The organism is Solirubrobacter phytolaccae, assembly GCF_027587195.1.
Lineage (GTDB): Bacteria > Actinomycetota > Thermoleophilia > Solirubrobacterales > Solirubrobacteraceae > Solirubrobacter > Solirubrobacter phytolaccae.
Window position 1 is genome coordinate 1 of record NZ_JAPDDP010000066.1, and the last position, 44,562, is coordinate 44,562.

General features: G+C 73.0%; 39 protein-coding genes. 18 read left to right on the forward strand and 21 right to left on the reverse strand.

Annotated elements, in window-relative coordinates; all coding sequences use genetic code 11:
• Window positions 1-225 precede the first annotated feature (225 nt).
• Together OJ997_RS27070 and OJ997_RS27075 are read left to right on the forward strand one after the other, a co-directional pair.
• A complete protein-coding gene (locus tag OJ997_RS27070; protein WP_270028426.1) occupies window positions 226-1,011 on the forward strand; it encodes an SDR family oxidoreductase in 786 nt (261 codons plus the stop codon).
• Between the two features lie 11 nt (window positions 1,012-1,022).
• Window positions 1,023-1,601, forward strand: a complete 579-nt coding sequence (locus tag OJ997_RS27075) for a TetR/AcrR family transcriptional regulator (RefSeq protein ID WP_270028427.1) — start codon at window positions 1,023-1,025, stop codon at window positions 1,599-1,601.
• Here OJ997_RS27075 and OJ997_RS27080 read toward each other — a convergent pair.
• Complete coding sequence (locus OJ997_RS27080) at window positions 1,598-3,418, reverse strand: M28 family peptidase (RefSeq protein ID WP_270028428.1); 1,821 nt, start codon at window positions 3,416-3,418, stop codon at window positions 1,598-1,600. The two genes, OJ997_RS27075 and OJ997_RS27080, sit on opposite strands and share 4 nt — an antisense overlap.
• A gap of 55 nt (window positions 3,419-3,473) precedes the next feature.
• Here OJ997_RS27080 and OJ997_RS27085 point away from each other — a divergent pair, with 55 nt between their 5' ends.
• Window positions 3,474-3,782, forward strand: coding sequence for a GNAT family N-acetyltransferase (locus tag OJ997_RS27085; protein WP_270028429.1), 309 nt, complete (start codon window positions 3,474-3,476; stop codon window positions 3,780-3,782).
• On the opposite strand, the gene OJ997_RS27090 is transcribed toward OJ997_RS27085, so the two are convergent.
• Window positions 3,779-6,046 (reverse strand): FdhF/YdeP family oxidoreductase, encoded by a 2,268-nt coding sequence (locus OJ997_RS27090; RefSeq protein ID WP_372517940.1) that lies wholly within the window; start codon window positions 6,044-6,046, stop codon window positions 3,779-3,781. The two genes, OJ997_RS27085 and OJ997_RS27090, sit on opposite strands and share 4 nt — an antisense overlap.
• A 56-nt stretch (window positions 6,047-6,102) precedes the next feature.
• On the opposite strand from OJ997_RS27090, the gene OJ997_RS27095 reads away from it, so the two are divergent.
• From OJ997_RS27095 to OJ997_RS27115, 5 genes are all read left to right on the forward strand, one after another.
• A complete protein-coding gene (locus tag OJ997_RS27095; RefSeq protein ID WP_270028431.1) occupies window positions 6,103-8,214 on the forward strand; it encodes a heavy metal translocating P-type ATPase in 2,112 nt (703 codons plus the stop codon).
• Window positions 8,215-8,322: 108 nt separating this feature from the next.
• Window positions 8,323-8,976: an SDR family NAD(P)-dependent oxidoreductase gene (locus OJ997_RS27100; protein WP_270028432.1), complete on the forward strand. Its 654-nt coding sequence runs from the start codon at window positions 8,323-8,325 to the stop codon at window positions 8,974-8,976.
• Window positions 8,973-10,154 (forward strand): MFS transporter, encoded by a 1,182-nt coding sequence (locus OJ997_RS27105; protein WP_270028433.1) that lies wholly within the window; start codon window positions 8,973-8,975, stop codon window positions 10,152-10,154. Before OJ997_RS27100 ends, OJ997_RS27105 begins: the two co-directional genes overlap by 4 nt.
• A gap of 14 nt (window positions 10,155-10,168) precedes the next feature.
• A complete protein-coding gene (locus OJ997_RS27110) occupies window positions 10,169-10,564 on the forward strand; it encodes a (R)-mandelonitrile lyase (RefSeq protein WP_270028434.1) in 396 nt (131 codons plus the stop codon).
• Window positions 10,565-11,293 (forward strand): SDR family NAD(P)-dependent oxidoreductase, encoded by a 729-nt coding sequence (locus tag OJ997_RS27115; RefSeq protein WP_270028435.1) that lies wholly within the window; start codon window positions 10,565-10,567, stop codon window positions 11,291-11,293. It begins immediately after the preceding gene.
• Here the strand turns inward: OJ997_RS27115 and OJ997_RS27120 are convergent.
• Window positions 11,277-11,906: a dihydrofolate reductase family protein gene (locus tag OJ997_RS27120; protein ID WP_270028436.1), complete on the reverse strand. Its 630-nt coding sequence runs from the start codon at window positions 11,904-11,906 to the stop codon at window positions 11,277-11,279. The genes OJ997_RS27115 and OJ997_RS27120 overlap by 17 nt on opposite strands.
• A 74-nt stretch (window positions 11,907-11,980) precedes the next feature.
• Here OJ997_RS27120 and OJ997_RS27125 point away from each other — a divergent pair, with 74 nt between their 5' ends.
• Window positions 11,981-12,856: a LysR family transcriptional regulator gene (locus OJ997_RS27125; protein ID WP_270028437.1), complete on the forward strand. Its 876-nt coding sequence runs from the start codon at window positions 11,981-11,983 to the stop codon at window positions 12,854-12,856.
• A gap of 6 nt (window positions 12,857-12,862) precedes the next feature.
• Here the strand turns inward: OJ997_RS27125 and OJ997_RS27130 are convergent, their stop codons facing one another.
• Entirely contained in the window at window positions 12,863-13,105 is a 243-nt protein-coding gene (locus tag OJ997_RS27130) for a hypothetical protein (RefSeq protein ID WP_270028438.1), read from the reverse strand.
• A gap of 182 nt (window positions 13,106-13,287) precedes the next feature.
• Here OJ997_RS27130 and OJ997_RS37865 point away from each other — a divergent pair, with 182 nt between their 5' ends.
• Together OJ997_RS37865 and OJ997_RS27140 are read left to right on the forward strand one after the other, a co-directional pair.
• On the forward strand, window positions 13,288-15,480 hold the full coding sequence (locus tag OJ997_RS37865; protein ID WP_270028439.1) for a SpoIIE family protein phosphatase: 2,193 nt from the start codon (window positions 13,288-13,290) through the stop codon (window positions 15,478-15,480).
• The gene (locus OJ997_RS27140) at window positions 15,477-15,851 is read left to right on the forward strand and encodes a hypothetical protein (protein WP_270028440.1); all 375 of its coding nucleotides are present in this window, start codon (window positions 15,477-15,479) and stop codon (window positions 15,849-15,851) included. The genes OJ997_RS37865 and OJ997_RS27140 overlap by 4 nt, the downstream gene beginning before the upstream one ends.
• Here the strand turns inward: OJ997_RS27140 and OJ997_RS27145 are convergent.
• Complete coding sequence (locus OJ997_RS27145) at window positions 15,817-17,487, reverse strand: bifunctional diguanylate cyclase/phosphohydrolase (RefSeq protein ID WP_270028441.1); 1,671 nt, start codon at window positions 17,485-17,487, stop codon at window positions 15,817-15,819. The two genes, OJ997_RS27140 and OJ997_RS27145, sit on opposite strands and share 35 nt — an antisense overlap.
• Window positions 17,488-17,702: 215 nt before the next feature.
• On the opposite strand from OJ997_RS27145, the gene OJ997_RS27150 reads away from it, so the two are divergent.
• Entirely contained in the window at window positions 17,703-18,239 is a 537-nt protein-coding gene (locus tag OJ997_RS27150) for a hypothetical protein (RefSeq protein ID WP_270028442.1), read from the forward strand.
• Window positions 18,240-18,274: 35 nt separating this feature from the next.
• Here the strand turns inward: OJ997_RS27150 and OJ997_RS27155 are convergent, their stop codons facing one another.
• Complete coding sequence (locus OJ997_RS27155; RefSeq protein WP_270028443.1) at window positions 18,275-19,159, reverse strand: LysR substrate-binding domain-containing protein; 885 nt, start codon at window positions 19,157-19,159, stop codon at window positions 18,275-18,277.
• Window positions 19,160-19,233: 74 nt separating this feature from the next.
• On the opposite strand from OJ997_RS27155, the gene OJ997_RS27160 reads away from it, so the two are divergent.
• Window positions 19,234-19,938, forward strand: a complete 705-nt coding sequence (locus tag OJ997_RS27160) for an SDR family oxidoreductase (RefSeq protein ID WP_270028444.1) — start codon at window positions 19,234-19,236, stop codon at window positions 19,936-19,938.
• Here OJ997_RS27160 and OJ997_RS27165 read toward each other — a convergent pair.
• The 4 genes from OJ997_RS27165 to OJ997_RS27180 all read right to left on the reverse strand — a co-directional run bounded on the left by OJ997_RS27165 (window position 19,931) and on the right by OJ997_RS27180 (window position 27,998).
• The gene (locus tag OJ997_RS27165; RefSeq protein WP_270028445.1) at window positions 19,931-20,446 is read right to left on the reverse strand and encodes a GNAT family N-acetyltransferase; all 516 of its coding nucleotides are present in this window, start codon (window positions 20,444-20,446) and stop codon (window positions 19,931-19,933) included. The two genes, OJ997_RS27160 and OJ997_RS27165, sit on opposite strands and share 8 nt — an antisense overlap.
• A 2-nt stretch (window positions 20,447-20,448) precedes the next feature.
• Window positions 20,449-23,847, reverse strand: coding sequence for a hypothetical protein (locus OJ997_RS27170; RefSeq protein ID WP_270028446.1), 3,399 nt, complete (start codon window positions 23,845-23,847; stop codon window positions 20,449-20,451).
• Between the two features lie 117 nt (window positions 23,848-23,964).
• Complete coding sequence (locus tag OJ997_RS27175; protein WP_270028447.1) at window positions 23,965-26,556, reverse strand: LuxR C-terminal-related transcriptional regulator; 2,592 nt, start codon at window positions 26,554-26,556, stop codon at window positions 23,965-23,967.
• A gap of 29 nt (window positions 26,557-26,585) precedes the next feature.
• A complete protein-coding gene (locus OJ997_RS27180) occupies window positions 26,586-27,998 on the reverse strand; it encodes an MFS transporter (protein WP_270028448.1) in 1,413 nt (470 codons plus the stop codon).
• A 260-nt stretch (window positions 27,999-28,258) separates the two neighbouring features.
• Here OJ997_RS27180 and OJ997_RS27185 point away from each other — a divergent pair, with 260 nt between their 5' ends.
• On the forward strand, window positions 28,259-30,070 hold the full coding sequence (locus OJ997_RS27185; protein WP_270028449.1) for a methyl-accepting chemotaxis protein: 1,812 nt from the start codon (window positions 28,259-28,261) through the stop codon (window positions 30,068-30,070).
• Here the strand turns inward: OJ997_RS27185 and OJ997_RS27190 are convergent, their stop codons facing one another.
• From OJ997_RS27190 to OJ997_RS27200, 3 genes are read right to left on the reverse strand one after another with little or no spacing between them, the layout of a single operon-like run.
• Window positions 30,071-30,652, reverse strand: coding sequence for an acyl-CoA-like ligand-binding transcription factor (locus tag OJ997_RS27190; protein WP_270028450.1), 582 nt, complete (start codon window positions 30,650-30,652; stop codon window positions 30,071-30,073).
• A gap of 4 nt (window positions 30,653-30,656) precedes the next feature.
• Window positions 30,657-31,382 carry a phosphatase PAP2 family protein gene (locus OJ997_RS27195; protein ID WP_270028451.1) on the reverse strand — a complete coding sequence of 242 codons (726 nt, stop codon included), beginning with the start codon at window positions 31,380-31,382 and terminating at the stop codon, window positions 30,657-30,659.
• Window positions 31,382-33,598 (reverse strand): MMPL family transporter, encoded by a 2,217-nt coding sequence (locus OJ997_RS27200; RefSeq protein ID WP_270028452.1) that lies wholly within the window; start codon window positions 33,596-33,598, stop codon window positions 31,382-31,384. Before OJ997_RS27200 ends, OJ997_RS27195 begins: the two co-directional genes overlap by 1 nt.
• A gap of 155 nt (window positions 33,599-33,753) precedes the next feature.
• Here OJ997_RS27200 and OJ997_RS27205 point away from each other — a divergent pair, with 155 nt between their 5' ends.
• Both OJ997_RS27205 and OJ997_RS27210 read left to right on the forward strand, forming a co-directional pair.
• Window positions 33,754-34,395, forward strand: a complete 642-nt coding sequence (locus OJ997_RS27205; RefSeq protein WP_270028453.1) for a TetR/AcrR family transcriptional regulator — start codon at window positions 33,754-33,756, stop codon at window positions 34,393-34,395.
• Between the two features lie 56 nt (window positions 34,396-34,451).
• On the forward strand, window positions 34,452-34,895 hold the full coding sequence (locus OJ997_RS27210; protein ID WP_270028454.1) for a DUF2510 domain-containing protein: 444 nt from the start codon (window positions 34,452-34,454) through the stop codon (window positions 34,893-34,895).
• Here OJ997_RS27210 and OJ997_RS27215 read toward each other — a convergent pair.
• From OJ997_RS27215 to OJ997_RS27230, 4 genes are read right to left on the reverse strand one after another with little or no spacing between them, the layout of a single operon-like run.
• The gene (locus OJ997_RS27215; RefSeq protein ID WP_270028455.1) at window positions 34,892-35,641 is read right to left on the reverse strand and encodes a hypothetical protein; all 750 of its coding nucleotides are present in this window, start codon (window positions 35,639-35,641) and stop codon (window positions 34,892-34,894) included. The genes OJ997_RS27210 and OJ997_RS27215 overlap by 4 nt on opposite strands.
• The gene (locus OJ997_RS27220) at window positions 35,634-36,188 is read right to left on the reverse strand and encodes an RNA polymerase sigma factor (protein WP_270028456.1); all 555 of its coding nucleotides are present in this window, start codon (window positions 36,186-36,188) and stop codon (window positions 35,634-35,636) included. The genes OJ997_RS27215 and OJ997_RS27220 overlap by 8 nt, the downstream gene beginning before the upstream one ends.
• A 47-nt stretch (window positions 36,189-36,235) precedes the next feature.
• Window positions 36,236-37,138 (reverse strand): hypothetical protein, encoded by a 903-nt coding sequence (locus OJ997_RS27225; protein ID WP_270028457.1) that lies wholly within the window; start codon window positions 37,136-37,138, stop codon window positions 36,236-36,238.
• A gap of 23 nt (window positions 37,139-37,161) precedes the next feature.
• Complete coding sequence (locus tag OJ997_RS27230) at window positions 37,162-38,124, reverse strand: zinc metalloprotease (protein WP_270028458.1); 963 nt, start codon at window positions 38,122-38,124, stop codon at window positions 37,162-37,164.
• A 193-nt stretch (window positions 38,125-38,317) separates the two neighbouring features.
• Between OJ997_RS27230 and OJ997_RS27235 the strand changes: the two genes are divergently transcribed.
• A complete protein-coding gene (locus OJ997_RS27235) occupies window positions 38,318-39,649 on the forward strand; it encodes an SGNH/GDSL hydrolase family protein (protein ID WP_270028459.1) in 1,332 nt (443 codons plus the stop codon).
• Here OJ997_RS27235 and OJ997_RS27240 read toward each other — a convergent pair.
• Together OJ997_RS27240 and OJ997_RS27245 are read right to left on the reverse strand one after the other, a co-directional pair.
• On the reverse strand, window positions 39,621-40,004 hold the full coding sequence (locus tag OJ997_RS27240) for an STAS domain-containing protein (RefSeq protein ID WP_270028460.1): 384 nt from the start codon (window positions 40,002-40,004) through the stop codon (window positions 39,621-39,623). The genes OJ997_RS27235 and OJ997_RS27240 overlap by 29 nt on opposite strands.
• A 99-nt stretch (window positions 40,005-40,103) precedes the next feature.
• The gene (locus OJ997_RS27245) at window positions 40,104-40,607 is read right to left on the reverse strand and encodes a hypothetical protein (RefSeq protein WP_270028461.1); all 504 of its coding nucleotides are present in this window, start codon (window positions 40,605-40,607) and stop codon (window positions 40,104-40,106) included.
• 185 nt (window positions 40,608-40,792) lie between these two features.
• On the opposite strand from OJ997_RS27245, the gene OJ997_RS27250 reads away from it, so the two are divergent.
• A complete protein-coding gene (locus OJ997_RS27250; RefSeq protein WP_270028462.1) occupies window positions 40,793-41,674 on the forward strand; it encodes a sugar phosphate isomerase/epimerase family protein in 882 nt (293 codons plus the stop codon).
• A 291-nt stretch (window positions 41,675-41,965) separates the two neighbouring features.
• Here the strand turns inward: OJ997_RS27250 and OJ997_RS27255 are convergent, their stop codons facing one another.
• Together OJ997_RS27255 and OJ997_RS27260 are read right to left on the reverse strand one after the other, a co-directional pair.
• Window positions 41,966-43,813 (reverse strand): thiamine pyrophosphate-dependent enzyme, encoded by a 1,848-nt coding sequence (locus OJ997_RS27255; RefSeq protein ID WP_270028463.1) that lies wholly within the window; start codon window positions 43,811-43,813, stop codon window positions 41,966-41,968.
• Window positions 43,810-44,562, reverse strand: a 753-nt coding sequence (locus tag OJ997_RS27260) for an SDR family NAD(P)-dependent oxidoreductase (protein WP_270028464.1), incomplete at its 5' end; no start/stop codon positions are given. The genes OJ997_RS27255 and OJ997_RS27260, both read right to left, overlap by 4 nt.

Consider the following 44,562-nt stretch of genomic DNA (forward strand, 5'->3'; position numbering starts at 1 on the left):
ACGATCTTCGATGACCGTAACTTGACGGTAGGCCTGCACACCAACCCGACCGTGCCGCGCGGAACCCGAGAGGCGCTGAGCCCGGGCGCGCGGTCGGCACCCGCGCTCCCTTCCCCCCTCGATGGCCGTTGAACGACGCGCTCCAGCTCGAGCGCGCCACATGAGCTGAGCTCCACCCACCCCGTTATGGACCGATCGTTCCATAACCCTGCTACCTTGCTTGCCATGGCAACTACCTCTCCCCAGGACATCGCCCAGCTCACGACGCCGCGCGACCTCGAAGGCCGCCGGGCACTCGTCACCGGCGGCAGCCGCGGCATCGGCGCCGCGATCGTCGAGCGGCTCATCAATGCGGGCGCTGAAGTCGTCACCACCGCGCGGTCGGCGAGCGCCGACACGCCGGCCGCCGCTCACTTCTTCACCGGCGACCTGAGCACGGACGCCGGTGCACGGCGGATCGCCGAGCAGGCCGTCGAGGCGCTCGGCGGGGTCGACATCCTCGTCAACAACGCCGCCGCGGCGCGGGCGCACTTCGGTGGGGCCGCCTCCATCCCGGACGAGGAGTGGCAGGACGCGCTCGACCTGAACTACCTGTCCGCGGTCCGGGTCACCAACGCGCTGCTGCCGCAGATGATCGCCCGTGGGAGCGGCGCGATCGTGAACCTCTCGTCCGCCGCGGCGCTCGCCATGCCGGCGCCGCTGTTGCACTACGGAGCGGCGAAGGCCGCGCTGATCGCCTACGGCGCCGGGCTGGCGAAGGAGCTCGCGCCGGCCGGCATCCGCGTGAATACGGTCACGCCCGGCAACGTGATCACGCCCGGCGCGGACGAGATTCGCCAGGCCATCGCGGACCAGTTCGCGGTGCCGCTGGACGCCGTGGCGGGCGGCAACCCGCTCGGCCGTCCGGGCGTCCCGTCCGAGCTCGCCGAGCTTGTCGGCTTCCTCGTGTCCGACCGCGCCTCGTTCATCACCGGCGCGAACCTCGTCGCCGACGGCGGCGAGACCGCATAGCCTGATCCAGCGTGGCCCGACCGCGCGAATTCGACGAGGACTCCGTTGTCGCCGCCGCCCGCGACCGTTTCTGGGACGCGGGCTACGCGGCGACGTCGCTGAGCGACCTGACCTCCGCCACCGGCCTCGGCCGGGCGAGCCTGTACGGCGCGTTCGGCGACAAGCACGCGCTGTACCTGCGCATCTTCGACGACTACATCGCCGGGGCGGTGCGCAGCGTGCACGACGACCTCGCCGGCGACGACCAGGGCGCGCTGGAGCGCATCCGCACCCACCTGCTCGAGAACGCGCGGGCCTCGGCCGGCAACCCGCGCGGCTGCCTGCTCGCCCGCGGCACCGCCGAGCTGGCCGGGCGCGACGACGACGTCGCCGCCCGCTCCACCCAGGCCCACGAGGACCTCGCGCTCGAGTACGCGAACGCGGTCCGTGCGGCGCAACGAGCGGGCGACGTCGACCCCACCGCCGACGCCGCCACGCTCGGCCGCCTCCTGCTCATGATCCACCGCGGCACCGAGGCGCTGGGCCGCGGTGGGATGAGCGAAGCTCCGCTACGAGCCACGGTCGAAGCCGCGCTCACCGCGCTGCCTTAGGCGCAGACCCGGTACTCGCGGCTCTGGACCACGGTGCGGCCGTCGCTCGTCCGCGCCTTCACCCGCAGCACGACCGGGTCGCGCCCCGCGGCCCGCGCGTCGACGACCACGAGGCGGTCCGCGAGCACGTACGCGCTCCCCGCGCTGACGGTCGCCTGCACGCCACGCCCGCGCACCGGTTCGAGGAACCAGCGCGCGCCGCTGCACGTGTCCGGCCGCCGCGTGAGCACGCCGCCGCCGCGCTGCTCGACGAACGCGTAGCCCTCGGCGATGAACGCCGGGGTGTCCGCGGTGACGGTGATCGCCGTCCGGCCCTCGTCGGTGACGCCGGCCGGGATCGAGTACCGGTAGCGGCCGCCGCCGAGCTCGGTCGCCGTGCCCTCGTGGCGTGCCCAGTGATCGTTCTGGTTGACGAGCACGCGCACGGGCGCGCCGACCACCGGCGCGCCGGCCGGGTCACGCAACTCGACCTCGACCGGGATCTCCGCGCCGGCCTCGACCCGCTCGGGCGTCCGCACGCTCACGCTGGGCACCTCGCGCACCGTCAACTCGGCCGGCGTGGCCGTCTGCAGCGCGAGCAGCGCGTCGCGCAGGTAGGCGCTCACCCGGCGCAGCGACTCGGGATCGACGCGCTCCGGCACGTCCTGGGGCGTGTGGTAGAAGGGCGTCGAGGTGAAGGTCGAGAAGCCCTGGACGCCCGCGCTGTAGAACGGCTGGATGTCCGTCGGGAGGATGCCGCCGCTGATCGCGCGCACCACGGTCGCCGGCAGGTCCTGCGCGACGTAGCCGTTCGCGGCCGCCGCCTGCTTGACGAGCGCCGTCATCTTCGGGCCGCTCGTGCCGAAGCGGATCGCGGGCGCGCCGGCCTCCGCCGCGGTCATCTCCAGGTTCACGTTGACGACGATGTCGCCGAGGCGGTCGGCGTGGCGGGCCACCCAGTCGTAGGAGCCGGTCAGCCCGAGCTCCTCCGCGTCCCAGCCCGCCAGCACGACGGTGTAGGCGAGCGGCACGTCCCGAACCGCGTCCGCGACAGACAGGAGCGAGCCGACCGCCGTGCAGTTGTCGATCGCGCCCGCGTGCCAGGAGTCGTAGTGCGCGCCGACGACGATCACCTTGTCCGGGTGCGTCGTCCCGCGTCGGACGCCGAGCACGTTGCGCGCGACGGCGTCCTCGCGGCTCGCGCGCACCTCGAGCGTGACCTCCAGGCCGGGGCTGCCGGCCAGCGCCGCGCGCACCGCCGCGCCGTCCTGCGCGCCGACCGACACGGTCAGGATCGACGCGGGCGCGTACTGGGCGAACCGCACCGCGCCCTCCTGCACGAGGTTGTCCGGCGAGCCCGACACGTACAGCATCGCCGCGCCGCCGCGGGCGATCACCTGCGCGAGCTGCGAGCTGCGGTGGAACGCCTCGTCGCGCGTGACCATCACGATCTTGCCCGTGACGTCCTTGCCCGCGTAGTCCGCCGGGCGCCCGACGCCGACGTCCACCACCCCCGCCCGCACACGACCCGTGCCCCCGTAGGCGAAGCTCTCGGCCGGGACGTCCTTGCCGGCCACCGTCAGCCGCGTCCGCTCCTCCCGGAAGAGCGGCACGTGAAAGTCCTCGCGCGCGGTCGTGAAGCCCGCCTCGCGGAACCCGCGCTCCAGCCGGCGCGCCTGCTCGCGCCCGGCCGCGCTCCCGGGTGGCTTGGCTCCGAGCTGCGCGCACGCGCGCATCTCCTCGTTGGCGATGTCCGTCGTGGCGGCCTGCGCCGGTCCCGCAGACAGCGCGAGCGCCGTGGCGCACACGGCCAGGCGCCCGATCCTTGAGAGGTGCATGCCCGGCCAGACGTACCGGCCGACATCGTCATTCCCGGCTGGGAGAATGACGGGAATGGCTGAGATCGAGGTCCGTGACGTCCCGGCGGCCGACCGGTTCGAGGTGCACGTGGACGGCAAGCTCGCGGGCTTCGCCGTCTACCGGCGCGCACCCGGGCTGATCGACTTCCTCCACACCGAGGTCGACCCGGAGTTCGGCGGGCAGGGCGTCGGCAGCGCGCTCGTCCGCGAGGCGCTGGCCGCGGCTGCCGACGAGGACCTGGCCGTCATCCCGCACTGCCCGTTCGTGCGCGCCTACCTGCAGCGCCACCCCGAGCTGGTCGCGCTGGTCCCGGAGGACCGGCGCGCGCAGTTCGGCCTCTAAGCCGAAGGCTCGATGCGGATCACGACCGACTTCGACGTCGGCGTGCCGCTCTCCTCGGCCACGCTGTCGAGCGGCACGAGCGCGTTCGTCTCGGGGTAGTACGCCGCCGCGCACCCGCGCGGGGTGTCGTACTCCACGACGCGGTAGCGATCCGACCGCCGCTCGACGCCGCGGGAGTCCTCGCTGATGAGGTCGACGATGGCGCCCTCGACGACGCCGAACGCGCGGATGTCGTCGGGGTGCAGCAGCACGACGCGCCGGCCCGACTTGATGCCGCGGTAGCGGTCGTTGAGGCCGTAGATCGTCGTGTTGTACTGGTCGTGCGACCGGAGGGTCTGCAGGAGCAGCCGGCCTTCCGGGACCGCGACCGGCACGAAGTGGTTGACGGTCAGCTCGGCCCGGCCGGACGGCGTCGTGAAGCGCACCTCGTCGCGTGGCGGGCTCGGCAGTACGAACCCGTCCGACAGGCGCGCGTCGAAGTCGTCGAAGCCGGGGATCGCGGCCTCGATCGCGTTGCGGATCAGGCCGTAGTCGTTCGACCAGTCGCGCCACGGCACGGGCACACGGTCGCCCAGCACGCGCTCGGCGAGGTCGCAGACGATCGCGACCTCGCTGCGCAGGTGCTTCGACGCGGGCGCGAGCCGTCCGCGCGAGGCGTGGACCGCGCTCATCGAGTCCTCGACGCTGACGCGCTGCTCGTTCCCGTTGCGGAAGTCCTTCTCGGTGCGGCCGAGTGTCGGCAGCAGGAGCGCGTGATGACCCGTGGTCACGTGCGAGCGGTTCGGCTTGGTCGCCACGTGCACGGTGAGCCGGCACCGCTGCAGCGCCTCCGCGGTGGCGTTCGTGTCCGGCGCGGCCGACAGGAAGTTGCCGCCCATGGCGATGAAGACCTTGATCTCGCCGGTGAGCATCGCCTGGATGCTCTCGACGACGTCGTGCCCGTGCTCGCGCGGTTGCGGGAACCCGAGCGCCGTCTCCATCCGGTCCAGGAACGCCTCCGTGGGCTTCTCCCAGATGCCCATCGTGCGGTCGCCCTGCACGTTCGAGTGCCCGCGGACGGGGCACAGCCCGGCGCCCGGCTTGCCGATCATCCCGCGCAGCAGGATCGTGTTGACGATCTCCTGGATCGTGGCCACGGAGTTGCGATGCTGCGTGAGCCCCATCGCCCAGCAGACGATCGTGCGCTTGGAGTCCACGACGAGCTGCGTGAACGCCTCGACGTCCTCGATCGACAGCCCCGTCGCCGCGGTCACGTCGGGCTCGTCGCCTCGGAGCAGGTGCGCACGCAGCTCGTTGAACCCACCGCAGTGGTTGGCGATGAACGCGTGGTCGATCGCGTCGCGCTCGAGCAGCCGCCGGTTGACCGCTCCGAACAACGCCATGTCGCCGTTGATGCGGATCGGCAGGTGCAGGTCGGCGAGCTTGGTGCCGCGGCCGAGCATGCCCTTGACCGTCTGCGGGTTGTCGAAGCGTGAGAGCCCGGCTTCCCGCAGCGGGTTGATGCTGACGATCTTCGCCCCGGCCTGCTTGGCCGTCTCCAGCGAGCTCAGCATCCGCGGGTGGTTGGTGCCGGGGTTCTGCCCGACGATCACGAGCAGGTCCGCCTGCTCGATGTCCTCGAGCGTGACGCTGCCCTTGCCGATCCCGACCGTGCGGTTGAGCGCGCTGCCCGAGGACTCGTGGCACATGTTCGAGCAGTCGGGCAGGTTGTTCGTGCCGAACGCCCGCACGAACGCCTGGTACGCGAACGCGGCTTCGTTGCTGGTGCGGCCGGACGTGTAGAACGTCGCCTCGTCCGGGCTGTCCAGCGCGGCCAGCTCGTCAGCGATGAGACCGTAGGCGTCGTCCCAGGAGATCGGCGCGTAGTGGGTCGCGCCGGGCGCGAGGTACATCGGCTCGGTCAGCCGGCCGCGCTTGCCGATCCAGAAGTCCGAGTTGCGCGCGATGTCCTCGACCGACCACTGCGCGAAGAAGTCGCGGTCCGCACGGAAGCGCGTCGCCTCCTCGGCCACGGCCTTGGCGCCGTTCTCGCAGAACTCGGCGTGGTGGCGCTTGCCGGGGTCCGGCCACGCGCAGCCCATGCAGTCGAACCCGCGCTCCTGGTTGATGTGGACGAGGGTGCGCGCCGTGCGCACCGGCCCCATCTCGCGCACGCCGTGACGCAGCGCCGAGAGCACCGCCGGCACGCCCGCGGCGTGCTTGGAGGGCTCGCCGATCTCGATCTTCTCGTCACCGGGGTCCTCAGGCGGCTGCCGCATACCCATCTTCTTACCAATGCCGGGGGTCGAGTACGCACGACGTAAGCTTTCGAGCGGACCGCATGAACCCGATCGAGCTGCCGATGGCGCCGCCGCCCGCGCCGCCTGAGCCGACACCGCCCGCCGGCACTCGCCGCTTCCGGGTCGAGGGCATGGACTGCGGCGCGTGCGCGAAGACGGTCGAGGAGGCCGTGGCGGGGCTCGACGGCGTCGCGTCGGCGCAGGTGTCGTTCGGGAACGGCACGATGGCGGTCGCCGGCGACGCCACCGACGAGCTGATCGCGACCGCGGTCGCCCGCGCCGGCTACCGCGCGCACCCGGCGATCCGCAAGGCCGCCGAGCCCCAGGCTCCGTACTGGCGGCGCGACGCTCGCGCGCTCTCCACCACGGTGTCGATCGCGCTGCTGCTGGTCGCCGTGGTGGCCTCGCTGGCGTCCGCCCCGCGCGCGGTCGCCGAGCCGCTGTACCTGCTCTCGATGGCCGTCGGCGGCTGGCCGATCGGGCGCGCGGCCGTCGTCGCGCTGCGCCGCCAGCGCCTCGACATGAACGTGCTGATGGGGTTGGCGGCCGTGGGTGCGGTCGGGATCGGCGAGTACGCCGAGGGCGCGTGGGTGCTCGTGCTGTTCGCGGTCGGGACGAGCCTGGAGGCGATGGCGCTCGAGCGCAGCCGCCGGACCGTCGCCTCGCTGATGGACCTGGCGCCCGCTCGCGCCCGCGTGGACGGGCAGCTCGTGGATGTGGAGACCGTGACCGCCGGCACGGTCATCACGATCCGGCCGGGCGAGCGCATCCCGCTCGACGCCGTGGTCGAGTCCGGCGCCTCCAGCGTCGACCAGGCGCCGATCACCGGCGAGTCCGTGCCCGTGGACAAGCAGCCCGGGGACGAGCTGTTCGCCGGCACGCTCAACACCACCGGCGTGCTGGTCGCGCGCACGACCCGCGCCGCGGAGGACTCGACGCTCTCGCGGGTCGCGGCGCTGGTCGAGGAGGCGCAGGGCAGCCGCGCGCCCGCCGAGCGCTTCATCGACCGCTTCGCCGCCATCTACACGCCGCTCGTCTTCGGGATCGCGCTCGCGCTCGCCACGGTGCCGTTGCTGTTCGGGGGTGACGCGGGCACGTGGCTCTACCGGGCGCTCGCGTTGCTGATCGTGGCCTGTCCGTGCTCGCTCGTGATCTCCGTGCCGGTCGCGGTCGTGTCCGCGGTCGGTGGCGCCGCGCGGCGGGGGATCCTGATCAAGGGCGGCCAGGCGCTCGAGGACCTCGGCCGTGTCCGGGCGGTCGCGCTGGACAAGACGGGCACGCTGACGCTCGGCCTGCCGGTGCTGCGGCAGGTGGTGGCGACGGACGAGGACCGTGCGCTCGCGCTGGTCGCTGCGGTCGAGGCGGACTCCGAGCATCCGCTCGCCGCGGCGCTCCGCCGTGCCGCGCGGGACCGCGGGCTCGCCGTCCCACGGGCGGAGCGGTTCGTCTCCCTGCCGGGTCGCGGCGCGACCGCCACCGTCGAGGGTCGGGAGCTGTGGGCCGGTGGTCCGCGGCTGATGCGCGAGCGGCTCGGGTCCGTCCCACCGGAGCTCCCCGGCCAGACGATGATCGCGCTCGGTGAGGGCGACCGGCTGATCGCGCGCTTCGGCCTCGCCGACCAGCCCCGCGCGGAGGCCGACGGCCTGGCGCAGACGCTGCACGCCGCGGGCGTGAGGCGCGTCGTGATGCTCACCGGCGACACCGAGCCCGTCGCGCGCGCCGTCGCCGAGCGGGCCGGGATCGACGAGGTCCGCGCGGGCCTGCTCCCCGCGGACAAGCTGAGCTACGTGCAGGCGCTCGAGCGCGAGGTCGGTGCGGTCGCGATGGTCGGCGACGGCGTCAACGACGCGCCCGCCCTCGCCGCGGCACGCGTCGGGATCGCGATGGGCGCGGCCGGCTCCGACGTCGCGCTCGCGAACGCCGACGTCGCGCTGATGTCCGACCGGCTCTCCGGCCTGCCCGAAGCAGTCCTCCTGGCCCGCCGCGCACTACGGATCATGCGCGCGAACGTCATCGCCTCGCTCGCGATCAAGGCCGTGTTCGTGCTGCTCGCGCCGTTCGGGCTGGTCACGCTGGTCGTCGCCATCGCCGCCGACATGGGCATGTCGCTGCTCGTCACCTTCAACGCGATGCGACTGCTGCGAGCCGCGTGAGAGCTGCGCCGGAAGCGCGACCGGCGCGCTGTCTGGACGGGGTTCCCTGCCAGTACCCCCTGTCGCAGGGTCCCCCACCGTGCATGCGTACGCGCTTGTATGGGTGACATGTCCATCGTGATCGTCGGAGCAGGACCCAACCTCGGTGCCGCCGTCGCCCGCCGCTTCGGCCGCGAAGGGCTGGCCGTCGGGCTCGTGGCGCGCAACGCCGAGAAGCTGGAGGCGCTCGCGGGCGAGCTGACCGCGGACGGCCTCACCGCCGATTACGCGGCCGCCGACATCCGCGACGCAGAGGCGCTGTCCGCGGCGATCGGCTCGCTCGCCGACACGCTCGGCCCGGTCGAGGTGCTCGAGTACTCCCCGCTGCCGGCGAAGGCGTTCATGAAGCCGATCCTCGAGACCACGGTCGACGACGTCCGCGGGCCGCTGGAGTTCAGCGTGCTCGGCGCCGTCGCCGCCACGACCACGGTCATCGGCCCGATGCTCGAGCGCGGCTCCGGGACGATCCTGTTCACCACGGGCGGTGCCGCGATCAACCCGTACCCGCTGCGCGCCGGCGTCGGCATCTCGTTCGCCGGCGAGGTGGCGTACGCGCGGATGCTGCACGACGAGGTCGCCGAGCGCGGCGTGCACGTCGCCCACACGGCGATCGGCGGCCGGATCGCGCCGGGCGCCGACCACGAGCCCGACGACGTGGCCGATCTCCTCTGGCGCCTCCACGTGGAGCGCAGCGGCTTCCAGACGCGCATCGGCATCGATTGATCTCGCGCTCGCGCATCGGGTTCTTCGCGGCCACGGCGTCGCTCGTGGCGATCTTCGCGGCCTCGGCGAGCGCGATCCCGCTGTACGAGCTCTACCGGCGTGCCGATCACCTCAGCCACGCGGACCTCGCGACGACCGCGGTCGCGTACTTCGTCGCGGTCGTCGTCGCGCTGCTCGTGCTGGGCCGGATCTCCGACCATCTCGGGCGACGCACGGTCGCGCTGCTGGCCCTCGGACTCGCCGCCGCCGGGACGCTCGTGCTCACCGACATCCACAGCGTCACGCCGCTGATCCTCGGGCGTGCCCTGCAGGGTCTCGGGTGCGGCTTGGCGTCCAGTGCCATCGCCGCGTTCGTGATCGACAGCGCGCCCGCGTCCGCCGGCTCCCTCGCGAGCGCCGTCACCACCGCGTCGCCGATGACCGGGCTGACCCTCGGCGCCCTCGGCTCGGGCGTGCTGGCCGAGCTCGGCCCCGCGCCGCGCACGCTCGTGTTCTTCCTGCTCGTCGGCGTGCTCGTCCTCTGCGCGGTGCTGATCGTGCTGAGCCGCGAGACGGTGACCCGCGCCCCGGGGCTGCTCGCGTCGATGCGCCCGCAGCTGCGGATCCCGGTCGCCGCCCGCCGGCTCCTGCCCGCGGCGTGCTCGATCTTCCTCGCGACCTGGGCCTTCGGCGGCTTCTACCAGGCGTTCGGGCCGTCGGTCACCGCCGACCAGCTCGGCACGACGAGCGCGCTGATCGCCGCGGCCGTGTTCGCCTCCTTCAACGCGCCGAGCGCGCTCGGCGCCGCCTTCGCCGGCCGTCGCGCGCCCGCGACCGTGCAACGCATGGGCATGGCCGTGTTCGTGCTCGCGGTGGCGGGCGTGCTGGCCTCGCTGGACCTCGGTGCCGTCGTGCCGTTCCTGGTCGCGAGCGCCGTCGCCGGCCTCGCGATGGGCGCCGCGTTCGCCGGGTCGATGCGCGCGCTGCTCGCCACGGCCCGCCCGGCCGAGCGCGCCGGCCTGCTCTCGGCGATCTACCTGATCTCCTATAGCGGTGCCGCGGTCCCCAACTTCATCGCCGGCCAGCTCTCCGAGGCCATGAGCCTCTTCCACATCGCCCTCGGCTACGGGGTACTGGCCGCGCTCGCCTTGCTGATCACCCTCGGCGCCACCCGGGTTCCGCGCCCGGCGACCGCCTGACAAAGGAGCCATCCATGCAGATCACCCGCAGCAGCGTCGACACCCAGACGGGCCCGGCCGACTGGTTCACCGGCGACGTCTACATCGACGCGGTGGCCGCCCCCGCCGGGACGTCCACGACCGCTGCCGCCAGCGTCCACTTCACGCCCGGCGCCCGTACCGCCTGGCACACGCACCCGCACGGGCAGACGATCTTCGTCACCGAAGGCGTCGGCCGCTGCCAGCGCGAAGGCGGCCCGATCGAGGAGATCCGCCCCGGCGACCGCGTCTTCTTCGAGCCCGGCGAGAACCACTGGCACGGTGCCGCGCCGAACCGCTTCATGGTCCACATCGCCATCCAGCAGGCCGACGAGAGCGGCAGCCCGGTCACCTGGGGCGAGCACGTCACCGACGCGCAGTACCGCGGCTGAGTGGCCCGCGTCTTCATCACGGGCTCGGCCGACGGCCTCGGGCGCGCCGCGGCCGAGACCCTGCTCGACGACGGCCACGAGCTGGTCGTCCACGCCCGCAGCACTGCGCGGTTACGAGCCGTGGACGACCTGATCGGCCGGGGCGCGGCCGCGGTCGCCGGTGACCTGGCGGACCTCGAGCAGACCCGGCACGTCGCCGAGCAGGTGAACACGCTCGGGCGACTGGACGCGGTGATCCACAACGCCGGGGTCTACACCGGACCGGACATCCTCCCGGTCAACGTCGTCGCGCCGTACGTGCTCACCGCGCTGATCGAGCGGCCGCACCGGCTCGTCTACCTCACCAGCGGCATGCACAGCGGCGGGCGTGCCGAGCTCCGCGGCATCGACTGGACCGGGCGTGGCGGCTCGTACTCGGACAGCAAGCTGTTCGTCGCGACCCTCGCCCTCGCGGTCGCCCGCCGCTGGCCCGACGTGTACAGCAACACCGTCGACCCCGGCTGGGTCCCGACCAGGATGGGCGGTCCCCACGCGCCCGACGACCTCCGGCTCGGGCACCTGACGCAGGAGTGGCTCGCCACGAGCGACGACGCGGAGGCGAGAACCAGCGGCGGCTACTGGTTCCATCAACGACGCCGCGACCCGCACCCCGCGGCGCTCGACCCGCGGTTCCAGGACGCGTTGCTCGCCAGCCTCGCCGACTACACCGGCGTCACGCTTTCCGGCTGAACGTCAGGTGCGTCACGCCGCTCGGCGAGACGGTCGTCTCGATCGCGTAGTGCTCCTCGAGGCCTTCCACGCCGTCCCAGAGCCGCACGCCGCGGCCGAGCAGGATCGGCACGACGACGATGTGCGCGTGGTCGATCAGGCCGGCGGCGAGGAACTCGCGGATGACGGTCGCGCCGCCGCCGATGCGCACGTCCTGGCCGCCCGCGGCCGCCTGGGCCGTCTCGAGCGCCTCGGCCGGCGGGGCGTCGACGAAGTGGAACGTCGTGCCGCCCTCCATCTCGATCGACGGCCGGACGTGGTGGGTGAGGACGAAGACCGGCGTGTGGAACGGTGGGTTCGGTCCCCAGGCGCCCTTCCAGTCGGGATCGTCCTCCCAGCCGGGATGCGCGAACTTGCCGGCGCCCATGATCTCGGCGCCGATCCCCGGGTCGTGCTGACGCACGAACGCGTCGTCGACGCCGGCGCTGCCGCCGGCCTTCCACCAGCGGGTGGCGAACATCCACTCGTGCAACCGCTCCCCGGCATGACCGAAGTGCAGGTCGCGGCTCTGGCCCTCCCCGGTGCCGAAGCCGTCGAGGGAGATGGCGAAGTTGTGCACGCGGACAAGTGACATACGTGCAGCTTGCGCCCAACCCGCGCATGCGTCCAATGCCAACTTTCGCGGTGATCCATAGATAGGGTTGATCGATGCTGGACGTCAACCGGCTCCGGGTGATCGACGCCGTCGCGCGCCACGGCTCGGTCACCGCCGCGGCCAAGGAGCTGCACTACTCGCAGCCTTCCGTCACCCATCACCTGTCCCGGCTCGAGGCGGAGACGGGCGCGCAGCTGCTCCAGCGCGTCGGGCGCGGGATCCGGCTGACCCCGGCCGGGCGACTGCTGGCCGACCGCGCGGCGGAGATCATCGGACGGATCGACGCCGCCGGCGCCGAGCTCTCCGCCCACGTCGGGCTGACCGCCGGGCGCGTGCGGCTCGCGGGCTTCGCCTCGGCCAACGGCTCGTTCGTGCCGGCCGCCGTGGCCGGCCTGGCGGTCGAGCACCCGGGGCTGCAGGTCAGCCTGACCGACACGCACCCGGTCGACGCGCTGGAGCTGCTGCGCACGGGCAAGGTCGAGGTCGCGATCATCTTCCGCTACGACGACACCGAGCCCGAGCCCGCCGGGGTCCGCCTCCATCACCTGCTCGACGACTCGGTCCATGTGCTGTCGACCCGCCGCGAGGGCGAGCTGGCCAGCCTGCGCGACGCGACCTGGATCGCCGGCTGCGAGCGCTGCCGCAGCCACCTGCTGTCGCTCTGCGCCGACGCCGGCTTCGAACCGCGGATCGGCTACAGCTCCGACGACATGGTCGTGATGCAGGCGTGGGTGGCCGCCGGGCTCGGCGTCGCGACCCAGACCGGCCTGGCCCTGCTCGCCCACCAGATCGACGGCGTCGTCGCGACCGAGCTCCCCGGCGTCAAGCGGCACATCTACGCGGCGACGTTCGGCGAGCCGCCCGACCCGCCCGCGACCGCCGCGCTGCTGGCGGCGCTCGCCGAGGCCGCGGCCGCCACACTCGCCTAGCGCGCGCTAGTCCAGCCCGGCGAAGGGATCGGCCTCACGGGCGGCGATCCAGCCGGCGCGGGTCAGCGACCAGTGCTCGCCGGCGCGGCTCGCGAGCTGCTCGGCCTCGAGCGCGACGAGCGCGGCCTCGACGACGTCCGCCGGGGTCGACCCGAGGCGCTTCGCGACGCGCTCGACCGTGTCGTCGTGCGGGTGGTCCCGCAGACAGCCGAGGACGCGTTGCAGGACATGGGAGCGTGGAGCAGGCACTGAGTGGGATGAACCTAACGCGAAATCTGTGGTTGGCCATCCGAAGATCCGGGAACAACCGCCTTGTCGCGTCGTAAGACCCTCATTTTCAAGCGGCGCACACCCCTCCTCCTCAGTGAACGGGGCGTCCCTCACGGGGCGCCCCGTTTGCGTTTCGGGGCAGAACGGGCAGCGACTCCACCGTGATCGACACCAGCCCGATCTCCGCACCGGCGATCCTCGACGCGCTGTTCGCCAACTCGACGATCGGCCTCGTCGTCTGGGATCGCGAGCTGCGGTTCCGGCGGGTCAACGCGCGTCTGGCGGCCATGAACGGGCTCGCGGCCGAGGCCCACGTCGGCCACCGCCCGCGGGAGGTGCTGCCCGAGCTCGGCGAGCGGCTGGAGGCACTCCTCGGCCGCGTCGTGGCGACGGGCGAGCCGCTGCGCGACGTCGAGGTCTCCGGCGAGACGCCCGCCGCGGTCGGCGTGCAGCGACACTGGCTGGCCAGCTACTTCCCCATCCGCACCGATGCGAACGAGATCGCCGGCGTCACGGGGCTCGTCGTCGAGATCACCGCCGAACGCGACGCCCGCGACCGCGCCGAGTCGGCGATGCAGCGCACCGCGTTCGTCGACGCCGAGCTGCAGGCCCTCTACGCGGCGCTGCCGGTCGGCGTCGCCTTTCTCAGCCCCGACCTGCGCTACCAGCGCGTCAACGAGACGCTCGCGCGACTCAACGGGCGGCCGGTGGGCGCCCACGTCGGCGCCTCGCTGGAGGACGTCGTGGGCAAGCACGCGCCGGCGCTGCGAACCGAGCTCGAACGCGTGGTCGCCAACCGTGAGCCGGTCGACCTGGAGCTCGAAGTCGCGCTCCCGCACGATCCGACGGACCTGCGGGCGCTCGAGGCGACGTTCTTCCCCGTCGTCGATCGCGACGAGGCGCTGCTCGGCGTCGGTGGCGTGATCCGCGACGTCACCGTGCGGCGAGAGCTCGAGCGCAAGCAGTCGGACCTGCTGCGCGACGCGCTGTTCGCCCGCGCCGCCGCCGAGGCCGCCGGCGTGCGGACCGACGATGCCCGTGAGGAGGCGGAGCGCACCAGCGTGGCCGCCGAGCGAGGGCGGGCGCGGATCGCGCTGCTCGCGCGCGCCGGCCAGCAGATGGCGGAGTCGATGGAGTGGGAGCCGACGCTGCAGGCCGTCGTGCGCGCGGTCGTCCCGGACGTCGCCGACTGGGCCTCGCTGACCGTCGTCGATCCCCGGGGAGCGCTGCGCGTCCATGCGATCGCCCACCGCGACCCCGAACGTGAACGGCTGGCGTGGGAGCTCGCCGAGCGCTATCCGGCTTCGGCGGACGCGCCGAGCGGGCCGGGCCACGTCGTCCGCACGGGTGAGCTCGAGATCCGGACCGACATCACGCCCGACGCGATCCGCGCCGCCGCGCGCGACCGCGAGCACCTGCGCCTCATGGAGAACCTCAGCGTCAAGCACGTCGTCGAGGCCCCGCTGACGGGACCGAGCGGCGTGCTCGGCGTGCTCTCCTTCGTCCTGGGCGACTCCGGCCGGCGGTTCGAGCCCGAGGACCTGCAGCTGATCCGCAGCCTCGCGACCCGCGCCACGCTCCACATCGAGAACGCGCGGCTGTACACCGAGCGCTCCACGATCGCCGAGACGCTGCAGGCGAGCCTGCTGCCGCGGGCGCTGCCCGAGATCCCGGGCGTCGAGCTCGCGGCGCACTTCCAGCCGGCGGGAGATCAGAACACCGTCGGCGGCGACTTCTACGACGTGTTCGGCGCGGGCGAGAACGCGTGGGCCGCGGTCGTGGGCGACGTGTCGGGCAAGGGCGCTCCCGCGGCCGCGCTCACCGCACTCGCCCGCTACACGCTCCGCGCGACCGCGCGCACCCATCCCGACCCCGCGGCCAACCTCGCGCTGCTCAACGCGGCCTTCAAGGACGACACGGGCGCCGAGCAGTTCTGCACCGTCTTGTACGCGCGGGTGTGTCCCGGTCCTGACGGGCTCGACGTGCGCTTCGCCAACGGCGGCCACCTGCCGCCGCTGCTGCTCAAGCCGGACGGGTCGGTGACGAGCGTGGACGGTGGCCGCGGTCCGCTCGTCGGCGCCCTGGCCGACGCACGGTACGAAGAGGCGGCGCTGACGCTCCGGCCCGGAGAGCTGCTGCTGCTCTACACCGACGGCGTGACCGAGGTCAGCACGACCGACATCACCCTTGGCGAACGCGAGCTGCACGCCACGCTGGCAGGGCTCGTCGGGGCGTCGGTGCAGGAGGTCGTCGCGGCGGCGGCCAACCGCGCGGTCGAGCTGCAGGCCCACGCGCCGCGCGACGACATCGCGCTCCTCGCCCTGCGCTTGAAGCCCGCTACGGTGCACCCGTGACCCTCGACTGGCGTGTCAAGCGCATCGCCAAGAACGAGACGAGCTTCCGGGACATCAACGAGCGCCTCGAGGCGGGGCTTCGTCAGGTGCGCCACACCCCGGAGCGGCTCGAGTTCATCTGCGAGTGCGGGGACCGCGAGTGCGAGTCGTCGGTCCACGTGAGCTTCGAGGAGTACGAGGCCGTCCGCGCCGACTCCCGGCGCTTCATCGTCGTGCCCGGCCACGTGTTCCCGGAGACCGAGCGCGTGGTCTCCGGCAACGACCGCTACGAGGTCGTCGAGAAGTTCGGGGAGGCGGTCGAGGTCACCGACGCCTCTGACCGCCGCAGCCCCGGCATCACCGGTCGCCGGAGCGACTCGACATCACCCTGACGCCCGCCTGGTCGAGCACGCGCGTGAGTGCCTCGACCACGTCCGGGTCGAACTGCGAGCCGGCGTGGCGGGCGAGCTCGTCCAGCGCGAACTCGCGGCCCGGCGCACGGCGGTAGGGACGGTCGGACGTCATCGCCTCGTACGAGTCGGCCACGAGGATGATCCGTGACTCGAGCGGGATCTCGTCGCCGCTGAGCCCGTCCGGGTAGCCACGGCCGTCGATGCGCTCGTGGTGGTGGCGCACCCAGCGCGCCTGCTCCGGGAGCCCCGCCGCGTCGACGATCTCGAACCCGAGCTGCGCGTGCTGCTTCATCAGCTCGTACTCGTCGTCGGTGAGGCCCGCGGGCTTGTTGAGGATCGCGTCCGGGACGCCGATCTTGCCCACGTCGTGCAGTAGGCCGGCGAGGCGGATCTTGGCGAGCCGGTCGCCGGTGAAGCCGAGCTCGGTCGCGACCAGCGCGCTCAGCTGCGACACCGTGTTGCAGTGGCTGCGCGTGTAGGCGTCCTTGGCGTCGACGGCACGCGCGAGTGCCGCGGCGAGCATCTGCGTGTGGTGGTCGTCGACGGTCGGCGCCGTGGCCCCCGGGTCCATGTCGTCCGTGTAGACCAGCACCCGTTGATGCGAGCGCTTGGCGGTCAGCAGCGCCATGTCGGCGTCGTGGACCAGCGCGTCGCGTGACGTCAGGGACTCGGCGGCGGCGATTCCGGCCGTCACGCCGGAGAAGCGGTGGTGCAGGCGCTGCACGAACTCCAGCGCACCCCAGGCGCGCGCGTCCGGGAGGATGACCGCGAACTCGTCCCCACCGATCCGGTACGCGGTGTCGGTCGCACGCAGGCTGTCCCGCAGCGCGTGTGCGAGCGCCTGGAGGCAGCGGTCCCCGGCCTGATGGCCGTGGGTGTCGTTCAACGTCTTGAGGTTGTCGAGGTCGAGGAGCACCAGCGCCAGCGGGATGCCGGTCCGGCCGGAGCGCTGCAGCTCGCGGGCGAGGTCCTCGTGGAACAGCCGGTGGTTGCGCAGGGCCGTGAGCGGATCGCTCGACGCCATCTCGCTCAGCCGCTCGATCTCCTGCCGCTGCGCCGCGTCGAGCCGGCGCCGGTGCTGGCGCAGCATCCACCACAGCGCACCGAACACGACGAACGCCAGGCCGACCTCGACCCGGCCGACGTCGACGACGCGCCGCTCACTCGCGTACGCGCTGATGCCGATCCGGTGCGCGCGGACGCCCGCGGCGTCGCTGGCGCCGAGGATCGCCGTCTCGAGCTGCCGGGACCAGGAGCGGGCCTCGATGAGCCGACCGTCGGCCACGGAGGCCTCGTACGCGGCGAGCATCCGCAGCAGCCGATCGACCTGCGGGCGCTCGCTCGCGTCCAGCGCGACCGCGCCCGCGAGCCCGGCGTGGACCGCCTGCGTCGCCGCGGTCCAGGCCGCCGCGTCGCCGGCGTTGAGCGCGACGTCCTGCCGGTCTCTCGCCTTGTGCGCCTGCCCGTAGGCCCCGGTGACCTTGGCGATCTCGAGCGCGTGCTTGGACTTGACGGTCGCCCGGTTGAGCTCGACGCCCAGCAGGATCGCTCCCGCGAGCACGACGAGCACGCCGAACCAGACCGCAACTGAGGCGGGTGACAGACGACGAAGCATCAGGCCCCGAGAGATCGTCCGAAGCCCGGCGGCTTTGAGCAAGTTGACGCCTTCGGCGTCAAGCGTGAGCTTTGGCCGAGTTCGCGGATGGCGCGTATCTCTGCCTCGAGTCGGGGTAGGTTGCTTGGACGGAGGGCATTCGCACCGAGGTCCGTCCCGCTCGCGGGAGGGCAACGGCGCCTGACTTCCGAGTTGATCCACGACTCGGAGACCATGTGTCCGCAACCTCCCGCACCACACGCGTCGGCACCGACCCGCCCGCTCCCGACGAGCGTTTCGCGCGGGTCTGCGCCCGCCTGGGGTTCGATCACCCGGACTGGTTCGCACCCCGACGCGCCGCGGTGCTGTCCACCCTGGAGGCGACGACGCGACTGACGTCCCCGCAGCTGCGGACGATGGCTCGGGCGCAATCCACGCGCCTGCGACCCACGGCGCCGAACGGGGTCGCGTTCAGCGGTGAGCTGCGCGCCGCGCTCGGGTGCGCACGCGAGGAGGCTCGCCTGCACGGCCGCCTGGTCGCGCTCGGCCAGGCGTGGGCGGGCAGCAACCAGGTGGTCGCGCTCGTCACCGCCCGCGAGCCCGGACTCACGCCGGTGGTCGCGACGGCCGTGGCCGGAGAGGTCCTGTGCCGGCTGCTCGGCGACATCCGCGAGCGCCGCGTGCTCAGCCTGGCCGACGAGGACATGCTGCGGAGCGCGTGGAGCGCGGCGCACCCACTGCCCGCCTACTTCAGACGGCCGGCCCGCACCTGAGCCCGGCCGCGGTCGAAGTCCGGGGCGCGCTGAGGTCAGGCCCGCGCGTGTGAGAGCAGCCAGGCCTTGACGGCGGCGGTCGGGCCCGGGTGCCGCGGGCGGCGCGGGGTGACGACGTAGAAGCCGGCGTCGCGGTCGAGCGCCGCCCCGAACGGGTTCACGAGGCGGCCGGCCGCGAGGTCGCGCTCGACGAAGTGGCGGCTGGCGAGCGCGATGCCCTGGCCGCCGAGCGCCGCGTCGATGGCCAGGGAGGTCTGGTTGAAGCGCACGCCGGTGGACGCACCGGCCGCGGAGTGCTCGAGCACGGTCTCGATGAACTGGGGCCACTGGCCGTGGGAGTCCTGCAGCAGCGTGTAGCCGCTCAGGGCCTCCGCGGCCAGCGGCAGCTGCGCGTCCGCGACCAGGCCCGGGCTGCAGACGGCGATCAGCTCCTCCTTGAAGAGCAGGTCGACCGTCATGTTGGGCCCGCTCGGGGCGCTGCCGAAGCGCACGGCGAGGTCCACGTCGTCGCTGTGGAAGGTCGTGCGGCGCTCGCTGGCGATGATGCCCAGGTCAAGGTCGGGATGCGCGGCCGTGAAGTCGGGCAGGCGCGGCAGCAGCCACTTCGCCGCGAACGTCGGCGTCACGCTGATCTGCAGCCGCAGCGGCGCGGGCCGCACGTTCGCCGTGCCCTCGACGATCAGCTCGAACGCGCGCCGGATCGTGCTCGCGTACCGCCGCCCCGGGTCGGTCAGGGCGAGCGTCCGCGGGAGCCGGTCGAAGAGCTTGACGCCGAGCCGGTCCTCGAGGCCGCGCACGTGTTGCGCGACGGCCCCCTGGCTGACGCCCAGCTCCTCGGCGGCGAGCCGGAAGTTGAGGTGCCGCGACGCCGCTTCGAACGCGCGGATCGCATTGAGGGAGGGAAGCTCGCTCGTTCTCATCCAGGAGTTTTACTACTGGCAACTCGCCGAGGATATGACTCGAAACTCATGCGCTAGCGCCATACCTTTGCCACATGACGGCAAGAAAAGTAGCGATCGTGACGGCGGGCGGCAGCGGCATGGGCGCGGCGGCTGCGCGGCGCCTGGCCGCCGACGGGTTCCGGGTGGCGATCCTGTCCTCCTCCGGCAAGGGCGAGGCGCTGGCCGAGGAGCTCGGCGGGTTCGGGGTGACCGGCTCCAACCAGTCCACGGACGACCTCCAGCGCCTGGTCGACGGCACCCTGGAGCGCTGGGGCCGGATCGACGTGCTGGTCAACAGCGCCGGCCACGGCCCACGCGCACCGATCCTGGAGCTCACCGACGAGCAGTGGCAGGCCGGGATGGAGACCTACTTCCTCAACGTCGCCCGGCCCGTGCGCCTCGTCGCTCCCGTCATGCAGCGCCAGGGCGGCGGCGCGATCGTGAACATCTCCACGGCCTGGGTCGCCGAGCCGAGTGACCTCTTCCCCACCTCGGCCGTGTTCCGCGCCGGCCTGGCCGCCTACACGAAGATCTTCGCCACCACCTACGCGGCCGACAACGTGCGCATCAACAACGTGCTGCCGGGCTGGATCGACAGCCTGCCCGCGACCGAGGAGCGCGCGGCGAACGTGCCGATGCGGCGCTACGGCACGAGCGAGGAGGTCGCCGCCGCGATCGCGTTCCTGGCGTCATCGGAGTCCTCGTACATCACGGGCCAGAACATCCGCGTGGACGGTGGCGTGATCCGCGCTATCTGAGCGGGTGCGCGTGCCAGACCTCGACGTCGCGATCGAGCACGGGGTTGTGGATCTGTCGGCACAGCCGCATGCCGAGCTTCGTCGCGACCCGTTGTGAGCGGGCGTTCTCGGGATGGATGATCGAGATCAGCTCCCCGAGCGCGAGCCGGCCGAACGCGTCGTCGCGGGCGGCGACGGCGGCCTCCGTAGCCAGCCCACGGCCCCAGACGGCGGGATCGAGCCGCCACCCGAGCTCGGGGCCGGGGCCGGCGTCCGCGAGGAACGGCGGCAGATGGGCCAGCCCCGCGAAGCCGACGAACCGGCCCTCGTACTCGACCGCCCACGGCCCGAAGCCGTGGGTCGCCCAGTGGTCGGCGATCATCGCGAAGAAGCCCTCGACGACGGCTTCCTCCACCGGGCGGTTGAGGAAGCGGCCGACCTCTGGGTCACGGTTGATGGCGGCCATCGCCGGCTCGTCCTCGTCGATCCAGGGGCGGAGCGTCAGGCGTGGGGTGCGGAGTTCGATCATGGTCAGTAGCCGCAGTCGTAGGTCACGTAGAAGTCGCCCTTGGCCATCGACGGGAGCCCGTGGCCGTCCTGGATGCCGCGCGTGAACAGCGCCGACTGGGAGAGGCCATAGCCCCCGCTCTCGATCGACCGGCTCAGCAACGCCAGCAGATCGGCGTTCGGCGGTGTCACGTGCCGGCTGGTCGGGAACTTGCCGGTGCCGGTGTCGATGCCCACGGTCCACGGATTGTCACCGTCCTGCTTCTGGATGAGCGTGTAGAACGCGGACGGGACGTCGGCGTCGAGCGGCAGGTAGTTCGCGGTCTCCGGCCACTGACCGGCGTAGCTCGGCGACATGGGGTTGATCGCGAACACGTGCCAGGACGTGTTGGTCGACGAATACCGGGTGGGCAGCGTCCAGCAGTTGATGCTCCACAGGTTGCTGACGTCGCGGGGCTGCGGCGTCGTGGCGGAGCCTCCGCCGTGGCGATTGGCCGTGGGCGCCCGCCAGACGTCGTAGTACGCGCTCATCCAGCTCTTCGCCAGATCCTGGCGCACGCCCTGGGCCATCTTGTCGGTCGCGGCCGCCAGGGAGAGGTCGCTCTGGTTCCAGTTGGCGGCGAACAGGTCGGCGCCGGTGTTCCGCGGGGTCTTGAGGCCGATGAGGTTGTCGTTGGCCCGCAGCAGCTTCGCCGGGTCGGTGAGGATCCGGTCGAGCACCACGGCGAGCGAGGACTTGGCGTCGTTGAGCTGCGTGATCGCCTCCGACTGCAGGTCCGAGGCCGGCACCCGCTCGTTCGCGCCGGCCGGCTCGGGCTCCTTGGCGTCGCCCTTCTCCAGGAACACGTTGCCGAGCTCCATCAGGTCGACGATCGGTTCCAGCGGCTCGGCGCCCGGAAGGTTGGAGGCCAGGGTCAGCGCGGGCAGCAGCAGCCGCCAGGCGTTGAAGGTCGCCGTCGGCTGCGAAGGCGTGACGGAGGGGGTGTACGGGAGCAGATCTTGGATCGACTTGGCCTGGACCTTGTTGATCACGCTGGTGAGCGTGGCGCTCAACGTGCCGTCGACTTCGAACGCGTGACGAACGTTGGCGACGGCGGAGAACTCGGCGCCGAGCTGGCCGCTGACGCGCTTGAACACGGCACCGTCCGCGTCTGCAGAGTTGGCCTTCAGGTACGTGTCGGGTACTGCCCGGGCGCCGCTGGCGTAGTCGTCGAGCACCCCCGCCATCCGTGACCACTCACCGCCGTCGATGCCGATCCCGCAGTAGCTGGAGCGTACGAGCAGGTTCGCCGGCAGCGCGGTCACGTCGGGGTAGCACGTGTTGCTCGCCGTGGCGGCGAACGTGGAGTCGGTGACGAGGTAGGCGAGCACGGCGTCCTCGGCGGGATCGTCCTTGCGCACGGTCGGCGGCGATTGCGTCAGGCCCTTGAGCGCGGCCATCGCGCCGCCGGCGCCGGGACGGCTGAGCACCGGCGCGAGCGCGCCACCGTTCACCCGCGGCTGCAGCAGGCCGCTCAACTGGCCGGCGCCGCCGTCGACCGAGCCGGCCTCGGCCGTGGTGGGCGCGTCGCCGAGCGGGTCGGGTTGCATCGTCGGCGCGATGCTCGCCACCAGGGCGTAGGCGCCGCCGCTGCTGCGCATGAGCGCGTCCGAACCGCCGTGGCCGTTGCCGCTGTTCAAGCGGGCGACGGCGGCGGCCAGCCGGTCCCAGCTCGACCCGCTGCGCTGCGGGTGCCCGATGCTCTGCAGCAGCAGCGTCGAGCTCGTCTTCGCGTCGATCAGCACGTTGATCTGCGTGGCCAGGCCGTCGGCGTCCGTCGCCGCGTACGCCTGGTTGACCTGGACGCGCCCGAGGTCGTCGAGCACGACGAGCTGGAAGCCGCTGGTCGCGCCGCCCGGGATCGTCGCCGTGATCGGCGTCGAGGTCGTCGACGCGCCGTCGCCGGTCACCGAGCGCAGCGTCATCGTGTTCGCGCCCGCGGCGCCGGGGCCGTAGGTCTGGTACGCCAGCTGCACGCCCGGCACGTAGGTGTACGGGCCGTCGACACCCTCACGCTGGAGCCAGCCCCCGAGCCCGCCCGGGGCGCCCGCCAGCGCGTCACCGTTGCCCGCGCTGCGCCCGGTGTGGGACACGGCGGCGCTCAGCCCGGCGTCGGCCGCGCTGAGGTCCGGCGTGAACAGGTACGTCCCCGGGTTGGCGTTGTCGACGTAGTTCATCGTCGAGCCGGGGACGTTGCCCGGCGAGACGAAGAGGGCGAGCATCGGGTCGCTGACCACGCTCTGCCAGTAGCCGACCTGCGTCTTGATGAAGTCGACCGCGTCGTCGCCGTTCGCGCAGCCCTTGTCCATGCGGCCGACCCACAGCGGGTCCTGCCAGGAGGTGTTGATCGGCGCGAGCGTGTCGGCGTCGAGCAGCAGCAGCGCCGGGCACGACCCACTGCCGAGGTGGTAGGTCTGGTCGCCGAGCTGGATCGCGCTCGACGCGTTGGTCGGGTCGGTCCGCAGCCACAGGCCGGTCACCGGGACGGCCGGGCCGACGTCGACGCTGGTGTCGTACCCCGAGGCCGCACTCGCGCTCGCCTTCCCACGCGTGGAGAACGTGAGCCGCAGCCGGTATCGCCCGGGCACGTCGGCGGCGAGCGTCGGGCGCGCGGTGTTCGCGCCGCGCAGCACGGGCTTGGCGCCCTTCGGCCCGCGGACGATCGTCCACCGATAGTCGACGGGCCGGGAGCGCGTGACCACGCGTCCGTCGAGGCGCGTCGCCGCGCCCTTGACGGCCTGGTAGGCCTTCGCACGCCGCAGCAGCGGCGCCGACGGGTCGACCGTGGCGACGGTGGTCACGGTCTCGGCGGTGCCCTTCGACGGCCGCGTGGCGACCACGCGGATGCGGTTGCGGCCGAGGCGGACGCCATCGTCGGCGCCGAGCGCGACGCTGAAGGTCCGGCGCTTGCGCGGGGAGACGACGGTCTGCCTGCCGTTGACGGTCACGCGCACCTGGTGCACGCCGCCCGCGGCGGTCAGACCGAGCTCGAGCACCCCGCGCGCGGTTCGGGGCGCGCGCACGCGGACCAGGCCCGGGTCGCGCGCGAGCGAGGTGAAGCGGTCGGTGCGCGTCTGCGTGCGGCCCTTCGCGTCACGCCAGCGCAGCGCGACGTAGTGCTTGCCCGGGCGGAAGCGGGCGGCCGGCACGTCGATCACCACCGCGCCGGCCTTGGTGCGGCGGGCGCGCACGGCCTTGCCGTCGAGCGTGGCCCGGAGCTCGCTCACGGTGCCGGACTCGCGCAGCGAGATCTGCAGCGGCCCGGCGGGCTGCGCGCGCCACTTCGGGGCGACGACGTCGACGGCGGCATCCGCGGCGGTCGGCGTCAGCAGCACGCCGCCGAGCACGGCGAGGGTCAGGGATGTGGGGTTCAGTCCAAGCAACGCGGTCAACTCCTGAGGGGTTGGAAGTTGCCGCGACGGTACGTCCGGCTCGGGGCCGTCTCAGCAGTGACGGACTACTGCAGCTGCGCCGGCGACTACGGCAGCCGTGCGGTCGGCTTACAGCTGCACGTTGCGCAGATCCCGGCGACCGCTCACGCCGAGCTTCTGCGACGCGCGGTACAGGTGCGACTCCACCGTGCGGACCGAGACGACGAGGCGCTCCGCGATCTCCGCGTTGCTGAGCCCGCGGGCGGCGAGCGTCACGTACTCGCGCTCGCGCTCGGTCAGCTCGGCGGTCGCACCGCCCAGCGCGGGCATCGACGGCAGCGGACCGTCCTCGCCCTGGCCGTGGAGTCCGCGGCAGCGCGCCGCCGCGCGGCGCGCCGAGTCCTGGCGTCCGGCCCGGGCGAACGCCTCGGCCGCGTTGGCCGCCGCCTCGCTCGCGAACCGCAGCGCGCCAGTCGTCTCGAACGCGTCGGCGACGGCGAGCAGCGCGTCCGCGGCGTCCCCCGCGCGCGCGGCGGCATGGTCGGCGTAGACGCCGACGAGCCGCGCGTCGCACCGCTCACGCAGCTCCCCCAGCGCGCCGGTCACGTCCCGCGCCGGGACGCCGAGCCGCATCGCCTCGTAGAGGACGCGCGCCGCGTGCACGGGGCTCGGGGCGAGCTCGTCGGCCAGCTCGAGCAGCGTGGCCCGCGCCCGCCGCACGTCGCCTTCGGCGTACGCCGCCCACGCCTCGGCCCGCACGACGTACGGTCGCTGGTGCCCGAGCGGCTCGCCACCGCCGAGGTTCGCCCGCATCCGCGCCAGCGCGGCGAGCGCGGCCGCTTCGCCTTCGACCAGCGCCGCCACAGAGGTCTGCAGCGCGTTCACGGGCACGAGCAACCCGACGGGGTCGTGCCGCTCCAGCTGCAGCTCGGCCTCCGCGAGCAGCGTCCGCGCGGACCGGTAGCGCCCGCCGAGATGGTGCAGGATGCCGAGCGTGTACGCCGCCTGGCCCGCGGTCGCGGCGCTGCCCTCGCGCACACCCACCTCGAGCGCACGCGCCATCCACGCGGCGAGCGGCGCCCAACTCTCACCGGTCTCGACGAGGATGCGCGACCACAACGACAGCGCAATCGCGTCGCTGAGCTCGTTCACCGGCGGCTCCGGCCGATGCTGCTCCGCCAGCTGGAGCGCGAGCTGCGTCCGGCCCGCGTAGAACAGGTTCGCGATCTGCGAGGGACGGTCGGCGCCGGCGTGCTGCTCGGCGTCGCGAACGCCGCCGAGCCGCTCGAAGGACGCGACGCGCAGCCGCAGCGCCTGGACGCTCCGGGTCCACTCGGGGTTGGCCGCGAACCACCCAGTCGCGCGGTCCAGCAGCGCACGCAGCTCGTCGAGCCGGTTGAGCCCCCAGTGCAGCACCTCGCTCTGCTGCTCGAGGTAGGTGAGCGCCTGCGCCGGCGTCGTGATCGCCGGCTCCGCCTCCGCGAGCGCGGCGCGCGCGGCATCGAGGTCGTGCGCGTTGAGGTGGGCACGCGCGAGCAGCAACCGCGCGTCGACGCCGCTGTCGCGTTCAAGGGCCTGAGCCGCGAGCGTCGCGCCCAGCCCGGGGGCGCCCGAGGTGCTCGCGATGCTCGACGCCGACAGCAGCAGCTCCGCGTCCATCGGCTCGCCCGCGTCCAGCAGCCAGCGCGCGAGCCGCAACGTGTCGGCCGGCGTGCGCCGCGTCCGCGCGCCGACGATCTCCGCGAGCTGCAGCCGTACCGCATGGGCCTGCACGGCCGGCAGCTGCGCGCGGATGGCTTCGCCGTACAGCGGATGGGCGAGGCGCACGTCGCCGTCGAGCGGGCCGTCCGTGGCGATCAACCCACGCGTCTCGGCGGTGCTGAGCGGGTCGGGGCCGGCGAGGCCGAGCAGCTCCCGCAGCCGCAGCGGCTCGCCGAGGGCGAGCAGCTCGAGCACGCGCTGCTGCCCGCCGTCCAGGTCCGCGAGCCGCTCGCGCACGAGCTCGGCCAGCGAGCCGCTGATCGGCGGGCGCTCCGCGAGTCGCCAGAGCCCGTTCACGTCCGCCAGCGCGCCGCCGGTCGTCGCGCCCACCACGAGCTCGCGCACGTACATCGCGTTGCCACGGCTCGTCGCGTGGAACCACTCGAGCGCCCCGCGCTCGACCGGTCCGCCGGCGATCGCCTCGACCAGCTCGTCCGTCGCCGACCGCGACAGCTCGGCCACCTCCACCCGCGGCGCCCCGGCGTCCTTCCAGAGCGAGACGATCGCGTCCGGCGCCGGCTCGCCCGTGCGAACGGTGACGACCACGAACGTCGCCGCGGAGGTCGCCAGCCGCAGCACGAGCGCGGCGGAGACCGGGTCGAGCAGCTGCGCGTCGTCGACGCCGAGCACGAGCGGTCGCCGCCCAGCCCACGCCACGAGCGCGTCGACGCTCTGGCGGAGCAGCTCGAGCAGGTCGTCCGAGCGCACCTCGCCCGGGATCGCACCGGCGAACGCGCCCAAGGGAAGCGCCGCGGCGCTGCGCGTGGCCTGGACCCAGACCGTCGCCGCGCCCGCCGCCTCCGCCGCGGCGACGGCCTCCCGCGCGACCCGCGACTTGCCGACGCCGGGCGGCCCGGCCACGACCACGCCGACTTCACCCCGCGCGCGAGCGTCGCTGATCAGCGTCAGCTCTCGATCGCGGCCGACGATCGGCCACCCGGGGCGCAAGTTGGCGCGCATGCGCGCCATGCTTGCAGACGCGCGTCGGGCTACACGACCGCAGCGGTGGGCAGTGGCGCGGACGCGTCCGACGCCAGTTGCCGCCGCAGCAACGTCCAGGCCGCGCCGGTCGCGGCGAACAGCACGACGGCGGCGACGAGATAGGCGTCGGCGGTTGCGGTGGTCACGGCCGCCGGCGACGACCGGGCGCCCACGATCGCCCCGAGCACCGCCATGCCGACCGCACCGCCGAGCTGGCGGCTCATCTGGCTCACGCCCGACGCCTCCCCGCGCTCCTCGCGTCCCGCCGCCGCCAGCGCGTCCGTGGCCGCCGGCGAGATCGCCAGGCCGAGGGCGACGCCCACGCCCACGTAGCCCGGCGCGATCCACCCGAAGCTGTGCGTGTGGAGCATGACCGCGAGCCACAGCAGCGACAGCCCCATCAGCGCGGTCCCTCCCGCGAGCAGGAGTCGCGGACCGTGACGGTCATAGAGCCGGCCGGCGAGCGGTGCCACGATCAGCAGCGGGACGGTGAGCGGCAGCAGCGACAGGCCCGCGGCGATCGCGCCGTACCCGAGCACGCTCTGCACCCAGATCGCGCCGAACACCGTCAGCCCGACGAGGGCGAACTGGAGCGCCGCGAGCACCACGTTGTCGACCGCGGTGTTGCCCTTGCGCCACAGGGCCGGCGACACGAGCGGCTCCGGCACCCGGCGCTCGACCAGCACGAACGCCAGCGTTGCGGCCACCGCCACGACGATGGCGCCGAGCGTCACGACGCTGCCCCACCCCCACACCTGCGCCTGCATCAGCGCGAGCACGAGCGCGCCGATCGCCGCGACCAGCGAAGCGGCACCGGGCCAGTCGAAGCGGCCGCCCGAGCGGGTCTCCCCCGCGCCGCCGGCGAGGGCCACGTGCGCGAACGCCAGCGTGAGCGCGCCGACCGGGAGGTTCACGAAGAACACCGCGCGCCAGGAGAAGAGCTCGGTCAGCAGCCCGCCTACCAGCGGCCCGAGCGCGAGGAACACCATCGTCGAGCCGGAGTAGATGCCCATCGCCCGCCCGCGCTCGGACGGCGCGAAGGTGTTGGTGAGGATCGCCCCGGTCGCCGGGACCATCAGCGCCGCCCCGGCGGCCTGCAGGCCGCGCGCGAGCACGAGGCTCGCGCCGCCCACGGCCAGCGCGCAGAACGCCGAGGCGCCGACGAACAGCGCCACGCCGAGGCGGAACGTGCGGGCCGGCCCGACCAGGTCGCCGAGCCGGCCACCGATCACGACGAGCATCGCCAGCACGAGCAGATAGACGTTCACCACCCACTGCGCGCCGACCGGGCTGAGGTCGAGGTCACGCCGCATCGACGGCAGGGCGACGCTGACCACGGTCTGGTCGATCATGATCATCGACAGCGAGCCCGCCATCGTGGCGAGCACCCACCACCTCCGGTTCGCTTCGGTGATGCCCAACTTCCGCCGGGTACGGGGCACGGGTCTGGTCATTGCGGCGCCTTTCGCGAGCGGGAACGTGGCACGCAGCATCGGCGCGGGCTCGCCCTCCGTCCGCAGTAGCCGGCTACTGCAGGCCCGGCCGCGGCTACGGCAGGCGGGTCCCCCGTTTGGGGGACCCACCTGACACTCGGTTTCACTTCCGCGCCTCGGAGCCGATGACCGGTGGCGACCCCGACGCCGCCCCGGCGTCCACCCGAGCCCCAGGAGTTCCCGCCGCAATGCGCCTATCCGTCCGTACGAAGCTCTTCGGCGCCTTCGGCGTCGTCGTGGCCTTGATGATCGTCCTCGGCGTGAGCTCGCTCGGTCAGCTCGGCAGCCTCAACGACCGCGCCACCACGCTCGCGTCGGACACCCTGCCGAGCTCGGAGATGATCGGCAGCCTCCGGGCTCGTGCGGCCAACATGGCCCGCATCGAGTCCGCCGCCATCTTCACCGGGGACAAGCTCGCGGACTACACCAAGGAGGTCGAGACGATCAAGACCGAGGGTCAGCAGATCCTCGATGGCTACGAGGCGACCGTGTCGGACGCCAAGGACCGTGCCGCGTGGGAGAAGGCCAAGACCGCCTGGAACGCGTACGTGGCCGCCACGAAGGACATCCTGCCGACGATCGCGCGTGATCCGCGCGCCGCGATTCCGCTCCTGACGGCCTCCGACGCGCAGTTCAACCAGCTCAACTCGGCGTTGCTGGAATGGTCCGGGTACAACCGCGAGCTCGCGCAGCAGGCCAAGACCGACGCGGCCAACACGTACGCGTCCGCGCGCACCCTCGTGGTCGTGCTGATGGTGATCGCCGCGCTGATCGCCGCCGCGCTGGCGTTCGTGATCGCGCGCAAGCTCGTCGGCGGCGTGACGCAGATGCTGCGCGCCGCGGAAGGGATCGCCGAGGGCGACGTGGAGCAGGACGTGCGCATCACCAGCCGTGACGAGCTGGGCGACACGGGCGCGGCCTTCGCGCGCATGGTCGACTACCTGAAGGAGATGGCGACCGCCACCGAGCGCGTCGCCGCCGGCGACCTCACCGTCGCGGTCCAGCCGCGCTCGGAGCGCGACCTGCTCGGCACCGCGCTCAACACGCTCGTGACCGACCTCGGGCACGTCGTGGGCGAGATCACCAAGCAGGCCGAGAGCGTCTCCAGCGCCTCGACCCAGATGGCCTCCACCTCCGAGGAGACCGGCCGCGCGGTCGGCGAGATCGCCGCCGCCATCTCCGACGTCGCCCAGGGCGCCGAGCGCCAGGTGCGGATGGTCGAGTCCACGCGCACCGCCGTGCAGGAAGCCGCGCGCGCCGCCGTCTCCAGCGCCCAGACCGCGGCCGACACCGCCGCGGCGGCCGACGAGGCCCGGGGCGTCGCCCGCGACGGCGTCGCCGCCGCCCAGCGCGCCACCGAGGCCATCCGCCAGGTCGCCACCTCGTCCACCGAGATCGGGGACGCGATCGGCGAGCTGTCCACCAAGTCCGAACGCATCGGCGGGATCGTCGACACGATCACCGCGATCTCCGAGCAGACCAACCTGCTGGCGCTCAACGCGGCCATCGAGGCCGCCCGCGCCGGCGAGCAGGGCCGCGGCTTCGCCGTCGTCGCCGAGGAAGTGCGCAAGCTCGCCGAGGAGTCCCAGTCCGCCGCGGCGCAGATCTCGGGCCTGATCACCGAGATGCAGCACGAGACGCACCGCGTCGTCGACGTCGTCTCCGACGGCGCGCGCCGCACCGAAGAGGGCGTCGCGACCGTCGAGGAGACCCGGCTCGCGTTCGAGCAGATCGGCGTCGCCGTCGAGGACATGAACGGGCGCGTGACCGCGATCGCCGCCGCCGTCGAGCAGATCGGCGCCGAGGCCAGCCGCGCCGAGCAGGACATCGTCGACGTCGCGTCCGTCGCCGAGGAGTCCTCGGCGTCCTCCGAGCAGGTGTCGGCCTCCACGCAGGAGACCAGCGCCTCGACCCAGGAGATCGCGGCCTCGGCCCAGTCGCTGGCCGGCACCGCCGAGGAGCTCAACCGGCTCGTCGGCCGGTTCCAGATCGCCGCGTAGCTATCGCGGGTCGAGGGCGGCGAAGGCCTCGTCGAGCAGGGCGACGAGGTCCAGCTCGCCGTCCGACGCCGTCCAGCGCTCGATCGCGATCTCCATGCAGTCCAGCGCGGCGGCGGCCTTGACCGACAAGCCCATCGGCACGTCAGGGCCGGCGCCCGTGCGCGTGGCCATCGCCTCGGCCAGCAGCGGCCGCCAGCCGTGGAAGCGCTCGCTCCGCTTCGAGCGGAGCGCCGGCGTGTCCATCACGAGCCGGGTGAGCGCCAGGGCCTCGACCGGATCGTCGTGGTAGGGCTCGAACAGCACGTCCACCGCGCGCCGGAGCGCGGCCCAGTCCGACTCGTCGGCCGGGCGGCTCCGGAGCGCCTGGGCGACCTGCTCCCCCTGGTTGTCCAGGAGGGTCAGGACCGCCTCTTCCTTGTTGCCGAAGTAGCGCAGGAAGGTGCTGCGCGAGACGCCCGTCGCCTCGGCGAGCTCGGTGACGGTGACGTTGTCGAAGCCCTCGCGCAGGAACAGCTCGACGGCGATCGGAGCCAGCTGGGCGCGGACCGCGGTGCGCGCGATGTCCCGCGTCGTCTTCCCCACTGCTTCACGATCCTACTGTCGTGGCCTCCCGGAATCCGTGGCGATGCAGGCGCGGCGGGTGCTGGGCGGTCCACGCGATCACGGCGCCCAGCAGCGTCACGGCGAGCCCGGCGACGACGTCGAACACGAAGTGGTTGCCGGTCGCGACGGTCGAGAGCGCGACGAGCGGCCCCCACAGCAGCGCGAGCGCGCGCAGCCAGGGGCGCGTGGTGGCCGCGGCGCCCGCGACGCTGAGCGCGAACGCGAACCCGCAGTGCAGGCTCGGCACGGCCGCGATCGGGTTGTAGAACATCGTCGAGTGCCCGGCGAGCGCGACCGCGGACTGCTCGGAGACCCAGTCGGTGAGCCCCACGCCGGCGAGGCGCGGCGGCGCGACCGGGAACAGCGCGTAGACCACGAGCGCGAGCATCCAGGTGACGATCACGGTGTTGCGCAGCGGCCGGTAGACCGCGGGCCGCCAGCGGTAGAAGGCCAGCAGCGCCGCCGGCAGCACGACGATCTGCGCGGCGAGGTACACGTGGCTCAGCAGCCACTCCACCACCGGGGTGTCGAGCGCGTGCTGGACCGCGCGCTCGACGCCGATGCCGCCCTGGAACTCGACGAGCCAGCGCGCGTTGGAGAGCGCCAGGTCGACGTCGCCGTTCGTCGCCCACCGGCCCGCGTTGTAGAGCAGGTAGGCGAACGCGAAGAGCGCGAGCTCACGGAGTCCTGGGCGGCGCAGCAGCTGCATCACACGACGGCGGGGACGCGGGTCTCGTGGGGCTCGCGCAGCGCGTCCGGGTGCCCGTCCATCGGCGGGTCCTTCGGGTCGCGGTTGGCGACGAGATGCCCTTCGAGCGAGACGTTCGGCAGCACCCGGTCCAGCCAGCGCGGCAGCGTCCACGCGCGGTCGCCGAGCAGCTGCACGACCGCCGGGGCGATCACGAGCCGGACGATCAGCACGTCGACGAGCACGCCGAGCCCGAGCCCGAGGCCGAACATCTTCGCGGTGACGTCGGGCTGGGTCACGAAGGCCAGGAAGACCGAGCCCATGATCAGCCCCGCGTAGAGGATCACCTTGCCGATCCGCGAGACGCCGTGGATGACGCTGGCGCGGGACGAGTCGCCCTCGTTGTGCGCCTCGTGGATGCGCGAGAGCAGGAAGACGTTGTAATCCATGCTCAGCCCGAACAGGATCGCGAACATCATCACCGGGACGAACGAGATGATCGGGACGTCGCTGCCCACGCCCAGCAGGTCGGCGCCGACACCCAGCTGGAAGACCGCGACGACGATGCCGTAGGACGCGGCGATCGAGAGCAGGTTGAAGACGGCCGAGACGAGCGGGATCCAGAGCGAGCGGAACGCCGCCGTCAGCAGCAGCACCGAGAGCCCGATCACGACGGCGATGAAGATCGGCAGGCCGGCCGCGGTCTTGTCGGAGAAGTCCTGGAAGCCGGCGGTGTTGCCGCCGACGTAGGCCTTCAGCGGCGTGCCCTCGAGCGCGCCGGGGATCACGCGGTCGCGCAGCGTGTTGACGAGGTCGCTCGTCTTCTCGTCCTGTGGCGCGGTGGACGGGATCGCCGTGAGCGTCGCGATCTCGCCGTCCTGGCTCGGCGTGGCGGGCGTGGCGGCGACGACGCCGTCGGTGCCGGCGATCGCCGTGCGGAGCCGTTCGAGCTGCTCTGCCGTCGCGGCGTCGCCCTTCGGCGTGTCCACGGTGATCAGCAGCGGGCCGTTGGTGCCCGGGCCGAAGCCCTTGCTGACCTGGTCGTAGGCGACGCGCTGGGTCGTGTCCGCCGGCTTGTTGCCGTCGTCGGGCTGGCCGAGCCGCAGCTGCGTGACCGGGAACGCGAGCACGAGCAGGACGAGCACGCCGGCGCCGACCGACAGCCACGGGCGCGCGGTGATGATCTCGCCCCAGCGGGCGAACCGCTGCGACGGGGCGACGTGCGCGTAACGCTTGGGCTTCAGGCGCTTGGAGAACGCGCCGATCAGGATCGGCAGCAGCGTGATCGCCGACAGCACGACGGCGGCGATGCCGATCGCCGCGCCGATGCCCATCTTCCCGATCAGCGGGATGCCGATCACGAGCAGGCCGGCGATCGCCACCATCACGATCAGCCCGGCCGTGACGACGGCCGAGCCGGAGGTCGCGAGCGCCTTGGCCGACGCGTCGCGCACGCTGTCCCCCGCCGCGACCTGCTCCCGGAAGCGGCCGATGATCAGCAGCGCGTAGTCGATGCCCGCGCCGAGGCCGAGCATGATCGCGATCGTCGCGGCGAACGCCGGCAGGCCCAGCGGGCCCGACACGGCGGTCAGCAGCAGCTGGCCGAGGATCACGCCGAGCAGCGCGCCGAACAGCGTCGCGGCCATCGCCGCCATCGAGCGGAACAGCAGCGTGAGCAGGATGATCGCGATCCCGATGCCGACGAGCTCGCCGACCGGCGCCTCCTGCTCGGAGGCGAGGTCGACGATCATCCCGCGCGCCGACACGTCCAGGCCCGGCCGCTCCGCCGACTCGACGGCGTCGAGCAGGCGCTCCCCGTCGGCCTTCTCGGCGTCCATCGGCGGCAGGTCGTACTGGACCGTGGTCTGCGCGATCGTGCCGTCGCGCGAGATCAGCCCTTCGGCGTCGAACGGGCTGACGACGCCGCTGACACCCTCCAGCTTGGAGATCTTCTGCAGCGCGGTGTCGATCGCGGCGCGGTTCTCGGGGTCGGAGACCTTCCCGCCGGTGGCCGTGAACACGACCTGGGAATCCACGCCCGCGAGCGCCGGCGTGTGGGCCTTGAGCAGATCCACGGCCGTCTGGGACTCGCTGCCCGGAACCTTGAAATCGTCCGTCGCGGGCTCGCCGTTGGCCGCGAACCCGCCCAGCACGACGAGGGCGGCGAGAGCCACGACGAGGCTTCGCCGCCATCGGTGGGTGAGCGTGCGCGCCAGCCGCGCGAGGGCATCGGACATCGGAATGACTCCTGTACAAGGGGGAATCGCCGTCCGTGGACGACGCAAGACTTGCATGAATGTAGTGCTTGCAAGTTCGCCTGTCACGTTTTTTTGCAATAGATGCAGAAATGCGCCTCTTGCGTATCTGCCATCCGGGCGTCTACGCTTGACGTGTGGCCGTGGACACCGAGTCAGAACGAGAGGGACTGCGCGAGCGCAAGAAGCGCCAGACGCGCGACACGATCGTGCGCACCGCGCTCGAGCTCTTCGATCGCCAGGGCTTCGCCGCCACCACCATCCCGGAGATCGCCGAGGCGGCGAACGTCTCCCCGCGCACGGTGTCGACCTACTTCCAGGCCAAGGAGGACCTCGTCTTCCCCGGCACCACGGAGATGTTCGAGCGCCTCGAGGCCCTGCTCAGCGCGCGCGGGCCGGACAAGACGACCGCGGACACGCTCCGCACCTGGTTCGCCGAAGAGGTCCCGCGCCTGGAGTCCGAGCACTTCGTCGTCGCGCGCCGCGTGATCCAGTCCAGCGAGCACCTGATCGGCTATTCCGGCCGCTTCCGCGCGCGCGGCGAGGAGATCATCGCCCGCTCGATCGCCGAGGACCTGTCCGCCGACCCCGGCGAGCTCGAGCCCCGCTTGGCCTCCGCCGCGACGCTGGCGATCTTCGGCGTCCTCGATTCCCTTAAGGACAAGCAGGACGACTGCGCGCCGACCGATCACACCGCTGCGCTCGGCCTGCTGGACCGCGCGCTGCTGTTCGTCGACGCCGGCATCCGCGCGCTGCGGGACAGCCCGCCCTCGAGTTAGGTCCAGAGGTCCGCTCCGCCCGGCATACTCGCCTCAGCGAGCGGTGAGGGAGTGGGGTGCGGGGAGCGAAGGGCAAGTGGCTGGTGATCGTGGTGGTCGCGCTGGCGGGCGCGGCCGGCGGCGCGTACCTCGGCAACGAGGCCGCCCCCGACGTGACCGGCGTGATCGCCTGCCTCGCGGCTGCCGGGTTCGCGCTCGGCGGCCTGCTCGGCGTGCTCGTGAGCGGTTGGTGGCGGCCGCCGCCCAAGCCGGCCAAGGCGAGCCCGCCGGCGCCGCCCGCCGCCCCACCCCGGCCTGCTCCGGAAGCGACGCCCGAACCGGTCGTCGCCGCTCCGGCCGCCCCGGCCGCCCCGCCGCCGGCGCCGGAACCCCCTCCGCCCCCGGAGAACGAGGAGCCGGGCTGGTACCCGGACCACACCGGCGCACGGCGCTACTGGGACGGCGAGCGCTGGACCGAGAGCCTGTGGCGCGACCGCGCGCCCCGCACGCGCAAGCGTTAGACCACCAGCCGCTTGCGGTGCTCGCGGCCCGTCGGGTCGCGCCAGACGATCTCCTGAAGCCCACGCTGCTGGAACAGCACCGCGTTGTCGACCACGCGCAGCTCGCTCGTCTTCCCGGTCTTGAGGACGAGCGTCACGCGGTCGATGCCGTCGGGGAACAGCACGAAGTAGATCGGCCCGTCGCGTTCGGTGGTCCGGCTCCAGAACGGCCACGCATACGTCGGCAGGCCCGCGGTGCAGCTCGACGTGCCCGAACCCCGCGGGCTCTTGATGGCGTCGCAGAACCCGGTTTTACCGTCCCACAGCGCAGGCATCACGAAGTGCTCGAGCGCACCGAGGCGGGCGACACGCCGGGCTCGTGACCAGTCCGGTTCGACAAGGACGATCTTCGACCCCGGTGACCGTGGCGCGTCTTGCTCGAACCGGTCGGACGGTCGCGCGGGCCGCCGCAGCGCGCCGAGCTTGGCCTCGGCCAGCGCACGCGCTTCGGCCATCGATGCCGGGGGTGTGTTCGGATCGCGCATCACCGGGCTGAACGGGTTCGGCTCCGCGGTCGCGGTCGGGACCGGCGTGGTGACGGCCGGCCGCTCGTCGCGGCCTTCCGGTCGGCCGGCGATCAGGAGCGCCGCCGCGGCGAGCGCGGCCGCGGGCGCTGTGATCCGCAGCAGCACGCGACGGCGTCGCCGGTGAGAACGCCGCTCGGCGACGTCGCGGACGAGCAAGCGCAGCTCCGGGACTTCAGACATCGTCGTGCTCCACGATCGTTCGCAGGGTCAGCAGCCCGCGGCTCACGTGCTTGCGCGCGACCAGCGTCGAGCACTGCATCCGCTCCGCGAGCTCGGGATAGCTCAGCTCCTCGATCACGCGCGCACGGATCGCCTCCGCCTCACGTGGGCGCAGATGGGCGAGCAGCTCTTCGACCGAGCGGCTGCCGAGCCGGTCCACCCGCTCGAGCCGCTCGTCGATCAACTCGAGCCGCCCCGCGCCGAGCTTGCGCCGCGCCCGTTCCTCGACCTGGCCGCGTTTGATCGAGCGCAACAGCTTGTGGCGCGCGATCCCGATCAGCCACGCCACCGCCGGGCCGTCCTGCGCGCGGTAGCGCCGGACCGAGCCGAGCGCGGCGACGAACGTCTCGGCCGCGAGATCGATCGCGACGTCCGACGACGCCGTCCGCTTGCGCAGGTAGCTGAGCACGAGCCGCTCGTGCCGCAGGTAGAACTGGTCGAACGCCGCCGGCTCCCGTGGCGTGCGGCGCAGCAGCTCTTCGTCGGAGAGTCGGTCGAGGTTCGCCACTACTGACCACTTCTCCGCACCGCTTCAAACGTGACATGCGCGCCGCGTCACTTGACGACGCGGAACATCAGCGGGCACCCATAGTCCCCGCGCAACTCGTTCCCGCGACTGCGGTAGACCGGCCACACCTCGCTGAAGCCGAGCTTCGACCGGCTCACGCTGAATCGGAATCGGCCATGGCGGTCGGTCCGCACCGTCTTCCACACCTTCGCGGCGGGCCGCGCCGGCGGCACGCGATACAGACGCACGGGTCGACCGGCCACGGGCGGATCGATAGCCCCGAGGACCGACAGCCGGCGGCCGCGCTTGACCTCGACCACCCGGAGACCACGGGGATTCCGGAGTTGCGGGGCGAAGCGCATGCCCAGCTGGGCGCCGAGGCGCCCGCTGATCCTGATCGGCCCGGACATCGCTTCCAGGGGCGACATGGAGGGCTGTCCCGGCAGCGGGCTCAAGCTCGTCTTGAGCGTGAACCGCACCCGGAGATCCATCCCCGCCCAGAGCGGCCGGTCGGTGACCGAGTACAGGTACCGCACCCGTGACGTGCTCCCGGCCGGCACCAGCAGGTCGCGCTGCTGGTTGTCCACCTCCCACCCGTGGAAGCCACCGGGCCAGGTCGGGGAACACGAAGGCCGCCCCCGCATGCCCCCGACGCCTCCGGTGAACGCGGCCGGCCCCTCGACCACGGCCGGCGGGCCGGACGCGAACAGCGGCGTTCCCTCGAGTACCCGCGGCTGCGTTCGACGCGATGCGAACAGGGGCAGCTCAGCGCCCAGGGCGACGCGCTCATCCTGCGCGCCGCCGGTGACGAGCACGGTGAACGTCAGCAGCTGCCCGTCGGCGCCGCTGCGCACCGTTGAGCGATCGGCGCTGACTTCGATCCGGACCTGGCCTGACGCCCCATCGGCGATCCAGCCGCTGACCCCGACCGCGACCAGCGCTGCCAGCACACCCCTACGGCACGCGTCCCGGATCAGCATCCCCCGGCGGTCACCCCGTACCGGCAGCGCAGGCCCACGGCGTCGCCATAGCCCAGCGTGCGCCGGAAGATGTCAGCCGTCGCGGTGTGGTGCATCGTCAGGTAGAACGCGTTCACCTCGCCGAGCCCGACGCTGTGGCCACCCTCGTGCGTCGCGACGCTCTGCACGTCCAACGTGCCGCCGGCTCCGTTGAGGCTCCACGGGGAGGCGTCGTTGAAGCGCATATCCACGTTGTGGAAGAACACGCCGTCGTACGAGTACCAGATCGTGCAGGCGGCGAAGCCGCTGCTGCAGCCCACGGCGCTCATCGATCCGAAATCGACCACGTTGACGCCGTCCGGTGTCATCTGCGGGACCGCGGTCGTCGTCCCGGCGTACACGTGTTGGATCGCCGTCACGTTCCCCCACCCGCAGCTGTTGTACGTGGTGTCCCAGTTCTGGAGCCCGGCGCCGATCTGGTAGAGGTAGGTCGCAGGCATGTAGCCGCCCTGACGGTTGCGCCACTCGTAGCCACCTCCGCCCGAGCCGTTCATGAGCCGCGGACCCACCCACGTGTAGCCACCGGTGCTGCAGCCCGTGTCGGCCTGCTTGAGCTGTCGCTGCGCGGAGGATGCGGCCGGCACGACGCCCTCCCACTGCACCGCACGTGGCTCGGTCGGCGGCAGGTACCGGGCCGCGGACTCCTCCCGCATCTTCGCCCAACGCGCGGCGGCGCCCGCAAGCTTCGGATCTTCGAAGGTTCCGGACACGCCGCCGCCGCCGCGTCCGGGCTCAGGGCTGTCGAACCAGCTGATGGGCAGCATCTCGACCTTGCCCTCCGGGCCACGAACCGGAGCGACCGTCACGCTGCGCTCGAGGTCGCCGTCGGGATCACATCGGGTGACTCTGTACGAGCCTGATTCGTAGTACTCGGTCACCTCGAGCCCGCGGTCACGCGACGCGGTGCTGACGCTCATCATTATTCAACTGTCACTTCGCGCTGGTGAGCGCACAGGGTGTGTAGCGACGGCCCTGATCGGTTTCAAGCATTCATGCTGGTGAAGGCAGTCGTATCAGTCAGCCTCGTGACTCGGTCCCCGCGGAGTGCGGCGCACGTTGCAGTAGCGGCGTACTGAGGACACGGGCGGAGCGAACCGGGACGCTCCGACCATGAGCTTCTCTGGACTCTTGATCGCGGGCACGCTCGCGCTGACGCTGACGGGACCGGTCCAACCCGCCCCGCGCTACGTCGCCCTCGGTGACTCGGTCGCGGCCGGCGAAGGCATCGGTGAAGGCTGGACGTGGAACGCCGGCAAGCAGCACTGGGTCGGCGGCAGCACGCCGGGCCGCTGGGACACGACGTTCCGCCCGGTCCCCTGTCATCAGACGCGGCAGGGCTATCCGTGGGTGGTGGCGGCCCGGCTCGGCGCGGACCTGAAGGACTTCGCCTGCACGGGCGCGAGCGGGATCGACGGCATCCTCGGCGTCCAGCCCGACCGTGACCTGGACGGCGCGCAGCTCGGGTGGACGGGTGCCGCTCCGCTGGCCGGGGCCGCACCGGCGAACCTCGCCTACGACGCGCCGGCACCGCCGTCGCTCGTCTCGCTCACGCTCGGCGCGGACGACGTGGACTTCGCCGGGCTCGTGGGCCGCTGTTACAAGAAGTACGACGGCGGGTGCAGTCATGCCCCGAGCCGCCTCGACGCGGTTCTGCAGAGACAGAAGGCCAACCTCGCGCACACGCTGCAGGAGATCGAACGGCGCGGGGCGGCCGACGGACGCAAGCCGCTCGTGGTCCAGACGACCTACTACGACCCGTTCGGGTCAGACACGAAGTGCGTCGACAACCGTCCGGAATGGCCGCTCGCCTATCTGAACGCGGCGGACCTCCGCTTCCTCGCCGGCGCGCAGGTGCGGATGAACCAGACGATCATCGACGTCGCGGCCGAGCACGGCGCCCTCGTGCTCGACACCGACCCGCTGTTCGCCGACCACCTGTGGTGCTCGCCCGACCCGTGGGTGTACGGGATCTCCATCAAGCGCTCGGACAAGCACACGATGGCGCCGTTCCATCCGATGCCCGCGGGCCAGCAGGCGCTCGGCGAGGCGATGGCCACGGTCTTCGCGAGCGCGGCGCCGGTCGACGCCGGCACGGACGTGCACGTTCGGGTCGCGCACGGCGCACTGCGGTTCTCCTCGGTCAGCACGCCCGGTGAAGCCGCGATCGTGCCCGCGGCCGACCTGCCCGGCAGCGTTCCGCCGTCGAGTGGCTTCGTGGTGGGCTCCGCGTACGCCGTCACGACCTCCGCGGACTTCAGCGGCGACGTGACGATCGCGCTGCCGTCCGCTCGTGCCCAGCAGCTCTTCCAGTACCTCGACGGCGGCTGGCGGCCGGTCCCGTCCGCGTTCGACGGGGGCTTCGTGCGCGGGACGGTGTCGTCGCTCTCGCCCGTCGCGCTCGGGACGACCTCGCTCAACCCCGCCGGTCGGCGAGCGCGCTGAGTCCGGTGTCCACGTCCTTGACCAGCGGCAGGAACTCGGCGGCGCCCGCGATCTCGAACGCCCGGGCCGCGCCGGGGCGCGCCGGACGCACCATCGCCACGCGTCCCGCCGCGACGCGCACCTCGCGCACCGCTCCCACCAACGCACGTAGGCCGGTGGAGTCGCAGAACTGCAGGTGCGAGAGATCGATCAGCAGGCGCGAGCTGGGGCCATCCACCTTCGCCCCGATCTGCGTGCACAGCAGCGGCGCCGTGTAGAGGTCGAGCTCGCCGTTGACCTCCAGCACGCTGACGCCTTCGACCCGGTGCTCGATCAGCCTGAGCCGTGTTGCCACATCGTCGGATGCCAGGAACATGTGCGCTCCGCTACCCAGCCGCGATCCGGTGGCCGCCTGCCCGGCGGTCTATTCGTCAGCCCGGTAACGCGGGTGTCACGCATCCGAGACACGTCCGCGTTACCACGCGTGAAGCGGATCGACACCCACGTCAAGCGCGAAGCCGTCGACCGCGCGGCAGTCCAGGGCGGTCGTGATCCACGCGCGTGCGGCCTCCAGCCCGGCGGTGCCGGACGCGGACCCCATGCCGGCGGCCAGCTCGCGAACCGTCGCCTGCAGCGCCTCACCGACGAGCTCGAGCACGAGGCCCGCCGGGCCGAGCAGGACGAACGGGCCGGCCGCGGGCGCCGGGAGCGTCGCGCCGACCCGCGCGAGCAGTCGCAGCTCCTCGCGCAGACGCGGCAGCTCCGGGTCCTCGGTGGGAGCGGCCGCCTCGCCGGATGGCTTCGAGCGCGTGGCGCGCGCCCGGATCGCGTGTTCGAGCACGCCGGTGCGGGCCGCGAGCGCGCGTTCGAGCGCCGGACGGTGGTGGGCCGTCAGCTCGACGCGAAGCACGTCGCAGACGCCGAGACCGCGGGCGGTGCCCGCAAGGTGAGCCGGATCGGCGGTACGGTCTGGATGCATGGGAGATGACGAGCTCCTGTGCCGGCCCCGGGGCGTTGCCGCGCCGCCGGGGCACTTTTGTTGGTGTGGTGAGGAAGTATATGGGGTGGGTCGGCGGAGCGGTGGGCGCGCCGCGGAGGTTCGCGATTTGCAGCGAGAACGTGATCGGGCGTTCATACCCACTGAGTAAGTGATTGAATGAGTTGATGCACTCCATCCACCTCGCCGGCGGCCCGGTCTCGTGGGGCGTCGACTTCGCGGACACGCCCGGCAACCCCGTCCCGGACGTCGTCTTGGACGGGATCGCCGCGGCCGGACTGGGCTGGATGGAGCTCGGCCCCGTCGGCTACCTCCCGCGTGACCCCGGCGCGGCCCGCGCTGCCCTGCGCGCCCGCGGACTCGGTGCGGTCGGGACGTTCGTGTTCGACGACCTGCACCGCCCGGAGGCCCGCGACACCGTGTTGGCCGCGGTGGACGCCGCGCTCGTCGCCATCACCGCCACGGGCGGCACCCGGCTCGTGCTGATCGACCGGCCCGACGAAGCGCGGGCGGCGACCGCCGGCCGTTCCGCCGCGGCGCCGCGGCTCGGCTCGGCCGCCTGGGAAGCGCTCATCGACGTCGTGCGCCGCGCCGCCGAACGCGCGTCGGCGACCGGGGTGCGCGCGGTCGTGCACCCGCACGCCGGTGGCTACGTCGAGTTCGAGGACGAGATCGAGCGGCTGCTCGAAGCGGTGCCGGCCGCGGAGGCCGGGCTGTGCCTGGACACCGGGCACGCGCTCTACGCCGGCAGCGATCCCGCCGAGCTGCTCACGCGCCACGGCGCCCGCGTCGAGCACCTGCACCTGAAGGACGTCGACGCGCAGGTCAGGGCGCGCGAGCTCGGGTTCTGGGACGCGATCGCCGCCGGCGTCTTCTGCCCGGTCGGCGACGGCCTCCTCGATCTCGCGCGGGTGCGGGCGGCGCTCGCGACGATCGGGTACTCCGGCTTCGCGACGGTCGAGCAGGATCGCGTGCCCGGCGCCGCCGGCGATCCGGGCGCCGACCTGCGCGAGAGCGTCAGCCGCCTGCGCGCGGCAGGCATCGGCTGACGCCGCGCTCCGCGGGCGTCCCGGCGGCCCGGCAGCCCCGTGGGCGGGCGCGCGACCGGCGTCGCCGACGGACGCATCTGTGCCTGTCCGGGGCGCGCGCGGCTCGATAGCTTCGCGCTGCGGCGAGTGCGGCCCGTCTACTCAACGGGTTAGAGCGCCGCGTTTCGTCGAGGCTCGGCCGCGGGCTGGGGTCGCTACCCGCTCTCCCCCGTCCGCGGCCCGGCCTCGCACCGTGGCCGCGGGTGGCCGGGATCGGCTGACCCCGATCCCGGCCGTTCGCGGGGAGCAACCTCAGACGAAGGGGCGTTGACCGGCGGCGCGTCGGCGCGCCTCGGCCACTTCGACGTGCCGGCGCGTGTCGTCGCCGGCGGCGGTCTCCGGCACGCCGAGGTCCCAGAACGTGCCCGAGGGCGGGATCTCGGCGTCGCCCACCGGGCAGTGGATGACGGTCGTGCCCGTGCCGGCGCGGGCGGCTTCGAGCGCGCGCCGCAGGCCCCAGGCGTCGTCGACGCGGGTCCCCTCGCAGCCGAGCGCGGTGGCGAGCTGCGCGATGTCGACCAGGAGCTCGTGGCCGTCGGCGTCGACGAAGCGGTTGCCGACGCTCACGCCGATGGTGTCGCGTGCCAGCGCGTCGATCGACCCGTAGCCGGCGTTGTCGATGACGACCACCGTGACTTTCAGGTCGGCCTGGATCGCGGTCAGCAGCTCGGCCGGCGCCATCAGCAGGCTGCCGTCGCCGACGATCACGAACACCTCCGGGTCCGGCCCCTCGTGCAGGCGGATGCCGAGCGCCGAAGGGAGCTCATGCCCCATGCACGAGAAGCCGAACTCGAGGTGGGCATGGCCGCCCGGTGGAACGCGCCAGAGCTTGAGCAGGTCGCCGGGCGTCCAGCCCGCCGCGGCCACGACCCAGTCGCCCTCGCGCGCAGTTTCATTGACGGTCTCGTAGACCGCACGACGGTCGAAGCGATCGGGCGCGCGCGACGTCTCGACGTCCGCGTGCCACGCGGCCTGCGCCGCGGCGACGTCGGGACGGTCCGCGTGCGGGACCGCGTCGCGGAGCGCCTCGAGCGCGAGCTTCGCGTCGGCCACGAGCGGCTTCGCCCCGAGCTTGTACGCGTCGGCGGCGGCGACGTTGACGCCGAGAAACCGGACGTCCTCGTGCTGGAACAGCGACAGTGAGCCGGTCGTGAAGTCGGTCAGGCGGGTGCCGACGGCGATCACGAGATCCGCCTGCTCGGCGATCCCTCGCGCAGCGGCCGTGCCGTTCACGCCGAGCCCGCCCAGGTGCAGCGGACCGGGCGCCATCACGCCCTTGCCGGCCGACGTCTCGGCGACGGGGATCCCGGTCGCGGCCGCGAACGCCGCCAGCGCGGCCTCCGCGCCGGAGTAGCGCACGCCGCCGCCCGCGATCAGCAGCGGTCGCTCGGCGCGCACCAGCAGCTCACGGGCGAGCGCGAGCTCCTCCGCGGCGGGCGGGCGCCGGGCGACGGTCCACGTGCGCTCGGCGAAGAACTCCGCGGGCCAGTCGAACGCCTCGGCGAGCACGTCCTGGTGCAGCGCGACCGTCACCGCGCCGGTCTCGGCGGGATCGAGCAGCACGCGCAGCGCGGCCGGGAGCGCGGTGAGCAGGTGCTCGGGCCGGACGACGCGGTCGAAGAAGCGGCTGAGCGGGCGGAACGCGTCATTGACCGTGAGGTCGCCGGACACGGGGTCCTCGAGCTGCTGCAGGACCACTCCGGAACGTCGCGTCGCGAACGTATCGGCGGGCAGCAGCAGCACCGGGAGCCGGTTGACGGTCGCGGTCGCCGCGCCGGTCAGCAGGTTGGTCGCGCCGGGGCCGATCGACGCCGTGCACGCGTGGGCCTGCAGCCGCCTCGCGGCCTTCGCGAAGCCGAGCGCGGAGTGCACCATCGACTGCTCGTGCTTCGGTTGGTAGAGCGGCAGATCCGCCCCCTCTTGGGCGATCGCCTGGCCGAGGCCGAGCACGTTCCCGTGGCCGAAGATCCCCCACAGGGCGGGCACCGCGCGGCGACGCACGCCGTCGCGCTCGCTGTGCTGGACCGAGAGCCAGCGCACGAGCGCCTGCCCGGTCGTGAGCCGGACGGTCGGCCGGCGTCTGGACGGTGACGGGATCATCGGGCCGTCCACCCACCGTCGACGCGCAGGCTCGTGCCGGTGACCGACGCGGCCGCGGGCGAGGCGGCGAACACCGCGGCCGCGGCGACGTCCTCGACCGTGGCGAGCCGCCCGAGCGGGATCTGCGCCACCACCTGCTCGCGGAACCCGGGCGCCGCAAGGAACGGCGCGGTCAGCTCGGTCTCCACGAACGTCGGCGCGATCGCGACCACGCGCAACCCGCGCGGCGCGAGCTCGACCGCCAGCGCCCGCGTAAGCCCTTCGACCGCGTGCTTGGTCGCGCAGTACACGCTGCGTCCCGGCGCACCGACATGCCCCATCTGGCTCGACAGGAACACGAGCACGCCGCCAGGCTTCATCCGGGCGGCGGACTCGCGCGCGGCGTGCAGCGTCGCGCGGACGTTGAGTGCCCAAAGGCGATCGGCCACCGCGAGATCGACCTCCTCGAGCGCCTGCGGCACGTTCGTCCCGGCGGCGCACACGAGCACGTCGAGCGCGCCGACTGCTGCGAACGCCGCGTCGAGCGCCTCCGCATCCGTGACGTCGGCGACGTGCACGGTGGTCTCGGCCCCGTGCGCACGGGCCCTGCGCGCCACGTCGTCCAGTGCCTCCGGCGAACGGGCGACGAGCGTCAACCGCGCGGCGCCGGCGGCGGCAAAGGCCACGGCGATCGCGGCACCGAGGCCGCGGCTGCGCCGGATTGCGCCCGGGCGCGGGCCGAGTGCGCTTGTCGGTCCTGGTGCCACGCG

Excerpts from the sequence above, each read along its gene's own strand:
- OJ997_RS27070 (WP_270028426.1), top strand. The coding sequence starts at position 226 with ATGGCAACTACCTCTCCCCAGGACATCGCCCAGCTCACGACGCCGCGC.
- OJ997_RS27080 (WP_270028428.1), bottom strand. The coding sequence starts at position 3,418 with ATGCACCTCTCAAGGATCGGGCGCCTGGCCGTGTGCGCCACGGCGCTC.
- OJ997_RS27085 (WP_270028429.1), top strand. The coding sequence starts at position 3,474 with ATGGCTGAGATCGAGGTCCGTGACGTCCCGGCGGCCGACCGGTTCGAG.
- OJ997_RS27090 (WP_372517940.1), bottom strand. The coding sequence starts at position 6,046 with ATGGGTATGCGGCAGCCGCCTGAGGACCCCGGTGACGAGAAGATCGAG.
- OJ997_RS27095 (WP_270028431.1), top strand. The coding sequence starts at position 6,103 with ATGAACCCGATCGAGCTGCCGATGGCGCCGCCGCCCGCGCCGCCTGAG.
- OJ997_RS27100 (WP_270028432.1), top strand. The coding sequence starts at position 8,323 with ATGTCCATCGTGATCGTCGGAGCAGGACCCAACCTCGGTGCCGCCGTC.
- OJ997_RS27110 (WP_270028434.1), top strand. The coding sequence starts at position 10,169 with ATGCAGATCACCCGCAGCAGCGTCGACACCCAGACGGGCCCGGCCGAC.
- OJ997_RS27120 (WP_270028436.1), bottom strand. The coding sequence starts at position 11,906 with ATGTCACTTGTCCGCGTGCACAACTTCGCCATCTCCCTCGACGGCTTC.
- OJ997_RS27125 (WP_270028437.1), top strand. The coding sequence starts at position 11,981 with ATGCTGGACGTCAACCGGCTCCGGGTGATCGACGCCGTCGCGCGCCAC.
- OJ997_RS27145 (WP_270028441.1), bottom strand. The coding sequence starts at position 17,487 with ATGCTTCGTCGTCTGTCACCCGCCTCAGTTGCGGTCTGGTTCGGCGTG.
- OJ997_RS27155 (WP_270028443.1), bottom strand. The coding sequence starts at position 19,159 with ATGAGAACGAGCGAGCTTCCCTCCCTCAATGCGATCCGCGCGTTCGAA.
- OJ997_RS27160 (WP_270028444.1), top strand. The coding sequence starts at position 19,234 with ATGACGGCAAGAAAAGTAGCGATCGTGACGGCGGGCGGCAGCGGCATG.
- OJ997_RS27165 (WP_270028445.1), bottom strand. The coding sequence starts at position 20,446 with ATGATCGAACTCCGCACCCCACGCCTGACGCTCCGCCCCTGGATCGAC.
- OJ997_RS27175 (WP_270028447.1), bottom strand. The coding sequence starts at position 26,556 with ATGCGCGCCAACTTGCGCCCCGGGTGGCCGATCGTCGGCCGCGATCGA.
- OJ997_RS27185 (WP_270028449.1), top strand. The coding sequence starts at position 28,259 with ATGCGCCTATCCGTCCGTACGAAGCTCTTCGGCGCCTTCGGCGTCGTC.
- OJ997_RS27195 (WP_270028451.1), bottom strand. The coding sequence starts at position 31,382 with ATGCAGCTGCTGCGCCGCCCAGGACTCCGTGAGCTCGCGCTCTTCGCG.
- OJ997_RS27200 (WP_270028452.1), bottom strand. The coding sequence starts at position 33,598 with ATGTCCGATGCCCTCGCGCGGCTGGCGCGCACGCTCACCCACCGATGG.
- OJ997_RS27215 (WP_270028455.1), bottom strand. The coding sequence starts at position 35,641 with ATGTCTGAAGTCCCGGAGCTGCGCTTGCTCGTCCGCGACGTCGCCGAG.
- OJ997_RS27230 (WP_270028458.1), bottom strand. The coding sequence starts at position 38,124 with ATGAGCGTCAGCACCGCGTCGCGTGACCGCGGGCTCGAGGTGACCGAG.
- OJ997_RS27235 (WP_270028459.1), top strand. The coding sequence starts at position 38,318 with ATGAGCTTCTCTGGACTCTTGATCGCGGGCACGCTCGCGCTGACGCTG.
- OJ997_RS27240 (WP_270028460.1), bottom strand. The coding sequence starts at position 40,004 with ATGTTCCTGGCATCCGACGATGTGGCAACACGGCTCAGGCTGATCGAG.
- OJ997_RS27245 (WP_270028461.1), bottom strand. The coding sequence starts at position 40,607 with ATGCATCCAGACCGTACCGCCGATCCGGCTCACCTTGCGGGCACCGCC.
- OJ997_RS27250 (WP_270028462.1), top strand. The coding sequence starts at position 40,793 with ATGCACTCCATCCACCTCGCCGGCGGCCCGGTCTCGTGGGGCGTCGAC.
- OJ997_RS27255 (WP_270028463.1), bottom strand. The coding sequence starts at position 43,813 with ATGATCCCGTCACCGTCCAGACGCCGGCCGACCGTCCGGCTCACGACC.